This is a genomic window from Bradyrhizobium sp. MOS003, assembly GCF_003020125.1.
In the GTDB taxonomy this organism is placed as follows: domain Bacteria; phylum Pseudomonadota; class Alphaproteobacteria; order Rhizobiales; family Xanthobacteraceae; genus Bradyrhizobium.
Genome location: NZ_PYFW01000001.1, coordinates 2085423 through 2141403 on the forward strand (window position 1 = coordinate 2085423; position 55981 = coordinate 2141403).

Sequence of the window (55981 nt, forward strand, 5' to 3'; positions counted from 1 at the left end):
CCCGCCGATACCCCTGCGCATAAAGCAGCGCTGTGAGGTCGCCGTAATCGATCCGCGCGGCTGCCGCGGCCGCCACGGTCGGCTTGGCGTGATAGGCAACGCCAAGTCCCGCCGCCTGGATCATCGCCAGATCATTGGCGCCATCGCCGACCACGACCGAGTCGATGTCGTCGAGATCGAACGATTCCATCAAATCCACCAGCGTCGCGAGCTTGGCCGCGCGGCCTAAAATCGGCTCCTTCACCTCGCCGGTGAACTTGCCGTCGCGCACGACGAGCTCGTTGGCGCGGTTCTCCTGGAAACCGATCCTCGCGGCGATCGCGGTCGTGAACAGCGTGAAGCCGCCGGAAACGAGGCAGGTATACGCGCCGTGCTTGCGCATGGTTGCGACCAGTTCGCGGCCGCCAGGGGTCAGCGTGATGCGCTTGGCCAGGACTTCGTCGACCACGCCGGCGGGCAGGTCCTTCAGCAGCGCCACGCGTTCGCGCAGCGCCGGCTCGAACTCGATCTCGCCGCGCATGGCGCGTTCGGTGATGCCTGCCACGTGGGCCTTCATCCCGACGAGGTCAGCGAGCTCGTCGATGCATTCCTGGCCGATCATGGTGGAATCCATGTCGGCGAGAAAAAGCTTCTTGCGCCTGAAGCCGACAGGCTGCACCACGATGTCGACGGGGAGGTCGCCGCGAAGCTCGCGGAGCCGCTGCTCGATGGCGTGACGGTCGCCTTCGAGGTTACTATCGGCGCCGAAGGGAATGTCGACTGCAACCCCGTCGAACAGCCAATGCGCGGGTGCTGCCTGGGGCAGCACGGCGCGGGCGCCATCAACGATGGTCGAGTCGAGCGCGGGGTTGTCGGGGTTGCAGATCAGCGTGGCGACGAGGGACATTTGAGGTTTTCGTGAGCGAGGAACAGGTCGCCAGAAGGCAGGTTGGCGAGGCCGTGCTTATCGCAGGCCCGACCGCCAGCGGCAAGTCGGCGCTGGCGCTGGAGCTCGCGCTCGGCACGGGCGGCGTCGTCATCAATGCCGACTCCATGCAGGTGTATCGTGACCTCCGCGTCATCACGGCGCGTCCCACACAAAGCGAGGAGGCCCGCGCTCCGCACCGTCTCTACGGCCATGTCGATGCGGCCGTGAACTTCTCGGCGGGCGCCTGGGTGGTTGACGCGGCGAAGGCGCTCGACGAGGCGAAAGCGGAAGGCCGTCTGCCGATCTTCATCGGCGGCACCGGGCTGTATTTCAAGGCGCTGACAGCGGGCCTCTCCGTGGTGCCGCCAATTCCTGCCGAGGTGCGCGAGGACGTGCGCGCGCGGCTGGAACGCAACGGCGCGGAGGCGCTGCATGCGGAACTGGCGCGTTGCGACCCCAGTGCGGCCGAGCGATTGAACCTGCGTGACCGCACCCGGATCGCGCGCGCGCTCGAAGTGGTCGAGGCGACCGGCCGTTCGCTGCTCGATTGGCACAGGGAAGGCCAGCCGCCGCTGCTGCCGAAGCACAGTTTTCGGGCGGTGTTTCTCGCGCCCGAGCGGGACGAGCTCTATGCCCGCATCGATGCCCGGTTCGACGCGATGCTGGACGCCGGCGCGCTGAGGGAGGTCGAGCGGCTCGCCGCCCGACATCTCGATCCACTGCTGCCGGCGATGAAGGCTCACGGCGTGCCGGCCCTGATCCGGCATCTGCGCGGCGAGCTCAGCCTGGAGGACGCCGCAGCAATCGGCCGCGCCGATACCCGCCACTATGCCAAGCGGCAATTCACTTGGTTCCGGCATCAATTGCCGGAGTTCGAATGGGTGAAGCCCGAGGAGGCACGGGGATGGCTCGCCGCCATTGTGAGTGCGGCACGAAACCCCGACTGACGCGCTTTTGTACCGGGGTTCCCGAATTTACCTCTCGCCGAACCCCGGGAACACCGCTACACTGGCAAAATCGCGCGAAAACGGCCGCTTCGCCTTGACATCCGGGCTTTGGCCGCTATGTTTCGCGCAACCTTTGGGAAGCCGATCGTCAGTCATGCGCAACATTATTACCAAACTCCTTATCGCCGTCGTACCCAGGCACACCGCCGGGGGTGGCTAGCTGCCATCCACATGACAGGCGGTGTGCATGGGCCCTCTTCGGGGCCTTTTTTATTTCCCGAGCCAGACACGAACGAAGCCGCTGACAACAGCGCATCCGGAGCAAGCCAATGAGCGACAAAAGCCACGATCCGAACCAGATGACCGGCGCCGCGATGATCGTCCGCGCGCTCATCGATCACGGCGTGACCGACATTTTCGGCTATCCCGGCGGCGCGGTGCTTCCGATCTATGACGAGATCTTCCAGCAGAGCGAAGTCCAGCACATCCTGGTCCGCCACGAGCAGGGCGCGGGCCATGCGGCCGAAGGCTATGCGCGCTCCACCGGCAAGCCCGGCGTTGCCCTGGTGACGTCAGGCCCCGGCGCCACCAACATGGTGACGCCGCTCACCGACGCGCTGATGGACTCGATCCCGCTGGTCTGCATCTCGGGCCAGGTGCCGACGCATCTGATCGGCAACGACGCGTTCCAGGAATGCGACACGGTCGGCATCACGCGTCCCTGCACCAAGCACAATTGGCTGGTGCGCGACGTCAACGATCTCGCCAAGGTGCTGCACGAGGCGTTCTACGTCGCGACCACGGGCCGTCCGGGCCCGGTGCTGGTCGACGTCCCCAAGGACGTGCAGTTCGCAACCGGCACCTATCATCCGCCGCGCAAGTCCGACGTGCATCGTTCCTACGCGCCGCGCGTGAAGGGCGATGCGACGCAGATCCGCAAGGCCGTGGCGCTGCTGGCCAATGCCAAGCGCCCCGTGATCTACAGCGGCGGCGGCGTCATCAATTCCGGCCCCGAAGCGACCAAGCTGTTGCGCGAACTGGTCGAGGTCACCGGATTCCCGATCACTTCGACGCTCATGGGTCTCGGCGCCTATCCGGCGTCGGGAAAGAACTGGCTCGGCATGCTCGGCATGCACGGCACTTACGAAGCCAACATGTCGATGCATGATTGCGACGTCATGCTGTGCGTCGGCGCGCGCTTCGACGACCGCATCACCGGACGGGTCGACGCGTTCTCGCCGGGCTCGAAGAAGATCCACATCGACATCGACCCGTCCTCGATCAATAAGAACATCCGCGTCGACGTGCCGATCATCGGCGATTGCGGCAACATCCTCGGCGACATCCTCCAGGTGTTCAAGGCGGAGGCGAAGAAGCCCGACATCAAGGCGTGGTGGCAGCAGATCGCGCAGTGGCGCGCGCGCAACTCGCTCTATTACAGGAAGAGCAACGACGTCATCCTGCCGCAGCACGCGATCCAGAGCCTGTTCGAGGCGACGCGCGGCAGGGACACCTACATCACCACCGAGGTCGGCCAGCACCAGATGTGGGCGGCGCAGTTCTACGGCTTCGAGGAGCCGCATCGCTGGATGACGTCGGGCGGTCTCGGCACCATGGGCTACGGCCTGCCGGCCGCGGTTGGCGTGCAGGTGGCCCATCCCGACAGCCTGGTTATCGACATCGCCGGCGATGCCTCGGTGCAGATGACGATGCAGGAGATGTCGACGGCGGTTCAGTACGAACTGCCGATCAAGATCTTCATCCTCAACAACCAGTACATGGGCATGGTGCGGCAGTGGCAGCAGCTGCTGCACGGCAACCGGCTGTCGCATTCCTACTCGGAGGCGATGCCGGACTTCGTCAAGCTCGCGGAAGCCTATGGCGGCGTCGGCTTCCAGGTGCACAAGCCTGGCGATCTCGACGGTGCCATCCAGGAGATGATCTCGGTCAAGCGCCCGGTGCTGTTCGACTGCCGCGTCGCGTCGCTGGAAAACTGCTTCCCGATGATCCCGTCCGGCAAGGCGCACAACGAGATGCTGTTGCCGGAGCAGGCCAACGACGAGGCCACCGCCAAGGCGTTTGCCGGCGGCAAGGCGCTGGTGTGACGAGAGACATTTGGAAGGGACGACCATGAACCAGCCTGCATCCGCCTACTTCATCGAAGAGCGCCACGATCCCAACGAGACGCACACGCTTGCCGTGCTCGTGCAGAACGAGCCCGGGGTGCTCGCGCGCGTCATCGGCCTGTTCTCGGGCCGCGGCTACAACATCGAGAGCCTCACGGTCTCGGAGACCGAGGCCCAGAAGCACCTGTCGCGCATCACCATCGTCACCACCGGTACGCCGATGGTGATCGCGCAGATCAAGAACCAGCTCGACCGCATGATCCCGGTCTACCAGGTCGTCGACATGACCCAGACCCGGCGCTCGATCGAGCGCGAGCTCGCGATGGTGAAGGTGCGCGGGCAGGGCGAGCATCGGGTCGAGGCGCTCAGGCTCGCGGATGCCTTCCGCGCCCGCGTGATCGACGCCACCACCGAGAGCTTTGTGTTCGAGATCACAGGCAATACGGACAAGATCAATCAATATATCGACCTGATGCGTCCGCTCGGCCTCGTCGAGGTGTCGCGCACCGGCGTTGCCGCGATCGGCCGCGGGCCTGAAGGAATGTGACCCATGCTGGCGCGCGACTGGTACTACAACGAGCGGAACCGGATGGGGATCGAGCCCGCTGTGGCCTCGATCTACGACGCCCATGACGATGCCGATCTGCGGGCGCGCGCCGCGCTGAAAATGTTGGGAGTCCAGCGCGGCTGGCGCATCGCCGACATCGGCTGCGGCAACGGTGTGCTGGCGACCGAAGCGGCGCTGATGGGTGCCGAGGTCGATGCCATCGACATATCGCCGGCAATGCTGGCGCTCGCCGAGATCTACGCGCGCGACCGCAAGGCAAAGGTGGCAACCCAGTCAGCCGGCCTGCTCAGCTTCGCCTACCGGGCGGAATCCTACGACTTGATCGTCAGCGAGTTCACGCTGCACCATCTGCCGGATTTCTGGAAGGCGGTGGCGATGTCGCGGATTTTCCGCGCGCTCAAGCCCGGAGCGACGTTCTATCTGCGCGACCTCGTCTACGCCGCGATGCCCGACGCCATCGAGCGCGACGTCGAGCAATGGGCCGACTTCCAGATCAAGAACCATGATTTTCCGCGCGAGAGCTTCGTCACGCACATGCGCGACGAATATTCCACCTTCGGCTGGGTGATGGAGCGGATGCTGACCGACATCGGCTTCACGCTCGTCTCGGCCGATTACCACGCACCGATGCACGGCACGTATCTGCTGCGCAAACCAAGAGCCGGCGAGCAAGGCTAGACGACAACAACAGGGCTGCACGATAGGGCAGAGCCGAGAACAACAATGAAGCCGGCCGATATCCTCATCGCCATCCTGGTGGCGATCATCTGGGGGCTTGCCTTCGTGGCGAGCCGGATCGCGCTCGACGAGCTTTCGCCGGAGCTGATGACCGCGTTGCGCTTTTCCATCGCCGCGTTGCCGTGCCTGTTCATCCCCAAGCCCAAGGTCGCATGGTCGCGTCTGATCGCGATCAGCTTCACGTTGTTCCTCGGTCAATTCCTCAGCCAGGCCTACGGCATCGCCCATGGCGTGCCGGTGGGGTTGACCAGCGTCGTGGTGCAGAGCCAGGCGCTGTTCACCATCGGATTTGCCGCGATCGCTTTCGGCGAACGGCCGACGCCGGTCCAGACGCTCGGCATCGGCATCGCTGCGATCGGCCTGCTCATGATCTGCGGCACGGTCGGTTATGATTTCAGTGTCGCTGCATTTGCGGTGCTGATGATCGCTCCGATCTGCTTTGCCGTCGGCAATCTCCTGCTGCGCGGCGCCCGCGGCGCGCCGATGTTCGATCTGTTTGCCTGGCTCTGCCTCACCGCCGCAGTGCCGCTGTTTGCGCTCGCGCTGGTCGTCAACGGGCCAATGCCGACGTTCCAGTCGCTGATCCACCTGTCGCTGACCGGCTTGATCTGCCTGTTGGTGATCGGCGCCATCTCCACCAGCATCGCCTATTGGCTGTGGGGCCGGCTGCTGCGCGATTACCCGGCAGCGCAAGTGGTGCCGTTCGCGTTGCTGGTGCCGTTCGTCGGCTCGGCCGCCTCCAGCATCGTGTTCGGCGAGCGGTTCGGAGCCTTGCGGCTGGCCGGCATGCTGACGGTGATCGGCGGTATCGCGGTGATGGTGCTGGTGAAGCGCCCGCAGATCCTGCCGAAGGCGGCGTGAGGTGGCGATGACCTATTCGCTCTTCTATGCCTTCCTCGTCTTCATGGTCGTGATGTACTTCACGCCCGGGCCGAACAACATCATGCTGCTGTCCTCCAGCCTGACTTACGGCTTCCGGCGCACCATCCCCCACATCGTCGGCATCGTCCTCGGCTTCGCCTTCATGGTCGCCGCCGTCGGCCTCGGGCTCGGCTCGATATTCCTGACCTATCCGATCCTCCAGACCATCCTGAAATACGCCGGTGCCGCCTACCTGATCTATCTTGCCGCGGCGATCGCCATGTCCGGCCCGGCCAGGCCGGGGGAGGGAGATGGCCGCGGCCCGATGACCTTCTGGGGCGCGGCGATGTTCCAATGGATCAATGCCAAGGGCTGGGTGATCGTGATCGGCACCATCACCGCCTATGCGGCGATCGCCCAATTCCCGCTCAACATCGCGATCCAGACCCTGATCAGCCTGCTCGTCGGCACCGTCTCGACCGTGGTCTGGGCCCTGTTCGGCTCGGCGTTACGGCCGGTCCTGACCTCGGAGCGGCTGGTCCGCGCCTTCAATATCCTGATGGCGATCCTGCTGCTGGCCTCTCTCTACCCCGTTTTCATGGATGCATGATGTCGCGGATTTCCATGCAGAAACGGGTTTCCCAGGGGGGCGAAAATGCTCTAGACAGCCCCCGAAATCCGCAAATTTCACCGTCCAAGACTTGAGCAGTCGGACCTGACCAACGGCCGATTCTGGCCCCTAACGAGGAAGCAACCCATGCGTGTTTATTACGATCGCGACGCCGACCTGAACCTGATCAAGGGCAAGAAGGTCGCCATCGTCGGCTATGGCAGCCAGGGCCACGCCCATGCGCTCAACCTCAAGGACTCCGGCGTCAAGGACGTCGCCATCGCGCTGCGCAAGGATTCGGGTTCGGTCAAGAAAGCGGAAGCCGCCGGCTTCAAGGTGATGGACGTCGCCGAAGCCGCCAAATGGGCCGACCTCGTCATGATGCTGACCCCGGACGAGCTCCAGGGCGACATCTACCGTGAGCACCTGCACGACAACATGAAGAAGGGCGCCGCCCTCGTGTTCGCGCACGGCCTCAACGTCCACTTCAACCTGCTCGACCCGCGCGCCGACCTCGACGTGCTCATGATCGCGCCGAAGGGCCCCGGCCACACCGTGCGCTCGGAATATCAGCGCGGTGGCGGCGTGCCCTGCCTGATCGCGATCGCCAAGGACGTCTCGGGCAACGCCCATGACCTCGGCCTGTCCTACGCTTCGGCTGTCGGCGGTGGCCGTGCCGGCATCATCGAGACCACCTTCAAGGAAGAGTGCGAGACCGACCTGTTCGGCGAGCAAGTCGTGCTCTGCGGCGGCCTGGTCGAGCTGATCAAGGGCGGTTACGAGACCCTGGTCGAAGCCGGCTACGCGCCGGAAATGGCCTATTTCGAGTGCCTGCACGAAGTGAAGCTGATCGTCGACCTGATCTATGAAGGCGGCATTGCCAACATGAACTACTCGATCTCCAACACTGCGGAGTATGGCGAGTACGTCACCGGTCCGCGCATCGTCACTGCCGAGACCAAGGCCGAGATGAAGCGCGTTCTCGCCGACATCCAGGGCGGCAAGTTCGCCCGCGACTGGATGCTCGAAAACAAGGTCAACCAGACCTCGTTCAAGGCGACCCGCGCCAAGCTCGCCCAGCACCCGATCGAGGAAGTCGGTGCGAAACTGCGTGACATGATGCCCTGGATCAAGAAGGGCGCGCTGGTCGACAAGTCGAAGAACTAAGTCGTTGTGCCCCGGACGCAGCGCAGCACTTTGGTGATGCGCTGCTGATCCGGGGTTCGATGCGGCTCCTGGGCTCCGGCTTTGCGCTCCGCTTCGTTGCGCTTGTCCGGGACACGGGCAGAACTCCGAGGCATGATCGCGGGGCTCCAGGGGGGAAGACCATGCGATCTGTCGTTGTGACCGGTGCGTCCACCGGCATCGGCTGGGCTACTGCAAAACTCCTGATAGGGCGCGGCTATCGCGTCTTCGGCAGCGTTCGCAAGCAGGCCGATGCCGAGCGGCTCAAGGCCGAGTTCGGCGCCGATTTCACGCCATTGCTGTTCGACGTCACCGACGAGGCCGCGGTCCTCGCGGCTGCACGGGACGTGCGTGAGGCGCTGAATGGCGAGACGCTGGCGGGCCTCGTCAACAATGCGGGCGTCGCGGTCGCGGGTCCCGTGCTCGAATTGTCCGCGGATGATTTCCGTCGCCAGATGGACATCAACGTCATGGGCCCCGTCATCGCGACGCAGGCATTCGGGCCGCTGCTCGGTGCCGACCCGTCGCTAAAGGGGCCGAAGGGGCGGATCGTGATGATCAGCTCGGTCGCTGGCAAGAACGGCAATCCGCTGTCGGCGCCCTACTGCACCTCCAAGCACGCCATCGAAGGCCTATCCGAGAGCCTGCGCCGCGAATTGATGCTGTTCGGCATCGACGTCATCATCGTCGCCCCCGGCGCGGTGAAGACGCCGATCTGGAGCAAGGCCGAACAGATCGATCTCTCCGTCTACCAGACCTCGCCCTATCTGCCGGCGCTGAACAAGGTCATGGCCTTCATGATGGACCTCGGGGCGAAGGGCCTGCCGGCCGAGCGGATCGCCGAGATCGTGTTCGAGGCGCTGACGGCCGCAAGCCCCAAGGTGCGCTACCAGATCACGCCGGACCCGCTGCGGCATCTGATCGGTGCCGTGCTGCCGAAACGGACGGTCGATCGCATCATCGCCAAGCGGCTGGGATTCCTGCCGCGGGGGTGACCGGCGTTCAGCTCGTCCCGGGCGGTCCTGCGATGCTGCCTGCCTGCGGCCCATCGCCGCCCGCGAAGTTTAAGCGAAGGTCGGATCGCAGCGCGCATTGCCTGTCCTTGACCGTTCCGTTACAGTTTTATGACACGGTGCAGGCCTTCCGGCTGCGCCGGACGCCCTAGCCGCTCTTGTTTCACCCTTGGGCCGGCCAGACGGCTAGGTTTCATTGCGCCGGACCAGCTGTTGCGTGTCGTCGATGGCGTCCGCGCCCAATCCAGGTCCTTCTGCCGCCACCGCCATGCTGGCGAGCGTCGCCGCGCTCGGTATCTGGCGGCTGCTCGCGGTTGCCGCGCCGCATCTGGCCGCTCTCGCGCTGATGTACGAGACCGAGACCGATTTCGGCTCGCGCCTCTCCTTCGCGCTGGCCTGGGGCATCCTGAATTTCTTCTGGATCACGCTGCTGCGCCGGCCGGCGCTGTCAGGCGCGCTGTCGCTGACCCTGGTCGTGGTGCTGGTGCTGCTGTCGCGGCTCAAGCACGACGTCGTCCAGATGACGGTCAACTTCATCGACCTGATGATGATCGACCGCGACACCGTCGCGTTCCTGTTCACGATCTTCCCGAATTTGCGCTGGTCGGTGATCCTGGCGGGCCTCGTCACGCTGCCGCTGATGTATGCGCTGTGGTGGCTCGATCCGTTCCGCATCCGCCGCCTGCCGGCGCTCGCCTGCAAGCTGGCCTGCCTCGCCGCGCTGGTCGGCTATTCGCTGTATCATCCGGACGAAGCCTGGCGCGGCTATTACGACGACGGCTATCTGTCGAAGTTCTTCCGCTCCGGCGTCAGCTCGGTCTCGGACTTCGTGCAATACGGCTTCATGGAATCGGCCGCTGCGACCAACGAACGGCTCAACGTGCCGCTGGTCGATTCCTGCCATCCCGCCGGACGCCGGCCGAACATCATCATGATCCATGATGAATCGAGCTTCGACATCCGCGTCGCCCAGGGCATCAAGGTGCCGCAGGGCTATGGCAGCCATTTCAAATCCTGGGACGGCAGGCAGCGCACCTTCCTGGCCGAGAGCAATGGCGGGCCGAGCTGGTTCACCGAATACAACGTGCTCGCAGGCCTCTCCTCGCGCTCGTTCGGCCGCTTCGCCTATTTCGTGACGCGCATCGCCTCGAACCGCGTCGAGCGCGGGCTGCCGCTGGCGCTGCGCCGTTGCGGCTACGACACGATGTCGCTGTATCCTGCCAATGGCGGCTTCATGGCCGCCCGCAGCTTCCAGATGACGACGGGCATCGAACGCTTTTTCGACTCCAAGGATCTCCACGCCAAGGACGTCGAGCCCGACGGCTTCTTCTATGACAAGGCGCTCCAGCTGATGGGTCAGCAGCCGCCCAACAAGCCGCTGTTCACATTCATCTATCTCGGCGCCAATCATTTCCCCTGGGAGACGCGCTTCCGTCCCGACCTGCTGCCGAACTGGCGCGCGCCGGGCAACGTTGCGTCGATCGACGAATATCTGCGTCGTCAGGCGATGAGCGCCGAGCAGTACAAGGCGTTCGTCGCCGGTCTGAAAAAGAACTTTCCGGGCGAGCCCTTCCTGATCGTGCGCTACGGCGATCATCAGCCTGAGTTTGCGCCTGCGATCCTCGAGCCCGGGCTCGACGAGGGCGCCATCGGCAAGAAGCTCGACGCCTACGATCCGCGCCTCTACGCGACCTATTATGCAATCGACGCCGTCAATTTCGAGCCGGTCAGAAGCGAGGCCGTGATGGACACGATCGATGGCCCCTATCTGCCGCTGGTGATCCAGGAAGCCGCCGGCATCCCGCTCGACCCGTCCTTTGCCGAGCAGAAGGAGATCATGCTCCGCTGCAAGGGCATGTTCTACAGTTGCAAGGACGGCGCCGAAGCGCGGCGGCTGAACAGGCTGCTGATCGAGGCAGGAATGATCCGGGGGCTGTAGGGCCGTGATTGCTGCATCTCTCACAAGCGTCCAGAGACCGTGGCACGGCGCTTGCGCGCCTTTGCCCACCCTACGAAGTTCGCGCCTATTGCCCGCCCACCTTCTCCCACAACCACTTCGCCACCGCATCCGGCGACGAGTTCGCGTCATTGCCGCTGGCCCGTAAGTTCGCTTCGCGCATGGTGGCGATGTCGATCTTGCCGAGCAGCGGTTGCAGCGTCGCCTTAAGCTTCTCGTCGCCGGCACGTTTCGGCGCCAGCAGCAGGATGGCATCGTAGGGCGGGATCGCGTGGCTGGGATCGTCCAGCGAGATCAGATCGTATTTCGCGATCAGCCCGTCGCTGGTGTAGCCGGCGATGACGTCGACCTCGCCGCTGGCGACCGCCGCATACATGAAGTCGGGCTGCATCTGGCGCTGCGCCTTGAACGAAAGGCCGTAGGCCTTTTGCAGCGCCGCCCATTCCGGCCGCGAGAAGAACTCGTAGTCGCCGGCAATCGACAGTGTCGATGCGTGCGCGGCGAGATCGGCGATGGTGCGGATGCCAAGGGCTTCGGCGCGCTTCTTCGGGATCACCAGCGTATAGGCATTCTCGAAACCGAGCTCGCCGAGCAGGGTGATGTTGTCCTTTGCCAGGCTTGCCTTCAAATCCGCCAACAGCTCTGTGCGCGGCTTGATATCGGTGCGGTGAAGCTGGTTGGCCCAGAGCGTGCCGGAATAGTCGATGTAGAGATCGATGTCGCCGGCCTTCAACGCTCCGAAGATCACGCTGGAGCCGAGGCCCGATCGTGCGCTGGCGGGCAGACCGGCGGCCTGCAGACGGTCCCTGAGCAGGGCCGACAGCACATATTGCTCGGCGAAGGTCTTGGCGCCGACAACATAGCCCTGCGACGAGCGCCCCATCGTGGGCACCAGCGTGGCGGCGACCAGCGCCGCGATGCCGGCCGCGCCGAGGCCGGTGCGCAAACGGCTGCGGCGTCGCAGGCCGCTCTCGATCAGGCCGAGCAGCTGATCGACCGCGAGCGCGAGCAGGGCCGAGGCAAAGCAGCCGAACAGCACGAACACCCAGTTCTGGGTTTGAAGCCCGGCAAAGATGTAATTGCCGAGGCTGGTCTGCCCGATCGGCGTCGACAGCGTCGCGGTACCGATCACCCACACCGCGGCGGTTCGGATGCCCGCCATCATCACCGGCAACGCCAGCGGCAGTTCGACCGTGACCAGCGACTGCCGCGCCGTCATGCCGACACCCTTGGCAGCCTCGATTAGAGCGGGGTCGATGCCGTTGAGCCCGGTGATGCCGTTGCGTAGCACCGGCAGCATCGAATAAAGCGCCAGCGCCAGCACCGCCGGCAGGAAGCCGAACGCCGAGAAGGATACGCCGAACCAGGCCAGCGTCACCGAGGCGACGAGCAGCAGCAGCGGGTAGAACAGCGCGAGCAGCGCCAGGCCCGGCACCGTCTGCACGATGCTGGCGAGTGCGAGCAGGATGGCGCGGGGCGCCGGGCGGTTGCGCGTCAGGATCGCCAGCGGCAGGCTGACGGCGAGACCGAGCGCGAGCGCGGCGAGGCTCACCCGGACATGATTGCCGAGATAATCGGGCAGATGCGTCAAGGCTTCGCCCCAGCGCGGATCGGCGAGCAAGCTCATGCCGCACCGCTTTGTGGCAGCAGCGCGTTCAGCCGCTCGACCTGGCGCCGCGGCGTGCGCAGCAGCTCCAGCACGTAGGCGTCGCGGCTGTTCGACAGCTCGGCGGGTGTGCCCTGCGCAAGCAGCTGTCCGCTGCGCATCACCGCGATGCGGTCGGCGAGCAGGATCGCCTCCGTCATGTCATGGGTGATCATCACGGTGGTCAGGCCGAGCTTGCGATGCAGCGAACGATAATCGTCGCCGAGCGCATCGCGGGTGAGGGGATCGAGCGCGCCGAACGGCTCGTCCATCAGCACGATGCGCGGCCTGGCCGCCAGCGCCCGCGCCACGCCGACGCGCTGGCGCTGGCCGCCGGAGAGCGCTTCCGGCAGACGGTCGCGATGGGCATCACGGTCGAGCTGCACGAGCTCCAGCAGCTCGTCGACACGCGCTGAGATATCCGCCGCCGGCCGGCCGAGCAGTTTCGGCGTGATCCCGATATTGTCAGCCACGCTCAGATGCGGAAACAGTCCGCCGCTCTGGAACACGTAGCCGATCCGCCGCCGCAGCGCGACCGGATCGACGTTTTGCACGTCCTCGCCCTCGACCGTGATGGTGCCGCTGTCGGCCTCGATCAGCCGGTTGGCGAGCCGCAGAAGTGTGGTCTTGCCGGAGCCCGAGCCGCCGACGATCGCCAGAAATTGGCCCTCGGCGATGTCGAGCGAGACCTCGTCCACGGCCTTGAGCGCACCGAAGCTCTTGGTGATTTGGGCATAGCCGATCATCGGCCTGGACGGCATCGGGCGGGGCTCACTTCGCTGACCCGCCCTGGAGGGAGGGAATGAGAAGGCCCATGCGTAGCACGCTTGGCGCCTTGATTGAACTTGGCCGCGCGAGCGGCTATGGCATCGGGCCAGGTTCGGAGGGAACATATGTCAACGCCAACGGCAGTGGCGCTGGAAGATGCCAAGGTCGCGTTCCGGCTCGGGGACGGGCGGGTCTATACGGCGGTGGAGAAGGCCCATCTCACTGTTGCCCAAGGCGAGTTCGTCGCCATTGTCGGGCCCACCGGCTGCGGGAAATCCACGCTGCTCAATGTCGCGGCCGGGCTGCTGAAGCCAGCTGCCGGCAACGTCAGGATATTCGACCGGCCGCTCGCCGGGCTGAACCGGGATGCCGGCTATCTGTTCCAGGCCGATGCGCTGTTCCCGTGGAAGACGGCGCTCGACAATGTCGCGATCGGGCTCGAGGTCCAGGGCACGCCGCGCAGTGAGGCGCTGCCGCGGGCGCAGCAATGGCTGACCTCCGTCGGCCTCGGCGCCTTTGCGGGCCGCTATCCGCACATGCTTTCCGGCGGCCAGCGCAAACGCGTGGCACTGGCGCAGGTGCTGATCCGCGACCCCAAGATTCTCCTGATGGACGAGCCGTTCGGGCCGCTGGATGCGCAGACGCGGCAGGTGATGGGCAATCTGCTGCTCGACCTCTGGAGCGCCGACCGCAAGGCGGTGCTGTTCGTGACACATGATCTCGAGGAGGCGATCGCGCTCGCCGACCGCGTCGTGATCATGTCGGCCGGTCCGTCCTCGCGCATCATCGGCGACTGGCGGGTGGGCCTGCCGCGCCCGCGCGACATCTTCGAGGTGCGGCTGGACAAGGAGTTCCACGCGCTCCACCGCGAGATCTGGAGCGTGCTCAAGGACGAGGTGATGAAGGGCTACGCGCAATCCACCCAAGCGGCAGAGGCGGTCTGATGTCGCGTCCGACACTGTTCGCGCTGCAAGTCCTGGTCGCAGTTGTCGGCATCGTGCTGTGGCAGGTGCTGTCGACCGTCCCCGTGTTCGGCAAGATCCTGCTGCCGCCGTTCTTCTTCTCCAATCCGCTCGACGTCTTCAGCCAGATCGTGAAATGGTTCTCGTCCGGCGTGATCTGGAAACATCTCGGCATCACGCTGACGGAGTCGCTCCTGGCCTTCGTGATCGGATCGGCCGGTGGTGTGCTGGTCGGCTTCTGGTTCGCGCGCCAGCCGCTGGTCGCCGCCGTGTTCGACCCCTACGTCAAGATGGTGAATGCGCTGCCCCGGGTGGTGCTGGCGCCGATCTTCGCGCTGTGGCTGGGGCTCGGCATCTGGTCCAAGGTCGCACTCGGCGTGACACTGGTGTTCTTCATCGTGTTCTTCAACGTCTATCAGGGCGTCAAGGAGGTCAGCCGCACGGTGCTCGACAATGGCCGCATGCTCGGCATGAGCGAGCGGCAGCTGATGCGGCACGTCTATTGGCCCTCGGCACTGTCCTGGATGTTCTCCTCGCTGCACACCTCGGTCGGCTTTGCCGTGGTCGGCGCGGTCGTCGGCGAATATCTGGGATCGGCCGCGGGCCTCGGCTATCTCATCCAGCAGGCCGAGGGCGTATTCGATGTCGCCGGCGTATTCGCCGGCATGTTCGTGCTGTCGGCGTTCGTCATCCTGATCGACTTCGGGGTGACCCTGGTCGAGCGGAGGCTGTTGGTGTGGCGGCCGACCGTGGACGGGCGCGGCTAGGCTCGATCGCCAGCTGACATTTATGTGATTGGCCGGCCGGAATAGAACGCGCGCCCACGCGTCATACCCCCATGCAACCACCTGCATGGGAGTTCAGGATGCACCAGTTACAGTTTCGCCGCGTCGTTGCGGCGCTCGCGGGCAGATGCCGATGGCCGAGGCCCAGCCTCGGCACGGCGCTCATCGGCGCCCGCATTCTCATAGCATTCGCACTGCCCTCGCTCGTGCTCGCGCACGAAGACCATCCGGTCGCCCCATCGGTTGCGCACAGCGCGGATGAGCGTGCGTTCCTGGAAGAGAATGACGCGGCGATGACCAGGATGATGAACGACATGGCGGCCAAGCCGACCGGCGATATCGATCGCGACTTCGTTGCGATGATGAAGCCGCATCATCAGGGCGCGATCGACATGGCGGTCATCGAACTGCGTTACGGCAAGAACGAACAGCTACGGCGCATCGCCCAGGAAATCATCGTCGATCAGATGCAGGAGATCGCGGCGATGAAGCTCGCCATCGGCGAGCCTGCATCGGACACGACGCCGGCCCCGACGCAGCCGCCATCGGTTTCCACCGCAAACGTTCATCATCAGGGCATGAAGATGGACATGTCCGCCGGAATGAAGAAGTAGGAGTCATCGATGAAGACGTCGCAAGGCAACCTCATGAAGAGCATTTTCCTGGCAGCCACGATGCTCGCCACCGGCTCGGCCGCATGGGCAGGGCAGGCGCCGGGCGCGCTCTCCGCCCCCGATATTCCGATCAGCCATCACGATCGCGTCTATGCGGCCGAGCAGTTCTCGAACACGGTCTCGGTGACAGATCCGGTCGACAACAAGCTGCTTGGTGTGATCCGCCTGGGCGATCCGCAGCCCGGCAATTTCAGTCCGCTTTACAAGGGCCAGGTTCTCGTGCACGGCATGGGTTTCTCTCCCGATCACAAGACGCTTGCCGTGGTGTCGATCGGCTCGAATTCGGTGACCTTCATCGACACCGCGACCAACGCGGTCAAGCACACGACTTATGTTGGGCGGTCGCCGCACGAGGCGTTCTACACCCCCGATGGCCAGGAGGTGTGGGTCACCGTCCGCGGCGAAAACTACATCTCCGTGATCGATGCCAAGAACCTGAAGGAGAAGGCCCGTATCACGACTCCCAACGGGCCGGGGATGCAGATCTTTTCGCCCGACGGCAAGTACGGCTACATCTGCTCGTCGTTCAATCCCGAGACCGATGTTGTTTCTGTCGCCGAGCACAAGATCATCGCCAAAGTGAAGCAGGAGAGCCCGTTCTGCCCGAACATCGCGGCGACGCCCAATGGAAACCAGGTCTGGTTCACGCTGAAGGATGTCGGCCGGACCCAGGTGTTCAACGCGAAGCCGCCGTTCAACCTGATCAAGACGATCGACACCGGTCCTATAACCAATCACGTCAACTTCGCGCACACGGCCAAGGGCACATTCGCCTATGTCACCGTCGGTGGTCTGAACCTGGTGAAGGTTTTCCGCACGGACGATTTCTCGCAGGTCGCGACGATCCCGGTCGGTAATCTGCCCCATGGCGTCTGGCCGTCTGGCGATGGCACGCGCATTTATGTCGGCCTCGAGAACGCCGACGCCCTCGCAGCGATCGACACGGCGACCAACAGCGTGGTTGCGAATGTCCCGATCGGCCAGGCACCGCAGGCGATCGCCTACGTTCCGGGCGCGGCGCCCAATCCGGACGACCGCCAGAATCTGCAGCCGTTGGGCGTAGCCGGCCAGGTCGCCCATCTTTCGATGGGCCCCAAGGACGGATCGAAGGACGGATCGAACGATGGCGCGGCGCCGACCAGCGTCTCGCTGTTCGACCAGGGCCTGATTCAGATCTTGCAGGCTTCGGTGACAGGACTTCAACCCAGGCAGAAATACGTGCTTGCGCTGGCGGATCGAGATGATGGAAGCGGCCCGTTGCAGCCGCTTGCGGTCTTCATGACGAATCCGGCCGGATCAGCTATCGTCAATGCGGCTGGTCCGATCCGCCAGATCGTCGATCAGTCCGCGGCCTCCGGAAAGCGATATCTCGTGATTGCCTCCGGTGATGCGGCCGAGCCCCGCAGCGCGGTCCAGATCGAGACGCAATGACACGCCATCGGGCGTCAACGAAAGGCAGGCGGAGCACTCCATGAAGGACATGCTGGTTCAGGTCGAACCGCTGATCCCCTCGCTCCGCCGTTATGCGCGCGCGCTGATGCGTGATCGCACAACCGCCGACGATCTGGTTCAGGATTGCCTGGAGCGCGCCGTCAGCCGCTGGCATCAGCGGCGTGACGGCAGCGTGCGCGCCTGGCTGTTCACTATCCTCCACAATTTAGCGATCACCCAATTCCGTCAGGCCGCGACGCGGGGAAGGCATATGCCGATCGATGATGCAGGCGAACGCGAGCTCGCGAGTGCCGCCGCACAGGAGCACAGGCTGATCTACCAGGACGTCCTGAACAAGCTCGCGAGGCTGCCGGAAGAGCAGCGGGCCGTGCTGTTGCTCGTTGCAGTCGAGGATTTTTCCTACGCCGACGCCGCGAAATTGCTGGATGTGCCGGTCGGGACCGTGATGTCGCGCCTGTCACGCGCGCGGGAAAGGTTGCAGCAGGAGATGGAGGGGGTTGCACCGGGGAATGTCGTGGAATTGCGGAGCATGAAATGAGCCAGCGTCCGATCACGGAAGATGATCTCCACGCCTTCGTGGACCAGGCACTTGCACCCGAGCGTCGTGGAGAGGTTGCTTCCTATCTGAAAGATCATCCGGATGCCGCCGGGCGCGTCGCGGCCTTCGCCAGCCAGCGCGAGCAGTTGCGCGGTGCGTTGGCATCGATTGCGGATGAACCAGTGCCGGCCGAACTGAACCTGTCGCACATCATTGAAGGTCGAAAGCGACGTCCATTGCGTGCATGGATGGCAATCGCGGCGCTATTGCTGGTGAGCATCGGCGGTCTCGGCGGGTGGACCGTGCGCAGCCTGTTGCAAGGCGGTTCGAACGGATTGTCCGCATTGGCGCAGGAGGCGGCCTACTCCTACGGCGTCTACGCACCGGATCGCGTGCGGCCGGTCGAAATACGTGCTTCCGACAGTGCCGAGCTCACGCAATGGGTGTCCGGCCGGCTGAAGCGGGCGGTCAAGGTGCCTGATCTCTCCACGTCGGGCTATCGGCTGATGGGAGGGCGCTTGGTTGCGACCTCGCATGGTCCGGCCGCGATGTTCATGTATGACGATGATCAGGGCGATCGTCTCGTCATGCTGACACGTCCAATGAACAGCGGCAGTCAGGATGCGCCGATGATGCCGCACGCGGCCGGCGATATCGCGGGCTTCGCGTGGGCGGATCGCGGTATGGGCTATACGCTCGTCGGCCAGCTTCCGGGGGATACCCTGAGGCCGATCGCAAACGAGATCCGCAAACAGGCGGGACCGATCTAGTTTCAGAAACCGGGAAACGGGTCCGCGCATTGGCGCGAACCCCGATCGCGAAGCCTCAATCCAGCAGCTTGGTGTCGTCGGGCGCCTGCGGTGGGGTCTTGATCGCGATGGCCTTGACCTGTCCGCTGATCGGCTTGGTGCCGCCATGCGGCGTGCCCTTCGGGATGATGACGAGGTCGCCCGGCTTGACCGTCACTTCCTTGTCGCCGAGCCAGATCGTGCCGGTGCCGTCCAGGATGTACTGGATCTCGTTGGTGTTGGGATGCATGTGCTTGGGCACGTTGCCGACCTGGATCGAGATCGTGGCGCCGTCGGCGCTCGCGAACATTTTCGAGCGATAGCCGACATTGTTGGCGGCCCCGAGCGCATCGCCTTCCGCCTCGCCGGTGTGGATGATCTGCGCGGTGATGTTCTCGGCGGCCAGCGCCGGCCGGAGCAGCTGGTTCGCGCCGCCTCCGGCGGCAAAGGCGGCGGCGATCGACAGCCCGATTGCAAGGCGATTCATGGATGATCCTCCCCATCATGAGTTTGTTGTTGTAGCCGCATGCTATTGCGCCAAAAGGCCGATGGCCAGTGCTTTAGGCCGCGCTTCTCAAGCCCGTCCCGCTGCTCTATGGTGCCGCCGGCCGAACGGAGGAAACCAATGAAGAACACGATTGCCAGGCTCGCCGGCGCGCTGCTGGCGCTGACGCTCACCGCCGGATTTGCCGCAGCGCAAAGCAAGGTCACCATCGCGGTCGGCGGCGGCTCCTGCCTGTGCTATCTGCCGACGGTGCTGGCCAAGCAGCTCGGCGAGTACGACAAGGCCGGCCTCAGTGTCGAACTGGTCGACCTCAAGGGCGGCTCGGACGCGCTCAAAGCCGTGCTCGGCGGCAGCGCCGACGTGGTCTCCGGTTATTTCGACCATTGCGTCAATCTGGCCGCCAAGAAGCAGGAACTCCAGGCTTTCGTGGTCTATGACCGCTATCCCGGCCTCGTGCTCGTGGTCGCGCCCTCGCGTACCAACGACATCAAGTCGGTCAAGGATCTCGCCGGCAAGAAGGTCGGCGTCAGCGCGCCCGGCTCCTCCACCGACTTCTTCCTGAAATACATGCTCAAGAAGAATGGTGTCGATCCCACCAGCGCCGCCGTGATCGGCGTCGGCCTCGGTGCCACCGCGGTCGCCGCGATGGAGCAGGGCCAGATCGATGCCGCCGTAATGCTCGACCCCTCCGTCACCGTGCTGCAGGGAAGCCACAAGGATCTGCGCATCCTCTCCGACACCCGCACGCAGAAGGACACGCTCGAGACGTTTGGCGGCGAATATCCCGGCGGCGCGCTGTACTCGACCGCGGCCTGGGTTGCCAAGCACGAGAAGGAGACGCAGGCTCTCACCAACGCGATCCTCGCCACGCTCGCCTGGATCCATTCGCACAGCCCTGAGGAGATCATGGCGAAGATGCCGGAGGAGACGGTCGGCAAGAACAAGGAACTCTATCTCGCCGCGCTGAAGAACACGATCCCGATGTTCTCCGAGACCGGCAAGATGGACCCGAAGGGCGCGGACGCCGTGCTCGCGGTGTTCAGCGTCGGCTCGCCCGAGGTGGCCAACGCCAAGATCGACGTCAGCAAGACCTTCACCAACAAATACGTCGAGCAAGCCAAGACGACGGGGAGCGCCAAATAGCTGGCGCGAAGGCGTGCTAGTCGCCCCCTCATGACGTCACCGATCATCCATCGCGTCACGACGCTCGATCTTGCCGTTCGGCCGATCGCCTGGCCGTTCGCGGAAGAGCGTCGCGACGAGATCGCGGCTCATTTCGCCGAGAAGCAGCGCGAGCGGCCGAAGATCTGGAACGGCCGCGTCCTGATCGGGCGAGATCCTGTGTTCACCAACGGCCATTTCGCCGCGACCTATTTCGAGACCGATTTTGCGAGCTTCCTCGCCTGGCGCGACTGGGGCTTTCCCGGCGCTCCCGTGTTCAACGGTTTCGGCATGGGCGCGCTGCGCACGTCCGATGGTGCCTTCGTGATGGGCGAGATGGCGCAGCACACCGCGAATGCAGGCCGCATCTATTTCCCATCGGGCACGCCCGATCTCGACGACGTCAGGGGTGGCACGCTCGACATACCCGGCAGCGTCATCCGCGAGCTCGAGGAGGAGACCGGCCTGACGGCGGCGCACTATCGCGCCGAGCCGGACTGGCATTGCGTTGTCACCGGTCCCACGATCGCGATGATGCAGGTGCTCAACCTGGATATGTCAGGCGAAGAAGCGCGCGCCCGGATCGAGGCCAACCTCGCCCGCGAGGACGAGCCCGAATTGTCGGCCATCCATCTCGTGCGCGGGGTCGGCGACATCACGCCGACCATGCCGCGATTTGTCACGGCCTTCGTCGAGCAGCAGTTCGCCTCGCGCTGACGCGCAAGGCTTGACATCCCGGCGTTCAGCCCATGTGATGGGGAAAAGCAAAAGCAAAAAGATTGCAATGCACAATCGTCCAGGGAGGTTTTGATGCGCCTGCGCATGGCTGCCCGCTTGGTACGTGGGCTGTTGGTCGCGATATCGGCGACTGGCTTGATGGCTTCGGCCGAGGCTCAGGAAAAGAAAATCAAGATCGGCGTTGTGTTCGACCTGACCGGGCCTCTTGCGGGCGGCGGGTCTGAGCTCGGCTATATCGGCGCAAAAATCATCCTCGACCATTTCGCCAAGACCGGCGTCGAGGGTTACAAGATCGAGGCCGTTTACGCCGATGCGCAGAGCAAGCCTGACATCGCGATCAACGAATCCGTCCGCCTGCTCGAGCAGGAGAAGGTGGACATGGTGCTCGGCTTCTTCTCCTCGGCGCAATGCGTGCCGGTGGCAGCCCGCGTCGAGCAGCTCAAGAAGTTCATGTGGATGACGACCTGCATCTCGTCCGCCGTGTTCAACGACAAGGGCTACAAATACGTCTTCCGCCCGCAGGCGAGCGGCGATCAGTTCGGCATGATGACGATGGATTTCATCGCGCAGAACGCCAAGGCGAAGTTCGACAAGGAGCCGAAGGACCTGCGCGTCGCCATCATCCACGAGGACGGCGCCTATGGCGTCGACGTCTCCAGGGGCAACGAGGCCGGTGCGAAGAAGGCGGGCTTCAACGTCGTGATGAAGGAGGGCTATTCGGCCACCGCGCCTGATCTGTCCGCACTGGTGACAAAATTGAAGCGCGCCAAGCCCGACGTGATCTTCCACACCGGCTACAACCCCGACATCACGTTGCTGTTGCGCCAGGCCCGCGAGCAGGGCTTGAAGTTCGGCGCGTTGATGGGGCATGGCGCAGGTTACGGCGTCTACGAGAAACTGAAGGAAGGCATGGGTGCCGACGCCACCTACATCTTTAACACCGACCCGATCTCGATCTGGCTCGCCAACCAGAAGACGATGGATCCGAAGCTTCCGGCCGTGATCAAGATGGTCGGCGAGGAGTTCGACAAGATCAGGCCGGGCGTCGCCATCCGATCGGCGCATGTCGGCATCGGCGCGTCCAATACCTTCGTGTTCATGAATGATGTCCTGCCCCGCGCGATCAAGAAGTATGGCGGGGTCGATCCTGATGCGCTGCGCAAGGCCGCGCTCGACACCGACATCCCCGAAGGCGGCACCATGCTCGGCTTCGGCGTCAAGTTCTACGGCGAGGGCACGCCGATGTCGGGCCAGAACGAACGCTCGTTCCCGGTCGTGATCCAGTACATCGACGACAAGTCCTCGGTGGTGTGGCCCAAGAGTCAGGCGCAGCGCGACGCCGTCCTGCCGCTGCCCAAGGGTACCACCTACAGCAACCAGTAACGGGCGCGGGGCAACGGAGGGGCGGCGGTGCTGGAAGTCAGTGGGCTGGTGAAGCGGTTCGGCGGCTTCACCGCCGTCAACAATGTGTCGTTTCGGGTCGATCAGGGTGAGATCCTCGGCCTGATCGGGCCGAACGGTTCGGGCAAGAGCACGATCTTCAACATGCTCTCCGGCACGCTGGCGCCGACGTCGGGCTCGATCCTGTTCGACGGCTCGGAGATCGCGGGCCTCGCACCGCACCGGATCATCAACAGCGGCGTCGGCCGCACCTTCCAGATTCCGCGGCCGTTCCGCCGCCTGACCATTTTCGAGAACGTCGCGCTCGCCGGCTTTTACGGCCAGGGCCGCCATAGCCGTGCCAGGGCGGAGGAGGCGGCCGAACGATCGCTGGCGATGGTCGGCCTGCCGACCGATCGCCATGCCAGCGTCGATGGCCTTGGCGCGGCCGGGCTGAAGAAACTCGAACTGGCGAAAGCCCTCGCGACTGCGCCAAAGCTGCTGCTTGCGGATGAGAGCCTCGGCGGTCTCGACGAAACCGAAATGGACCAGGCCGCCGACATGCTGCGCAATATCCGCGACGAGCTCGGCATCACCATCATCTGGGTCGAGCACATCATGGGCGTCTTGATGCGCGTCGTCGACCGCGTCATGGTGCTCGATCACGGCGAGAAGATATCGGAAGGCCTGCCGAGCGCGGTCGCGGGCGATCCGCGCGTCATCGAGGTCTATCTCGGCACCGATGCCGAGACCACGCAGGCCGCGGCGGCCGAAGCGCGCCGCCGCGCGGGAGGCGCCTGATGCTGGAGCTCCGCGGCGTCAATGCCGGCTACGGCACGTTCCAGGCGCTGTTCGACGTCGATCTCGACGTCAAGGCCGGCGAAGCCGTTGGCGTCATCGGTCCCAATGGCGCCGGCAAGACCACCCTGATGCGCGTCATCTCCGGCCTGATCCGACCCTCGCGCGGCTCGATCCGGATGGAGGGCACCGACGTCGGGGCAACGCCGCCGCACAAGATCGTCAGCCTCGGCATTGCGCATGTGCCGGAGAACCGGCGACTGTTTCCGCAGCTCTCGGTCGACGACAATCTCAAGATGGGCGCCTTCATGAAGGAGGCGCGCAGCCGCTATGCCGAGCGGCTCGAGGTCGTGTTCGGCCTGTTTCCGCGCCTGAAGGAGCGCCGCCACCAGATGGCCGGAACCATGTCCGGCGGCGAGCAGCAGATGTGCGCGATCGGCCGCGCCCTGATGTCCAATCCAAAGCTGCTGCTGCTCGACGAGCCCTCGGCCGGCCTGGCGCCGGTCGTGGTGCAGCAGGTGTTCGAGCTGGTGAAGCGGATTCGCACCAGCGGGCTGACGGTGCTGATCGTCGAGCAGAACGTGCAGCAGGTGCTGAAAGTGGTCGATCGCGCCTATTTGATCGAGGCGGGCACGATCCGGGCATCCGGCACGTCCGCGGAGATGCTGGCAAGCGACACGGTCAGGGAAGCTTATCTCGGGGTGTGATGGGCATGCAGGGGTTTCTCGACATCTTCGACATCTACCTGCTGGAGGCCGTGATCAACGGCATCCTGCTCGGCGGCGTGCTTGCGCTGCTCGCGCTCGGGCTCAATCTGATCTTCGGCGTCATCGACGTGACCTGGATCTGCTATGCCGAGCTGGTGATGATCGGCATGTATGCCATGTATTTCATGGTGCAGTATTACGGCCTCAGCTATTTCGTCGCCGCGCCGTTCACCATCTTGCTGGTCGCGATGCTCGGTGCCGCGCTGCATTTCCTCGTGATCGCGCCGCTATTGACCGCGCCGCCGATCAACCAGCTGCTCGCCACCGGCGGTGTTCTGTTCGTTCTGCAGAGCTTTGCCACCGTCGCCTTCGGCATCGACTTCCGCAATCTCGGCATCCGCCTGCCGGTGCTTGCGTTCGGCGACATGAATTTCAGCTATGCGCGACTTCTGTCCTTCCTGGCGGCGCTGGTCGGCATGGTCTGCGTCTATCTGTTCATGACGCGCACCTTCACCGGCACCGCGATCCGAGCCATCTCGCAGGACCGGCAGATCATGGCGTTGATGGGGGTCGACACCAGGCGGATCTATCTCATCACCTCTGCAATCGGCGGCGGGTTGGCCGGGCTCGCTGCCTGCCTGCTGGTGCTGCAATATGACGTGCATCCCTTCGTCGGCCTCTCCTTCGGGCCGATCACCTTCCTGATCTGCGTGCTCGGCGGCCTCGGCAATTTCATCGGCGGTTTCATCGCCGCCTTCGTGTTCGCCGAGATCATTTCGCTCGGCGGCCTGTTCTCCGATCTCGAATGGGGCTACGTGCTCGCCTTCGCCTTCTTCATCGTCATGATGTTCATCCGGCCCGCGGGCCTGCTGGCGAGGCGCCGATGATGGAGCAGGGGCGGCTTGCGGCTTGGGGGATCGGACTGGCGGCGCTGGTTGCGCTGCCCTTCGTCTATCGCGACCCCTATCATCTGCACATCCTGGTGCTGATCCTGATCTGGTCGTTCGCCTACACATCGTGGTCGATGATGGGGCGATTCGGCCTCGTCTCGCTCGGCCATGGCGGCTTCATGGGGATCGGCGCCTATGTCACCGCGCTCCTGTGGAATCATTTGGGCGTCTCGCCATGGATCGGCATCCCGGTCAGCATGGTCGCGGCCGGCGCGCTGGCGCTGATCGTCGGCTATCCCTGCTTCCGCTTCCGCATCACCGGACACTATTTCGTGCTGGTGACGCTGGCGCTGTCGGGCATCGTGCTCCAGGTCATCACGGCGACGCGCGACTATACAGGAGGCTCGCTCGGCTATACGCCCAACCGCGCGTCCGGCAACAAGCTGCTGGCGCTGCAATTCGACGACAAGATCACCTGGTATCTGATCGCACTCGGGGTCTGGTTGTTCGGCATCGTGGTCTGGCACTGGGTCGACCGCAGCATGAGCCGCTACGCGCTGGAGGCGATCTCCGAGGACGAGGACGCCGCGGCCGCCGCCGGCGTCGACGTCACCGCGGAGAAGCTGAAGATCACGCTGCTCAGCGCGGTGATGACGGCGCTCGCGGGCGCGATCTACTGCCAGTATCAGATGTTCATCACCCCCGACACGGTGAGCGGCATCGCAGTCTCGCTCCAGATGGTGTTCGCGGCCATCGTCGGCGGCCTGTTCGTCTCGCTCGGCCCGACCTTTGGCGCCGTGATCACCATCCTGCTGGCGGAAACCCTTCGCATCGGCTTCGGCACCAAGGCGGTCGGCTGGGACAATCTCGTCTATGGGGTGCTGCTGGTCCTTTTCATCATATTCCTTCCCAAGGGCATCCTTGGTAGCCTGCTCGACCGACTGAAGCCGCAACGCAAGGTGCCCCGCGCTCATGAGCAAGAAGCCGTCCAAATCGCTCGACCAGGAACTTGACCGCTACATCACGCCGTTCCGCTACGACGGATCGGGCAAGTTCCATCTCAAGGATCACAAGACCGACGAGAAGGACGATCTCGACAAGGAGAAGGCGCAGGCGATCCTCGACGACAACAAGAAGCGCCTCGTCGAATTTCAGGAGAAGCTCTACGCGCAGGACCGCTGGTCGCTGCTGATCGTGTTCCAGGCCATGGACGCGGCCGGCAAAGACTCCGCGATCAAGGCGATTTTCGAGGGCATCAACCCGCAGGGCTGCGAGGTCCATGCCTTCAAGGCGCCGAGCAGCAAGGAGCTCGACCACGATTTTCTCTGGCGTCATGCGGTCGCGCTGCCCGAGCGCGGCCATATCGGCATCTTCAACCGATCCCATTATGAGGAGTGCCTGGTCACGCGCGTCCACCCGGAACTGCTGGCCAAGGAAAAGCTGCCCCAGAAGCTCGTCACCAAGAACATCTGGAAGGAGCGGTTCGAGGACATCGCCGCCTGGGAACGCTATCTCTGCCGCAACGGCACCGTGGTGCTGAAGTTCTTTCTCAATGTCTCCAGGGAGGAGCAGCGCAAGCGCTTCCTCGACCGGCTGGAGGAGCCGGCCAAGCAGTGGAAGTTCTCGATGGACGACATCAAGGAGCGCGCCCTGTGGCCGCGCTACCAGGCGGTCTATCAGGACATCGTCCGGCATACCGCCACGTCTCATGCGCCATGGTACGTCGTGCCCGCGGACCACAAATGGTTCGCGCGCGTCGTGATCGGATCGGTGATCAATGCCACGCTCGAAAAGCTCGACCTGCGTTTCCCCCGCGCCGACAAAGCGTCGGTGCAGGAGTTCGAGCAGATTCGCAAGGCGCTGGAGAAAGAGGGCAAGGGGAAGCGGTGAGGGCGCCGCTCCCGTAGGGTGGGCAAAGGCGCCCTTGCGCCGTGCCCACGCCTTTAACTTGCGTGGGCACGCTTCGCTTTGCCCACCCTACGAGTTCAGCGCAAGCCCTCAATACCCGCGGGCCCACCAGTAGCAGAAGCGCTCGATATTTGCGGGGAGGGCGGTTTCGTAATTCGCCCATTTCTCGTATTTCGGCAGCTTCACTTCCTTCATTGCCGTGTCGAAGCACTTGCCGCTATCTGCGGCCTTCTTCACCTCGGTGGAAAGATCCTCCATGTAGGCGATGTCGTCCTCGATGTCCTTCTTGGTGCCGAAGCGGCCGCCGGCGTAGGGATGGCCGGGGATCATCCGCTCCCAGTCGAGTGACGCCAACTTCTTCAGCGAGGCGATGTATTCCAGCGGCGAGGCGTTGTCGGGAATGTTGCGGAACTGGACCTGCTCGATCGGCGCGAAGTCGACCACGAAAACGATCTTCTCCTTCGGCAGGCGCATCACCAGCGAATTGTCGGAATGGTTGCGGCCGACATAGTTCAGCTCCAGCGTGGTGCCGCCGAGCGTAATGCTCTTCTTGTCGTCCACCACCTGGTCCGGCATCACGACATCGGCGAGCAGCGACTTCTGCCTCTTCAGCTCGAGGAAGCGCTCCTTGGTCCGCCGATGCGCGATGAAGGTGGCGCCGAGATCCTTGAAGGGCTGGCCGCCGGCGATGTGATCGTAATGATGGTGGCTGTAGACGACGTATTTGATCGGCTTGTCGGTAACTGCCTTGATCGCATCGATATAGGGCTTGGCGGGACGCAGATAGGAGATCGGGTCGGTCGCGATCACGCCCTGGGGCGTCACGATGAAGATCGACTGATGCCCGCCATAGCGGAAGACGTAGACGTTGTCGGTGCCGTCGACCTTCTTGGTCGAGGTCTGCGGCGGATTTTGCGCGGCGGCGGGTCCAGGTCCGGCAACAATTGCTGCGAGTACGGTGAGGCAAATCGATATCTTCATGTCTGACTTTCTGAAAATGAACGAGGGCGGGAGAGCGATCTCCTCGCCATCACAAACGCCGGCGGGAATACTTTATTCCGCCGCATAGAGTCGCAGGCGGATACGCCATGATCCAGCGCCCAGCCGCCCCCGCGGAACTGGTGCGTCAATTGTGATAGCTCCCACGATCGATCTCGCTTGACAGTCTTGTGGCACAGGAGGAGCATACCGGTGGTCGCTAACAAGCGACGTTAACGTCCAACTCATGAGCAAGGGGAGGTCTATGACTCCACCTCCGCAAATCCAGCCGCGTTAAGTGTGATGGAGCTCGTTCGGACTATCGCATAGCGGCAGAAACCGCGAACGGCACGCCGGGTCAAGGTTTAGCGGGCTGCATCAGTCAGGCAGAGCCCCTACCTTCCCGGCGCTGTATCTTGCATCACCGATCGTGTGGATGGCTTCGACGAGGCCGACCGCGACAGCTGCCTTTGACATCCTGCATTTCTCCTCCTTCCTCCTCGCCGTCATTCCGGGCCGCCTCCCGGAATGACGGAGCGATCGCATATGGCTCTTGCGCCACCTGAGCACGCGCCGCGTCCTTCGAGACGGCGCTCACGTGGTTCCCCCACCCTGCATTGCGGCAAATGCCAAGAGAATGTCGTCTCGAAGGCCAACTTCTGACACAGGCGAGAGGCGAATAACGCTCATCCGACATGACGCATGTGTTTCGGTGGTCCCGACGCCGCCGGCGCATGCATTTTTTTAAGGAAGCCTCGTGTCGCATAAGCTTGCCCCGGCGCTCCTCGCCGCTCTCTTCCTCGCGATCTCCTCTCTCTCCGCTGCCCGCGCCGAAACGCCTCGGCCGGCGACGAACAATGCTTCCGCGCTGTCGCCCGACGAGGCCAGGCGCGCGCTGGAGACGCTTCAGGACGACAAGAAGCGGACGCAGATGATCGATACGCTGCGTGTGATCGCCAATGCGTCCGGTCAGCAACAGCCTGCGCCGCCCGCGCCCGAGCAGAAGTCGCCGATTCCGCTCTCGGCCGACGGCCTCGGTGCGCAGCTCCTGCTCACGGTGTCGGAGCAGATCGGCGACATCTCGAGCCAGATCGCCAGCGTGGCGCGGACGATTACGCATTTCCCGGCGTTCTATTACTGGATCGTGCGGACTGCGAATGATCCCGCGGCCTATAACCTTCTGATCGAGATCGCTTGGAAGCTTGCATTGGTGGTGGGTTGCGGGCTCGCGGCCGAATGGGTGTTGTTCCGCCTGATCCGTCGCCCGGTTGCCTTCCTGGAGGGACGCGTGCCGCAAACCGCGCATCTGCCCGCGCAGGTGCTGCCGATTGCGGATCCGCCGTCGTCGGTTGCCGATGTCACACCTGCGCCCGACCTGAGCAAGCGGCGTCACAGCCTCGCGCGCGCCTGGCAGGTCGTGCGGCGTCTGCCTTTCGTGCTGGGGCGTTTCCTCCTCGAACTCCTTCCCGTATTCGTCTTCGTGGGCGTTGCCACGGCGCTGATCGGCACCGAGCTCGGCGAGCCCACGACGGTTCGCCTCGTGATCCTCGCCGTCGTCAACGCCTATGCGTTCTCGCGCGGGCTCATCTGCCTGGTGCGGGCGCTGGCCGGACCGTTCGGCCTGTTCCCGGTGCGGGCCGAAACCGCGGCTTATATCGAGATCTGGGCCCGCCGCATCGTCGGTGTCGGCGTCTCCGGCATCGCCTTTGCCAATGTCGCGCTGCTGCTCGGTCTGCATCGTGCCGGCTATGCCGCGCTGCTGCGCATGGTGATGCTGGTGGTGCACCTCTTCGTCGTCGTCATCATCCTGCAATGCCGCCGGCAGGTGGCCGAAGCCATCCGGGCGCCGGCGGAACGGCAGGGCATCGCCGCGCGCCTGCGCAACCGCATCGCCGGCGGCTGGCATTATCTTGCCATCGCGCTCGATCTCGCGCTGTGGGCGGTGTGGGCGCTCAACATCCGCAACGGTTATTCGCTGCTGCTGCAATATTTCGTCGGCACCATCGCAGTCGCCCTTATCACTCGCGTCGCCATCATGCTGACGCTGAGCCTGATCGACCGCGGCTTCCGCATCAGGCCGGAGATCCTGCAGCGCTTTCCGGGTCTCGAGATCCGCGCCAATCGCTATCTGCCGCTGCTGCGCAGGATCGTCTCCGGCGTGATCGCCTTCATCGGCTTCGTCGCCGTGCTCGAAGTCTGGGGAGTGGATGCCATCGTCTGGTTCTCTGGCGGCCAGATCGGCAGCCGGCTGATCTCGGCCGTGGTGACGATCGGCCTCGCCGTGTTCGTCGCTGCCGCGATCTGGGAAGCCGGCAACGCGCTGCTGGACCGCCAGATCAACACGCTGTCACGCGACGGGCACTATGCCCGCGCTGCCCGCCTGCGCACCTTCCAGCCGATGCTGCGCACCGCGCTACTGTGCCTGATAGCCACCGTGGTCGGCCTCACCGCGCTGAGCGAGATCGGCGTCAACGTCGCGCCGCTCTTGGCGGGCGCCGGCATCGTCGGCATTGCCATCGGCTTCGGCTCGCAGAAGCTGGTGCAGGATCTCATCACCGGGCTTTTCCTGCTGCTGGAGAACACGGTCCAGGTCGGCGACAATGTCAGCGTGTCCGGGCTTTCGGGCGTGGTCGAGAATGTCTCGATTCGAACGATTCGCCTGCGCGCCGGCGACGGCGCCGTGCACATCGTACCGTTCAGCGCGGTCACGACCATCACCAATGCCAGCCGCGGCGCCGGCAACGCCTCGGTCAGCGTCAACGTCGCCTACAAGGAAGACACCGATCGTGCCGGCCAGATCCTCAAGGACATCGTCGAGGAAATGCGCCGCGAGCCCGAATTCCGGCCTCTGATCCGCGGCGATCTAGATCTGTGGGGCATCGACAAGGTCGATGGCGCGATGGTGTCGATCGTCGGCCAGATCCGCTGCACCGAAGCCGGGCGCTGGCCGGTCCAGCGCGAATTCAACCGTCGCATGAAGCTGCGCTTCCAGCAGACCGGCATCAATGTCGCGTCCGCCACCCAGACCATCCTGATGCACATCGCGCCGCCGGCCGACAGCGCCGCCAATCTGACGCCGCGCCGCGCCGCTGGATAGAGGCGCGGTCAACTTACCGCTTGCCTCGGCCTGCCCGGCAGCATTCACTTAGCCCTCCAGCCCGCTGACAACATGCGGGCAGCAAAAGGGTGGGAGGGGTCGATGCGGGGGCTGTGGGGCGCGTTGCGCGACCATGTGATCGTCATCTGTGCGTTGCTTGGATGCCTGGCTTCGGCTGCTCCCGGCAATGCCCAACCCTCGCGCCCCATCACCCTCATCGTACCGTTCGCGGCGGGCGGTCCGACCGACACGCTGGCGCGGATCCTGTCCGAGCGGATCGCGGCCGAACTGCACACCACCGTCGTGGTCGAGAACGTGGCGGGCGCGTCCGGCAGCATTGCCGGCGCGCGCGTGGCGCGTGCGGCCCCGGACGGCACGACCATCACCATCGGCCATTGGGGCACCCATGTCCTGAACGGCGCCATCTTCAAGCTGCCCTATGACGTGATCGCCGATTTCGAGCCGGTCGCGATGATCGCGATGGGAACGCAGCTCATCGTCGGCAGGAAGTCGCTCGAGGCCAACAGCCTGAAAGAGATGATCGCCTGGCTGAAGGCCAATCCCGGCAAGGCCACCGCTGGGACCGCCGGGGCCGGTACCGGCGCGCATGTCGCTGGCGTCTTCTTCAAGGACAAGACCGGCACCGATTTCCAGTTCGTGCCTTATCGGGGCGCGGGACCTGCCATGATCGATCTCGTCGCGGGCCAGATTGACATCATGTTCGACCAGGCCTCGAACTCGCTGCCGCACGTCAAGAGCGGGGCGATCAAGGCCTTCGCGGTGACCTCGCCGACCAGGCTCGCATCTGCGCCCGATGTGCCGACCGTCGACGAAGCGGGCCTGCCGGGCCTCTACATCTCCTATTGGCACGGCATCTGGGCACCGAAGAACACGCCGAAGGACACCGTCACCAAGCTCAACGCAGCCATCGTCGCCGTACTCGCCGAGCCTGCCGTCAAGCAGCGATTTGCCGAGCTGGGGCAGGAGATTCCGCTACCGGCGCAGCAGAAGCCCGCAGCGCTCGCGGCGTTCCAGAAGGCCGAGACCGAGAAATGGTGGCCGATCGTGAAGGCTGCCGACATCAAGCCGGAATAGCCGCTGCGTTAACCTTTTCTCGCGCGCGACTGCGTGTCGTTCGCGAGAAATCTCGCTGCGGTGCGAGATCACAATCGGCGTCTCCGTCGCTACGTCCTTGATCTCAATGGAGCGCTGGCCGACAATGCACGCAGGTTCAATGTGAAGCTCCTTGGGGGAATTTGTGAATAGACCTGCCCGGGTCGTTGCCCAATCGAAATCGTCCGATTCGCTGCAAGGCATGGCGCTGCTGCGCGATCCCCTGCTCAACAAAGGCACCGCCTTCACGGAAACCGAGCGCGAGGCCCTGGGGCTGCGCGGCCTGTTGCCGCCTTGCGTGCTGACGATGGAGACGCAGGCGCAGCGCGTCCTCACCAATCTGCGCACGCTGCCCACGGACCTGGAAAAATACGTCGCGCTGAACGCGCTGCATGACCGCAACGAGGCGCTGTTCTTCCGCGTCGTGGTCGACAATATCGACGAGATCCAGCCGATCATCTACACCCCGACGGTCGGGCTCGCCTGCCAGAAATACGGCCTGATCTTCCAGCGGCCGCGCGGCATGTTCATCTCCTCGCGCGATCGCGGCCAGATCGCCGAGCTTCTGAAGAATTGGCCTTATCAGGCCAAGCTGATCGTCGTCACCGACGGCGAACGCATTCTGGGACTTGGCGATCTCGGCGCCAACGGCATGGGTATTCCCGTCGGCAAGCTGTCGCTTTATTCCGCCTGCGCCGGCGTGCATCCGGAAGCCTGCCTGCCTGTCGTGCTCGACGTCGGCACCAACAACGAAGAGCTGTTGAACGATCCCTATTATCTCGGCCTGCGCGAGCGGCGGCTGACGGGCGAAGCCTACGACAGCTTCGTCGACGAATTCATGCAAGCCGCGCGAAAGACCTTTCCGGGCGTGCTGATCCAGTTCGAGGATTTCGCCAATCATTCGGCGTTCAAGCTGTTGCACAAATATCGCGATGAAGCCTGCGTCTTCAACGACGACATCCAGGGCACCGCGGCGGTGGCGCTGGCGGGCCTGTTCTCGGCGCTGCGTGTCAATGGCGGCAAGCTGAAGGACCAGCGCATCCTGTTCCTCGGCGCAGGCGAGGCCGCGACCGGCATCGCCGATCTCGTGGTGTCTGCCATGATGGCGGAGGGCGCCTCGGAAGCCGAGGCCCTACGGCGCAACTGGCTGGTGGATTCCCGCGGACTCGTCGTCGGCAGTCGCGAAGGCCTCCACGGTCACAAGCTCCGCTATGCCCATTCCGACCAGGCGCCGATCGCCGACTTCCTTACCGCGATCAAGACGCTCAAGCCGACCGCGATCATCGGCGTTGCCGCGGTTGGCGGCGCCTTCACGCCCGAAGTGCTCAAGACGATGGCCGAGCTCAACGAGCAGCCGATCGTGTTCGCGCTCTCCAACCCGACCTCGAAGGCGGAATGCTCGGCGGAGGATGCCTATCGCTACACTGAAGGGCGCGCGCTGTTCGCCTGCGGCAGCCCGTATGATCCGGTCAAGCTCAACGGCCGCAGCTTCGTGCCGCGCCAGGGCAACAACTCCTACATCTTCCCCGGCGTCGGCCTCGGCGTCATCGCCAGCGGCTCGAAGCTGGTGACCGACGAGATGTTCATGGCGGCGGCCCACACGCTCGCCGATTGCGTCGGCAAGGAGGATCTTGCGCAGGGCAGCCTCTATCCGGCCCTGCCTCGCATTCGCGAGGTCTCGATCCGCATCGCCGCGGCCGTTGCCGACGTCGCCTATCAACGCGGGCTCGCCGACGGACCCGCGCCCAACGACGTCAAGGCTCTCGTCCAGTCGCAGATGTACGAGCCGCATTACTGAGGCCGCTGAGCCGACGCTTGATCGGCGCCGGAGCGCGGATCCGGTTAGGCGCTCGCCAGGCTTTCGCTGGGCGCCTGATTTCGCTGCTTGGGGGGCCGGGTCGGGGCCGTCTGTCCCGATTCAGGACGCATCACTGTGGTGGAATCGTCACAGCTGACGCGAAACGGCGGCGGCCTCAGGCCCGCTTTTGTTCCGACAAGGTTCTGCCCCGATTGCCCACCGAAACTCCGCATCGTTCGGAGGGCGCATCATGTCTTGCATTGCACGTGCCGAAACTGCCCAGATTTCATTGGCAACCTCGAGCCGGCTGCTGCTGGCCATCGTCGGTGCCGCCTCGCTCGCTGCTTGCGCACAATCGCCGGTCGGCCGCCAGAAGGCCGATCTCGCGGCGACCGGCCGGCACGCTGCGGTGGAACGGCCGCACAAAGTGGCGGCGCTGCACCCACGGCCGATCAGCCGGCTGCGCATTCCCGATGGCGATGCAAAGCAGGCACCTTCGCACGGCGTCGCCAGCTTCTATTCGGATACGGAGACCGCGAGCGGCGAGAAGTTCGACAAGAACGAATTGACCGCGGCCCATCCGAGCCTGCCGTTCGGCACGAAGCTCCGCGTCACCGACGTGTCCTCCGGCCGCTTCGTGACCGTCAGGGTCAACGACCGCGGTCCCTATGTTCGCGGCCGCATCGTCGACATCTCGCCGTCCGCAGCCGAGGCCCTCGGCATGGTCGACAGGGGCATCACCAATGTCCGGCTCGACATCGTGCAATGAGGCAAGCTGCATCGAGCTCGACCCGCCGTACTTAACCGACTGTTAGCCGCTCTGTCGCACCATGGGTGTCCAACAAGTCGGGGCCCCGGGTTCGGGGCCCTCTCGGGAGGTGGCGCTTGAACACGATCCAGTATCTCGAAGATCAGGCTGCGCGCGCCGAGCGGCTCGCAAAACGGATCACGGATGCGCTGACGATCGAAAGGCTGCTGAGCTTTGCGGGCGAGCGTCGCCGCGAGATCGAGGTCATCGCCGGCAAACGGAGCGCCTGACCGCAAGCCATGCAATGAAAGCATTCGCCCTCGCTGCGAGGCGCGGAACTTCTTCTCATCTCCTGCGTCATGTTGTCATTGCATGATGAGGACGAATTCATGGGCTTTGGAAAAGGTGCTTTGCTTTGGATGCTTGGCGTGCCGCTGCCGATCGTTCTGCTGCTGGCATTGTTCTGGCACCACTGAGGTGACAACACGCTCCCGAAAAGCGCCGCGCAAGTGGCGCTTTTTTTTCCGCGTGAAGCCCTCTTCAGGAATGGCTCTCGACGAAGTCGCTGAGATAGTCGGGCAGCCCCACGCCGTCGATATCGCAGCGCGCTCTGATCTCGCCGGCGACATCGGTCGAGATGTCCTTCATCCAATGTTCGAGCGTGTTGAACGAAATCACCTTGATGGGGTCGTTGAAGCAGCCGGCGACGAGCTCGCCGATCGTGGCTTCGAGATCGCTTCGTTCGATGCGAATCTCTCTCGCCTTGTCGAGGCGATCGATCACGACGAACATGGTCTTGTCTGCGCCATAGGGCACGACCGGGGATGGCACGCCAGCTTCGAGCATATGAGGCACTCACGCCTTGGCTTCCGATCTCCAACAACAGGAAAAACCGGCAGAAGGTTCCAGCGCGCCTGCAGGTGAATTGCCGTCAGAGAAATTCTCTCCAGCGCGAGAGCTCGATGACGTGCTCGGGGGAGAGGATGCCGGTCACGAGCGGCGGCTGCGCCGCTGTCCGGATCTCATAGAGATGCCGGGTCGCGGCCGGCTTCGCCATGAACGCCGAGATGCATTCGTCCAGAGTGCCTTCGATGACTTGGTAGGGCTCCCGGTCAGGCTGACGCTGATTGGCCAGTGACGGCCATTTGTTGAGAACTGCAAACGCACCGAAGTCGACTTTTGACTCCGCAACCATATCCCCCATCGCACCGCCTCACGCAAAAAAGCCCAGCACGCCGATTTCGCGCGCCCGGGCCTAACACCTGTCGCGGCATCTCGATGCCTCACCCCAGAACGCGGCAGCCGGCAAAAGGTTCCCGGCTGCCGCTGTCGCAATCAGCTCGCCGCCGCCGCGATTTTGAAGCCCGGGCCAGGCTCGTCGCGACTGACCTCCGGCAGGCCGGCGAAGCGTCGCAAGGCTTCCGCCATCTGCACCCGGCCGGACACACCCGTGATCACCACATCGACCATGGTGAAGGACGAATGGAAATGGCCGTGCGCCTTCAGTTGTTCGACCGGGACGCCCGCGGCCGACATCGCCTCGGCATAGGCGATGCCTTCGTCGCGCAACGGATCGAACTCGCAGGTCGTCACGAAGGCCGGCGGCAATTTTTCGACCTTGCCGCGCAGCGGCGAGGCGCGCGGATCCGCGCGGTCCGCCGGCGAGCAGTAGAGGTCCCAGAACCAGTACATCAGCCCTCGCGTCAGGAAGTAGCCCGCTGCGTTGTCGTTATAGGAGGGACGATCGAAGCTGCAGTCGGTGACCGGGCAGATCAGCAGCTGGCCGGCGATCTCCGGTCCGCCACGGTCGCGCGCGAGCTGGCAGGTGACGGCAGCGATGTTGCCGCCGGCGCTCCAGCCCGCGACCAGCACCGGGCCCGGTCGGCCGCCGAGTTCCGTGGCATGCTCGGCGATCCAGCGCGTGGCCGCATAGCCGTCTTCGGCCGCGGTCGGGAAGCGATGCTCCGGGGCGTGGCGATAGCCGACGCTGACGAACATCATGCCGGTCCGCCGTACCATGTCGCGGCAGAACGGCTCGTCGGACTGCTCGTCACCGAGCACCCAGCCGCCGCCGTGGAAATAGACCACGACCGGATGCGGCCCCGGCGTTGCCGGCTTGTAAACGCGGTACGGCAGCGCACCGTCGGTGACGGGCAGGGTGCCATCGACGATGCCGCCGATCGGCCGGCCGGCGGGGCGGCCCTTGTTGAACTCGTTGACGAAGGCGCGTGCGCCGATCGCGCCCATCGACTCGATCGGCGGCAGGTTCAGCGACGTGAGCAGGTTGAGCACCAGCCGCACGTCGGGCTGCAGCCGCACCACCTCGCCGTCGTTGCATTGCGTGGCACCATTGGGGCCGGTGAGCTTGAAGCCGAGCATGCCGCGGCTGACCACCTCGTCGCAGATGCTGCGATAGGGGCCGACGCCGCCGGTATAGGGCATCAGGCCCTGCACCTTGCCGGGGACGTTGGCGCCTGTGTACCAGGTGTTGGCGAGCCGGTGCAGCGTCACCATCGAGCAGTCGGCCATGTGCCTGTTCCAGCCGGCCTGCGCCGTCTCGGTCGGCTCGATCGTGGTGAAGCCGGCATCGCGCAATGCCGCGAGGCGATCCACGACCCAGTCGACATGCTGCTCGATCGACACCGCCATGTTCGACAGCACCGACGGGCTGCCCGGCCCGGTGATCATGAAGAAGTTCGGGAAGCCCTCGACCGTGAGCCCGAGATAACTTTGCGGTCCCTGAGCCCAGACGTCGGTGAGCGATTTGCCGCCACGCCCCGTAATGGGATGCACGGCGCGGATCGCACCGGTCATGGCGTCGAAGCCGGTTGCGAACACGATGACGTCGACGTCGATCTTCCGCCCCGCCGTCGTGATGCCGCCGGCCGTGATCGCCTTGATTGGTTCCTGGCGCAGATTGACCAGCGTGACGTTCGGCCGGTTGTAGGTCGCGTAGTAGTTGGTGTCGAGGCACGGACGCTTTGCGCCGAAGGGGTGGTCGTCCGGCATCAGCGCAGCCGCCGTTTGGGGATCCTTGACCGCCGCGCGGATCTTCTCGCGGATCAGGTCTTGGACGATCTTGTTGCCGTCGACGTCGACGGCCTGGTCGGCCCAGAGCTGGGTCAGGATATGGACGAGGTCGCCGGCGGCCCAGGCCCGTTCGAACCGCTCACGGCGCTCGGCATCGCTGAGCTGCCAGCTCACGACGGTCTGCTGCGGATAGGGGACGCCGGCCATCGACTGGCGCGCCTGCTCGCGATAGGCGGCGCGGTCGCTCTGGAAAAAGTCCATGCGATCGGCCGGCGCCGGGCCGTTATGCGCCGGTAGCGCGAAGTTCGGCGTGCGCTGGAACACGGTCAGTTGCGCGGCCTGCTCGGCGATCAACGGGATCGACTGGATCGCCGACGAGCCCGTGCCGATCACCGCGACCCGCTTGCCCTCGAGATTGACGCCGTCATGCGGCCAGCGTCCGGTGAAATAGACCTCGCCCTTGAAATCCTTGACGCCGTCGATCTCCGGCGGCTTCGGCGCCGAGAGGCATCCGGTGGCCATGATGTAGTGGCGGCAGGAGACCGGCGCGCCGTTGTCGGTGATGATGAGCCAGCGCTCGGCCTTCTCGTCCCATTTGGCTTCGGTGACCTTGGTCTTGAAGCGGATGTCGCGCCTGAGATCGTAGCGGTCGGCGACGAAGCCGAGATAGCGCAGGATCTCGGGCTGGGCTGCGTACTTCTCCGACCAGGTCCAGGCCGTATCGAGCTCCGGATCGAAGGTGTAGCTGTAGTCGATGGTCTGGATGTCGCAGCGGGCGCCGGGATAGCGGTTCCAATACCAGGTGCCGCCGACGTCTCCGGCTTCTTCGAGGGCGACGGCCGAGAGGCCGGCCTTGCGCAGGCGATGCAGAAGATAAAGGCCGGCAAATCCGGCGCCGACTACGGCGACATCGACCTGCTGAGCGGTTCCGCGCTCGTCGGAGGCCCGTGTGGCAACCATCGCGTCAGACATGGCATCCTCCCGAATGTTTTGTTTTGCCGGCAGGCTATCGCTGCAGGTTCAGCTTGTCATCAGAGCAAGTGCAATCTTCGGTGGTCGTTTGCGGCGGCATCAAGGCCGATTGAGTCTTGCGGTGCTACACGCACCGCGATGCACAATGGCCGTGATGACCCGGGGTAATCATGCCCGGTCCATCTGTGTATGCTTGCGGTTACAAGTCACGCGTAGCGATCGAGCGTCATGCCAGAGTTGAGTGAGCGGACCAAAGCCAACATGGACGTCGTCCTGGAGGAGACGTGCCGGCAATTGCCGCATGGCGGCGATCACGACAGTCGCAGGTTCATTGCCGAGCGCCTGATCGAGGCAGCGCGGGCGGGGCACTCCACGCTCGGCGAACTCGGCATCGTCGCGCGGCACGCACTGGCGGAGATTCTCGCAAAGCGTGGTGCCTGAGCCGCAAGGCTTGCCTCTCCGCGCGCTCCGGACTTAACCTCACGAGGACCTTATCCGCGCATCGAGATGCTCCGAAGATGCGATCCTTGCTCGCGCTTCTTGCTGCCTCCATTGTCCTGTGTTGCGCCGGCTCGGCCGTGGCGCAGCCGGTTGGACAGTTCCCATTTGCGCTGACGCGTGAAGGACAGATGCTCGGTGCCGTCGAAGGCGAGGTGGCCTCCTTCAAGGGACTGGCTTACGCTGCGCCGCCGGTCGGCGCGCTGCGCTGGCGCCCGCCGCAGCCGACGCCGGAAAGTTCGGAGATGCGCACCGCCTACGAGTACGGCGCGCCGTGCCTTCAGACGTCTTTGCCTGATACGAACGAGGACTGCCTGACGCTGAACGTGTTCCGTCCGTTCGGGATCGACGGCCCGCTGCCGGTGATGATGTTCATCCACGGCGGCGGCTTCATCAGCGGTACCGCGAACGAGCGGCTGTTCGACGGTGCCAGGCTGGCGCAGGCCGGCCTCATCGTGGTCACCGCAAATTATCGCCTAGGCGCGCTCGGCTGGCTCGCTGATTCCGCGCTGACGGACGGCGGCTCCGGCAATTGGGGCCTGATGGACCAGATCGCCGCGCTGCATTGGGTTCACGACAACATCGCAGCCTTCGGCGGCGATCCCGACAACGTCACCTTGTTTGGCAGCGGCGCAGGCGCGACATCGATCGCGCTTCTCATGCTGTCCGCGCAATCGCGCGATCTGTTCCAAAAAGCCATTCTGCAATCGATCCCCGCCCGGGCGCGGCTGCGTTCGTCACAGGAGGCTGAGGCTGTCGGCCGGCAGTTCGTGGCGGCGTTCGGACCGCAGGCGGGATTGCGCGCAGTCGAGCCGCGAGGCCTGCTTGCCGCCGAAGCCCGTCTGCTGGAGCAATCGCGGCACGGCTTTGCGCCGATGATGGACGGCGCTCTGGTGACCGAGGATATCGCTGCAGGCTTCGCGGCCGGGCATCAAAGCCGCATTGCCCTGATGATCGGCTCCAACGACGACGAGACCGGTTTCGAGGGCGAGTTCGATACCAGGCAAGAGCTTGCAGCGTCAGGCCTCACGAGCGATGATCTGCGCAAGCTCTATCCCGATCTCGCCAAGACTTCTCTCGCCAGTCCTGCGGATCTTGCGGCGAGGTTCTACACCGACAAGGTCTTCTCCGAGCCCGCAAGACTGTTGGCGCGCCTGCATGCCGCAAGGGGCGCTGCGACCTTTCGCTATCGCTTCGCCTATGTGCCCGAGGCGCGTCGCGGCAATCCCGGGGCTGGGCACGGGCGCGAGCTGCAGTTCATCTTCGGTGCGGAGGGTGTGCCCGGAGCGGGCATCTTCTCGCGAGCCGATCGCGAGGTCGCCAGCCGCATGCGATCCTATTGGATCAATTTCGCCAGGAGCGGCGATCCCAACGGTCCCGACCTGCCGCATTGGGACTCGGCCGCAGGCCGCGATCGCCTGCTGCTGATCACGAACGATCGCATCGCGAGCGGCGACGATCCCTCGGCGGAGCGTCTCGACCGGCTCGCGCGATAGCGCGACAAAATGGGTTGGACTTAAGCGGCGAGCTCGACGCGGGGCGCCGGCGTCAGCCGGTCTTCCTCCAGATAGTCCATCGAGCCGTCCTTCTCGACGGCGTAGAACTGCTGGCCGTCCCGCGACTTGAAGGCGGCGCGAACGATGCCGCGGCGGCCCTTGTCACTGTTGACGACGTCCCCCAGCGCAAACTTCTTCATCTCAACGTCTCGCTTGTCTTCGGGCCGACTGCTTCGGCCACACCGGGATTTTGGGCGGCAAATCGTTAACGACTTGCTAACCATGCCGGTTTGCCTATGCTCGCGGCCGTCGCGCGGGCGCTGGCACGCGCATCTTTCCGACGAGACCAATCCGATGGCGCGATTACCGACCCTCTTCCTGTCGCACGGCGGCGGCCCGTGGCCATTCATGGAGGATCGGCGGGTGCAATATGCCAAGACCGCCGAGGAGTTCGGCCGGTTGCCCCAGCTGCTTCCCGAGAGGCCGAAGGCGGTGCTCGTCATCACCGGCCATTGGGAGGCCGATGCCTTCACCGTCTCGACCTCGGCGCAGCCGCCGATGGTGTACGACTATTACGGTTTCCCCGAGCACACCTATCACCTCAAATATCCGGCGCCGGGCATGCCGGAGCTCGCAGCGAAGGTGAAGGCGCTGCTTGCGGGCGCGGGCGTCGCTTGCCGGGAAGATCCCAACCAGGGTTTCGATCACGGCACCTTCGTGCCGCTCGGCCTGATGTATCCGAACGCCGACATGCCGATCGTGCTGCTGTCGCTGAAGTCTGCTTACGATGCGGCCGAGCACATCAAGGTGGGCGAAGCCATCGCCGCGCTCCGCGATGAAGGCATTCTGATCGTCGGCAGCGGGCTGACCTATCACAACATGCGTGGCTTCAACCGGCCGGAGTCGAAGCCGGTCTCGTATGATTTCGAGGCCTATCTGAACGAGGCGATCAGCAACCTCGATCCCGCCCGCCGCAACGCGATGCTGGTCGATTGGGAGAATGCGCCCAGCGCGCGGCTCGCGCATCCGCGCGAGGACCATCTGCTGCCGCTGATGGTGGCCGCCGGCGCCGCCGGCAGCGATACCGGCAAGCGGGTCTTCGTCGACGAGGTCGCGAGCGTGGCGATGGCGTCGTACGTGTTTGGATGAAGAGCAGTGTTGCGCTCTACTCTTCTCCCGCAAGGGAGAAGGAAGAGGGGAGCGTCGCAACCTCAGCCGTATTTCAGCTTCATGAACAAAATGCCGCCGGCGAGCAGCATGGTGACCGCGTTGGCGGCGACCAGCGGGGCGTCGCCCGAGAGCAGGCCGTAGATCAGCCACAGCGCCAGGCCCAGCACCATGACCAGGAACATGCCGAGCGAGATGTCGCCGGTGGAGCGGGTCTTCCACACCTTGATGGCTTGCGGCGCGTAGGCCACGGTGGTGCAGGTGGCGGCGGCAAAGCCGATCAGCTTGATCACGAACGGGTCCATGCCGGCTTTATAACACGGATTCGACGACGGTCATGCCTCAGGCCCGCTGCGCCATCAGGCTGCGATACAGCGCGGCATAATCGCCGGCGCGGTTGCGCCAGGAGACGTCGGTCGCAAGGCCGTTTCGTTGCAGCTTGCGCCAGGTCGCCTTGTCTTGGAAGACCGTGTTGGCCTTGCCCAACGTTCCGGCAAGGGCCTCCGCCGTCACGGGTGCGAATTTGAAACCGGTGGCATCGCGACCGGAGGCGTCGGTCTCAGCGATATCAACGATGGTGTCCTCCAGACCGCCGACGCGTGAGACGATCGGAACGGCGCCGTAACGCAGCGCGCAGAGCTGGGTCAGCCCGCACGGCTCGAAGCGCGACGGCACGATCAGTGCGTCCGAGCCCGCCTGGATCAGATGCGCCAGAATCTCGTCATAGCCGATCGCGACGCCGATCCGGCCGGGATTGGCACGGGCTACAGCCTGGTAGCCGTCTTGCAGATCGCGGTCACCGCTGCCGAGTAGCGCGAGCTGCATGCCTTCTGCCAAAATAGTCGGAATGGCCTCGAGCAGGAGATCGAGCCCCTTCTGCCAGGACAGCCGGCTGATGACGCCGAGCAGAGGCGCCTCGTCGGAGGAATCGAGATTGAACTGTTGCTGCAGCACCGCCTTGTTCGCGGCCCGGAAGGTCAGGTCCTCGGCGCCGTAGCGGTAGGCGATGTGCGGATCTTCTTGCGGATCCCACACCGAGATGTCGATGCCGTTCAGGATGCCGCTCAGCACGTTCGCGCGTGCGCGCAACAGGCCGCCGAACCCCATGCCGCCTTCGTCGCTCTGGATTTCCCGAGCGTAGGTCGGCGACACCGTGGTGATGCGATCGGCGAATTGAAGGCCTGCCTTCAGGAAGCTGATGCCGCCGAAATATTCGAGCTCATTGACGCTGAACGCGTGCCAGGGCAGGCCGATCGCACCGATCAGCTCGGGAGCGAACTTGCCCTGATAGGCCATGTTGTGGATGGTCATCACGGTGCCGGGCCGCGGGCGATTGTCATAGTGCAGATAGGCGGCCGCGAGCCCGGCCTGCCAGTCATGGGCGTGCACGATTTCGGGCACGAAGGCGGGGACGAGGCCGTGGCCGATATCGGCGGCGATGCGCGACAGCGCCGCGAAGCGCACGCCATTGTCCGGCCAGTCGACACCCTCAGTGGTCACGTAAGGGTTGCCCGGCCGCGCATAGAGATGCGGCACGTCGAGCACGAACAGGTCGAGCCCGTCATGGGAGCCCGCAAGCAACCGGCCCGGCCCGCCGAAATAATCCGGCCAGCTCCGGATCTGCTCTGCGTTCGATACCAGCCGCATCACGTCGGGATAGCCCGGCATCAAGGTGCGCATCTCGACGCCATGCGCCTTCAGCGCGATCGGCAGCGCGCCGGCGACATCCGCGAGGCCGCCGGTCTTGACGATGGGATAGACTTCAGAGGCGACAGCGAGGACGCGAACAGGCGTCATGCATTGAGCCTGTCGATCATCGGCTGGGTGACGAGCGAAATGCCCTGCTCGGTGGTGCGAAAGCGCCTGGCGTCGAGTTCGGGATCGTCGCCGATTACGAGTCCCTCCGGAATTTCGACGCCGCGGTCGATCACGACGTTCTTCAGGCGAGCGCCGCGGCCGACATTCACATAAGGCATGATCACGGCGTTCTCGACATTGGCGTAGGAGTTGATGCGCACGCCGGTGAACAACAGCGACCGGCGCAGGGAGGCGCCGGAGATGATGCAGCCGCCCGAGACCAGGGAGCTCACGGCCTGGCCGCGCCGGCTCTCCTCGTCATGGACGAATTTTGCCGGAGGGGTGATCTCCGAATAGGACCAGATCGGCCAGGCGCTGTCGAACAGATCGAGCTCGGGCACCACGTCGGTGAGGTCGATATTGGCGGCCCAATAGGCGTCGACCGTGCCGACGTCGCGCCAATAGGCGCGGGGGTCGTTGCCGGAACGTACGCAGGAGGTGGAATATTGGTGGGCCATCGCGCGGCCGTTCTTGACGAGGTAGGGAATGATGTCCTTGCCGAAATCGTGGTTCGAGTTCGGGTCCTCGGCGTCGCGCTTGAGCTCCTCGAACAGGAACTTCGCGTCGAACACGTAGATGCCCATGCTGGCGAGCGAGACGTCCGGCTTGCCCGGCATCGGCGGCGGATCCTTCGGCTTCTCCAAGAATTCCTTGATCCAGCCGTTCTCGTCGATATGCATGATACCGAAGCCCGAGGATTCCGCCCGCGGCATCTCCAGGCAACCGACGGTGACGTCGGCGCCGCTCTCGACGTGCTGGCGCAGCATCACCTCGTAGTCCATTTTATAGATATGGTCGCCGGCCAGCACGACGATGAAACGGCAGGCGTGGGATTCGATGATGTCGATGTTCTGGTAGACCGCATCCGCCGTGCCGACATACCACATGTTCTCGGAGACGCGCTGGCTCGCGGGGAGGATGTCAAAGCTCTCGTTGCGTTCCGGACGAAAGAAGTTCCAGCCCATCTGAAGATGCCGGATCAGGCTGTGCGCCTTGTACTGGGTCGCGACAGCAATGCGGCGGATGCCCGAATTGACGGCATTGGACAGCGCGAAATCGATGATGCGGGACTTGCCGCCGAAATAGACGGCCGGCTTGGCGCGGCGGTCGGTCAGCTCCAGGAGCCGGCTGCCACGTCCGCCGGCCAGGACGAAGGCCAGCGCCTGACGGGCAAGCGGCTCGGGTCTCGCGGCACTCATGTCATCCTCCAACACGCTCGGCGCAGGCCGAGGCTGTTCGTCGCGAGAAACCTCGCTCCCGTGGAACCGATACTAACGATACGAATAGTCAATCGTGAAGTAGGTTGTTGGTTGCGAAGGCGGGAAGCTTAATGCTTTGCGTCGGCCGCGGGGCTCCGGCATCGCGCCGGCGTCACGTCCGGCAGAGCCGTGTTGGTCCGCCTCGCATGTCGGCAGCCGCTTCGCAGAAGCATGAACGGGACTTGTGCGCCGCACGCAAATCCGGGCTTTGAAATCCGGGCTTTGACTTGGCGCAAAGATGCCCGATCATGCTGCTGCGATCCTTTTCCAAGCAAGACGTCAGACAGGGAGCAAGTCGATGAGGATCTGGAAAACGGCAATTGCCTGTTCGGTCGCCGGCGTGGTCATCGCCGGCCAAATTCAACAGGCGGCAGCGGCCCCGCTGCCGACCAACGTCGCGACCATGAAGGCCGCGGTCGGTGACGACGTCGCGAAGGTGCATTGGCGCGGTCGTGGCTTCGGATGGGGCGCAGGCGGCCTCCTTGCCGGTGCGATCATCGGCGGCGCCATCGCCAGCGGCGCGCCTTATGGCTACGGCTATTACGGCGGCGGTCCGTATTACGGCGGCTATGGATATCCGGGACCGGCCTATGGTTATGCGCCCGCCTACTATGGCGGTTATGGACCGGGCTACGCCTATGGTCCGGGTTACGGTTATGGATATCGTTCCTATCACCGTCCCCGTCCGTACTACGGCTACAGATATGGCTATTACCGGCCCCGCGCGTACTACCGGCCCTACTATCGCGGATATTGGTGATCCCGGGAAGCTAGAGCGAGAGCCACACGATCAGGCTCATACTGGCGAAATGGACGAGCACGATCGCGGCGAGATGCAGCGGCCCGGCCTCGAGGCTAAGCCTGCGCATCACGCCGCCTTCGCCTAGTTCGACCCGGCGGCCGCAGCCGTGAAGCTGCGGTCGACGGCTTTGCTGACGTCGAGCGTCCTCGGCAGGATGCCGTAGCGCGTCGAACGGTCGGACGCTTGCTGGATTTCCTTGACCACGTTCTCGTCGATCACGATCGGACTGGTGCGCTGCGCGGTGTAGGCCGACAGCAGCACGTCCTCAGGCAGCTTGGTCAGCTCGGACGTGCTCCTTGCGTATTCGCTGATGTGATCCAGCGACCACAGCCGCGCCTTGTTGAGGCGCTGCACTAGGTCCTGCACCGCCGCGCGCTTGTTGGCGATGGCGTTGTCGGAGGCGACGATGAAGGTAATGGTCGGCGTCAGGCCTTCGCCGTCGGCGATCACCCGCGCTTTGTCCTTGAGCGTGGCGAACGACACGTAAGGCTCCCACACCGCCCAGGCGTCGATCGAGCCGGCGACCAGCGCGATCTTGGCATCGACCGGGCCGAGCGGCGCGAAGGTCGCATCCTCCAGCTTGATCTGCGCCTTCTCCAGCGTCGCGTCGATCAGGAACTGGCCCCAGCCGCCGCGCGTGCCGGCAAGGCGTTTGCCCTTGAGGTCGGCGGCCGATTTGATCGGCGAGTCCTGGCGCACCAGGATGGCTTGCGTCTTCGCATCGGACCTGGTGCCCCCGATCGCCTTGATCGGCGCACCCGCCGCATAGACCGAAAGGAAGGAGAGATCGCCGGTGTAGCCGACGTCGAGCGCGCCGGCGTTGAGCGCTTCCAGGATCGGTGCCGCCGCCGGGAATTCGGACCATTCGATCTTGTAGGGCAGGTCCTTCGCGTAGCCGGAGATTTCGAGCAGCGAGCGGTTGCCGCCCTTCTGATCGCCGACGCGCAGCACGACGGTGTCCGCGGCAAACGACGCGACGGCCGTCGACAGCGTGATGGCGGCGGCGAACAGCGAAGCGGCGAGCCGGCGGGGGAGGGAATGATCGTGGGAGTTGATGCTCATGTAGCCTGTCTTCTTGCCTGCTTGTGATTTTGGCTCACGACGCGTGAGCGAGCGATGCAGCGAGACGATCAAGTCTATGACCGGGCGAAGTGCAGTCAATGAAATGACCGTTCGTATTGCGCGTGCATCAGGCAAGGACGTTTCGTTGAATCCCGGTGCGCGAGAACGTGACGTTCTCGCGGGGGAAGGATGCACGGAATCGAAGCAGATGCGTGCCTGTCGCGATTGCCGGGAGCGACCGTATTCGCGAAAATCGTTTCATCGTTCGCGCGTGCGCCGATGGAGAGAATGACTTCGCTTCGCATCACATTCGAAATTCCATTTCATTGACGATGCGGCGAGCGCGCCGCATGATTTGCGTATCGCATCAACGCGGCGCGACAACGCCGACGGAACAATTTTCTCTCAACGCAGCTCCGCACGGAACATGCGCAACGTGAAGCGTTGCGCGATGGGCGGAGCCGTGCCAGCGCAGGAGTGGGGACCGATGAACGACGAGGACAAGCGCGGCGGACGGGGGCTCGACCGACGCCATCTGCTCCAGGCGGGGCTTGCGGCAGCTTTCGCCGCGCCGCTCGGTGCGCTGGGCGCGCAGGCCTTCGTGCCGCGCGGGATTGCATCCGGCATCGACTTCTCGGAGTTTCCGCTGTGCCGGACGGCGTCCGACGCGCCCGCGCTCACCGGCGCGCCGCGCAAGCTGAAGCTGTCGTGGAACGCCGGCGCCGTCTGCCTCGCGCCCGTGCCTGTAGCGATCGAGCATGGTTTCTTCCAGAAGCACAATCTCGACGTCGAACTCGTCAACTATTCCGGCTCGACCGACCAGCTGCTCGAAGCCATCGCGACGGGAAAGAGCGATGCCGGTCTCGGCATGGCGCTGCGCTGGTTGAAGCCGCTGGAGCAGGGCTTTGACGTCAAGATCGCCGCCGGCACCCATGGCGGCTGCATGCGCGTGCTCTCGCGCGCCGACTCCAACGTCAGCAAGCTCGCCGATCTCAAGGGCAAGGTCGTCGCGGTCGGCGATCTCGCAGGGCCCGACAAGAATTTCTTCTCGATCCAGCTCGCCAAGCTCGGCATCGATCCTGTCAAGGACGTCGACTGGCGCGCCTATCCCGGCAACCTTCTCAACGTTGCGGTGGAGAAGGGTGAGGTGCAGGCGTTCCTTTCCTCCGATCCGCTCGCCTATCTCTGGCTCAAGGACACTCAGTACAGGGAGGTCGCCTCCAACCTCGACGGCGAATTCCGCGAGAAGAGCTGCTGTATCCTCGGCCTGCGCGGCAGCCTGGTGCGGGAGGAGCCGCAGGTTGCGCGCGCCATCACGCAAGCGCTGCTCGATGCCGCGATGTTCACCTCGCAGAACGCGACGATCGCGGCAAAGTCATTCCAGCCCTACGCGCCGAAGGCGGCCACGCTCGCCGATATCGAGGGCATGGTGCGCTACCACACCCACCATCATCATCCCGTCGGCGACGTGCTGAAGCGCGAGCTCAAGGCCTATGCCGACGATCTCAAGAGCGTGCAGGTCTTCAAGCCGAGCACCGACACGGCCAAATTCGCGGAGCGCATCTATGTCGACGTATTCGCTGTCTGACGGACTCGCCTCCGGCGCGCCGCGTCTTTCCCGCACGCCGCTGCTGGCGAACTGGGTGAGAGAATCCGGCATTGGTGTGCTCGCCAGCATCGCCTGGATCGCCTTTGGCCTGTCCTGTCTGTGGTGGGAGGATGTCGGCGACTGGTCGCGCACGCATTCGCTCGGCATCGCCGCCTTCGTCATCGCGGCCATCGCGCTGTTTGGAACCGTCGGCGCCGACTATCTGGGATCGGCGGGGCAGGCTTTGCGCAAGCGCGCGCCCTGGCTGGTTGCGCTCGGCGCTTTCCTGACGGTGTGGGAGGTTGCGACCGCGAAATTCGCCTGGCTGCCGCTGCCGTTCTTTCCACCGCCGCAGTCGATCATCGAGGTCTATACCGACGATCTGCCGAAGCTGCTCGACAGCGTCTTCGCCTCGGTAAAGCTCCAGCTCGGCGGCTATCTGATCGGGGCCACGGTCGGCTTCCTCACCGGCGTCTCGATCGGCTGGTCGCGCGCGGTCGGCTATTGGGTGCATCCGGTATTGCGCTTCATCGGTCCGCTGCCGGCGACCGCCTGGCTGCCGATCGCCTTCTTTACGTTCCCGTCGAGCTGGAGCGCCTCGACCTTCCTGATCGCGCTGGCAACGGGCTTTCCCGTCACCGTGCTGACCTGGTCGGGCGTCGCGAGCGTCAGCAATGCCTATTACGACGTCGCGCGCACGCTCGGTGCCAAGCCGTCCTTCCTGGTGCTGAAGGTCGCGATTCCCGCCGCGTTGCCGCACGTCTTCGTCGGCCTGTTCATGGGGCTGGGCTCGTCCTTCGCCGTGCTCGTCGTCGCCGAGATGATCGGCGTCAAGGCCGGGCTCGGCTGGTACCTGCAATGGGCGCAGGGCTGGGCGGCCTACGCCAACATGTATGCGGCGCTGATCGTGATGTCGCTGCTCTGCTCCGGCGCGATCACGCTGCTGTTTGCGATCCGCGACCGGCTCCTGGTCTGGCAGAAGGGGACCGTGAAATGGTAACCGCAGCTCTCGCTGAAGCCGCGACGCATCCCGCCGCTGGCGCCGCGCTCGACATCGAGCAGGTCAGCCACGCCTTCGACATCGACGGCGCGGAGTTGCCTGTTCTAAGCGACGTCAGCATCTCCGTCGAGCCGGGTGAATTCGTCGCGCTGCTCGGTCCCTCCGGTTGCGGCAAGTCGACCTTGCTGCGGCTGGTTGCCGGGCTCGATAAGCCGAAGGCGGGACGGTTGCGGGAAGACGACAGTCGCATCACGCGGCCGCATGCCTCCCGCGTCGTCGTGTTCCAGGATCCGACCCTGTTTCCCTGGCGGTCGGTCTGGGACAACGTCGCCCTGGGCCTCGAAGCCCAGGGCATTTTGAACAGCCAGCGTCACCGCGTCGATGCCGCGCTCGATCTCGTCGGGCTGGCCTCGTTCCGCAACGCCTATCCGCACCAGCTCTCCGGCGGCATGGCGCAGCGCGTCGCGCTCGCGCGTGCGCTGGTCAACGATCCCAAGATCCTGATCCTGGACGAGCCGCTCGGCAAGCTCGACTCGCTCACCCGCATCACCATGCAGGCCGAACTCGTCTCGCTCTGGCAGCGCAAGGGTTTTACCACGCTGCTCGTGACCCATGACGCCGAGGAAGCCCTCGTACTCGCCAACCGCGTCATCGTGTTCAGCGATCGTCCCGCACGCGTGAAGGCCGACATTCGCGTCGACCGGCCCTATCCGCGCCATCGCGGCGATCCCTATCTGGCGAACCTGCGCCGCCAGATTCTCGGCCTGCTGGGATTGGACGCCACATGGTGACATCTGCAGCCAAAGGGCGTACGGCCCGGAGCGAGCCCGATCACATCGCGGGTGCCGAAGCACTGGCCGAAGGTTTCGCGTCACGCGCAGCCGAGCATGACCGTACCGGCAGCTTCCCCTTCGAGAACTTTCGCGAGCTGTCCGAAGCGGGCTTGCTGTCGCTGACCGTACCGGCCGCCTTTGGCGGGGCCGGAGCGGGCGCGCGATACGCAGCAAGTGTCCTCGGAATCATCGGCAAGGCCGATCCGTCGACCGCGCTGGTGCTGTCGATGCACTACATCAATCATCTGGTGATGGCGCGCAGCCCGACCTGGCCGGCGCGGCTCTCGCGAAAACTCGCGCGCGAGAGCGTGGAGGGCCTCGCGCTTGTCAACGCGCTACGCGTCGAACCCGAGCTCGGCTCGCCCGCGCGCGGCGGCCTCCCGGCGACCATCGCGCGCCGCACCGGAACCGGTTGGTGCCTCTCCGGCCACAAGATCTATTCGACGGGGGCGCCGATCCTGAAATGGTATCTGGTCTGGGCCCGCACCGACGAGGTCGAGCCGCGCGTCGGCCAGTTCCTGGTGCCGGCGGGCCTGACGGGCGCGCGCATCGTCGAGACCTGGGACCATCACGGCCTGCGCGCCAGCGGCAGCCACGACGTCATCTTCGACGACGTCGTGATCCCGCTCGACGCCGAGATCGATGTCCGCAAGCCCGCCGACTGGCGCGCGCCTGATCCGACCCAGTCGACCGTTCACACGCTCTTCGTCGCGGCGATCTATGACAGCGTTGCCCGTGCCGCGCGCGATTGGCTGATCACGTTCCTGAAGCAGCGCGTGCCCGCCAGCCTCGGCGCGCCGCTCGCAACCTTGGCGCGGACACAGGAGATCCTCGGCGCCATCGAGGCGCGACTCGCGGTCAATGCGCGGCTGATCGACACGTTCGCCCGCGACTTCGATGACGGGGTCGATCTCTCCAGCGGCGAGTCCAACGTCATCAAGCTCACGGTGACCAACAATGCGGTGGCGGTGGTCGAGGACGCCTTGTCGCTCACCGGCAATCACGGCCTATCTCGAGCCAATCCGCTGGAGCGGCACTATCGCGACGTGCTGTGCGGTCGCGTGCACACGCCGCAGGACGATTCCACGCGCACCGGCCTCGGCCGCGCTGCGCTCGGCCTCTAGACATCAACAGGGAGACGATCATGTCGATCGAGTTCATCGGCTTCATCAGCAACAACAATTCCTCCGAGACCGTCGTCCGCGACGGTCCGATACTCAACCCCACCCATATCGAAACGGTGGCGAAGGCGCATGAGAACGCCGGCTTCGACCGTGCGCTGCTGGCGTTTCATTCGACGACGCCGGACAGTCTCCAGGTCGCCCAGCACGTCCTGAGTGTGACCGACCGCCTCAACGTGCTGATCGCGCAGCGGCCGGGCTTCACCGCGCCGACGCTGCTGGCACGGCAATTCGCTGCGCTCGATCAGTTTTCTCGCGGCCGAGTTGCTCTGCACGTCATCACCGGCGGCAATGCCACCGAGCTTCGGCAGGACGGGAATACGCTCGACGACAAGGACGAACGCTACGCCCGCACCTCCGAATTCCTCGACGTCCTCAAGCTCGAATGGACCAGCGACAAGCCGTTCAGCTACAAGGGCAGGTACTACCAGGTCGAGAACGGCTTCTCGCAGGTGAAGGCGTACCGGCCCGAGGGCATCCGCGTCTATTTCGGCGGCGCCTCGGATGCGGCAATCGACGTCGCCGGCAAGCACGCCGACACTTTTGCGCTGTGGGGCGAATCCTACGCGCAGGTGCGCGACGTGACTTCGCGCGTTCACAATGCCGCCGCCCGGCAGGGCCGGCCGACGCCGCGCTTCAGCCTTTCGGTACGGCCGATCATCGCGCCGACCGAGAAGCAGGCCTGGGAAAAGGCGGAGGAGATTCTGGCCCGTGCCACCGCGCTGCAGGACAAGACCGGCTATCGCAAGCCCGCCGGCGGCCAAGCCACCGCCGGTGCGCGGCGCCTGCTCGCGCTGGCCGATCAGGGCAGCCGGATCGACAAGCGGCTCTGGACCGAGATCGCAAAGCTCACGGGCGCCAACAGCAACACCACGGCGCTGGTCGGCACGCCCGAGCAGGTCGCGGAAGTCTTCGGCGATTATTACGATCTCGGCATTAGCCATTTCCTGATCCGCGGCTTCGATCCGCTGATCGACGCCATCGAATATGGTCGTGAGCTGATTCCGCTGACGCGCGAGTTGATCGCCAGGCGTCAGGCCGTTCGCGGCGAGGCCGCGGAATGATCCGCCTCATGCTGGCCGGCGCGCTGCTGTTCGGTTCGTTCGAGCTCGCGGCAGCGCAAACCACCTTGCGCGTCGGCGACCAGAAGGGCAATGCGCAGGCCGTAATGGAAGCGGCCGGCGTGCTCAAGGACGTGCCCTACAAGATCGAGTGGAAAGAGTTTCCGGCGGCAGCCCCGCTGCTGGAGGCGCTCAGCGCCGGCGCGATCGAGACCGGGCTCGTTGGCGATGCGCCCTTTACCTTCGCCGCCGCCTCCGGCGCGCCGGTGAAGGCGATCGCCGCGATCCGGCAGACGCGCGAGGGGCTCGCGATCCTCGTGCCGGAGAATTCGGGGATCAAGAGCTTTGCCGATCTGCGCGGAAAGAAGATCGCGACCGGCCGCGGCTCGATCGGCCATCAGCTGATCCTCGCCGCACTGGAGAAGAATGGCTGGGCCGCGAGCGATGTCCAGATCGCGTTCCTCGCGCCCTCCGACGCCAAGATCGCCTACCTGCAGGGTTCGGTCGATGCTTGGTCGACCTGGGAGCCCTATGTTAGCCAGGAGGAGGTGCTGTTCAAGTCACGGCGCATCATCACGTCTGAAGGCTTGACGCCGGGCCTCAGCTTCCAGGTGGCACGGCCTGATGCCATCAGGGACAAGCGTGCGGAGCTGACCGATTTCATCCGCCGCCTTACGACCGCGCGCGCATGGTCGCTGAACAATATCGACAGCTATGCCGCCACCTGGGGCAGGCTGATGAACATCCCGGTCGCCGTGCCGCAGAACTGGCTCTCGCGCGCAAAGATCCGCATCGCGCCGATCGACGACGGCGTGGTCGCGGATGAGCAGAGCACGATCGACCTGTATTTCCGCTGGGGCCTGATCAAGCAGAAGCTGGATGCAACGGAGATCGTGGATCGCTCGTTTGCCGATGCGATTGCGAAGGCGGGATTGTAGCGACACGCTCGTGTCCTGGACGCGGGTCTTCCCTTCTCCCCTTGCGGGAGAGGGTGGCTCGCCGCGATAGCGGCGAGGCGGGTGAGGGGTTCTCTCCGCGTGCGAACCTCTCACAACTGAATTCGCGGATGGATACCCCTCATCCGGCGCTTCGCGCCACCTTTTCCGACAAGGGGAGAAGGAAGAAACGCTCACGGACGCTTCAAGGACTCGTGAGGGAAGAGGGAGTTTCCAGCGCAATCGCCTTCCTCAAAACGTTCGTTCTGTATCCGGCACTCCCGATAATACCCTCATTGCTATTTGCACGACCTCCCTTGCGCCGCGCCCCATCCCGACAAAAATCACACAGACGACCACATCGGGAGACCGGCCATGGGCCTGCAAGAAACAAAAATCGAATCGCTTCCCTTCGTCACCGCCGAACTCAATTATCTCGCCCCGACATCGGGCAAACCGCGCACCTACGCCTTCGATCCGCCTCCGGGTGAGCCCAAGAGCACGTCGCTGCCGGAGCCGCACCAGGTGCCGATTTTCGATGCGCGGCTGATCGCGCAGAACTTCTCGCTCGACCGTGAGGGCTTTGCGCTGGTGCGTCACCCGACGCGGGTCAAGGACTTCTACAACGACGAAGACGTGAGGAAAGTATATTATCCCGCCGTCGAGGCCTTCCTGCGCGCCACGCTGAAGGCCGACCGCGTTTTCATCTTCGACCATACCGTGCGCAGGCGCGTCGACGGCGCCGCCGACATTCGCGACGGCGGGCCGCGTCAGCCCGCAACGCGGGTCCATGTCGACCAGACCGCCGTCTCCGGCGCCAACCGCGTGCGCGAGCATCTGCCTGAGGAAGCCGAAGAGCTGCTGAAGGGCCGCGTGCAGGTGATCAATCTCTGGCGGCCGATCCGCGGCCCTTTGCGCGATTCACCGCTCGCCATGGCCGACGGCACCACCGTCGCGCCCGACGATCTCGTGGCGTCCGACCTGATCTATCCCAACCGCCGCGGCGAGACCTATTCGGTGAAATACAATCCCGATCATCGCTGGTTCTATTTCCCCGAGATGACGCCGGACGAGGCGCTGCTGCTGAAGTGCTACGATTCCGCGACCGACGGCCGCACCCGCTTCGGGCCGCATACCGCCTTCGTCGATCCGACCACGCCCAGGGATGCGGTGCCGCGCGAAAGCATCGAGGTGCGCACGCTGGTGTTCCACAGACAGTAACAAAGAGTGATGCATTGCCAGGCATCCCCCGCAGTGCATCCCGGAACCAAAGGGAACAAATCCACGTTGCAGCGCCGGGCAGGGCCACCGGGAGGGATGCCGTGCGAGCGCAGCCGACGCTATTGTTTTGTCTAGTTACTTTATCGCTTTCTGCCTTTTCCGTCGCCCGTGCCGAAAGCGGGCTCGCGTCCTATTACAGCTACGCAAAGTCCGGCAAGGGTGAATTGACTTGCGCGCACCGGACCCGCCCGTTCGGCAGCGTGCTCAAGGTCTCCTACAGCGGCCGCACAATAGAATGCCGCGTCAACGATCGCGGCCCCTTCATCCGCGGCCGCATCGTCGATCTCTCGGTGCCGGCCGCCCGCGCGCTCGGCATGATGAGCGCCGGCGTGGTGCGGGTCTCCGTGGAATAAGCCGTCCCGCGCGCTATAGTGCCGCCCAAAGCAAGGGGGCACTATGGCAAGGATAAGGGTTGGGCTCGTCGGCTGCGGCTTCGTGTCGGAGCTGCATATGTACGCGTTCCGGCGTGTCTACGGCGTGGACGTCGAGGTCGCGGCGGTGGCTGCCCGCGGCGAACATGTCGTCGAATTCGCCGGCCGTCACGACATCCCGCGGGTCTATCGCAGCTTCTCGGATCTGATCGCGGATGCAGCTATCGACGTCGTCGACATCTGCACCCCGCCCAATCTCCATGCCGAAATGATCGTCGGTGCCATGCAGGCCGGCAAGCATGTCATCTGCGAAAAGCCGTTCGCCGGCTATTTCGGCCGCGAGGGCGATCCGCAGCCGATCGGCAGGCACGTGCCTAAGGCGCTGATGTACGAGCGCGTGATCGAGGAGATGGACAGGACGCGCGCTGCGATCGAGCGCACCGGAAAGCTCTTCATGTATGCCGAGGACTGGATCTACGCGCCTGCGGTGACCAAGACCGCGGAGATCATCAGGGCGACGAAGGACAAGATTCTGTTCATGAAGGGCGAGGAGAGCCATTCCGGCTCGCACGCGGCCCACGCCGCGCAATGGGCGATGACCGGGGGCGGCTCGCTGATCCGCATGGGCTGCCATCCGCTCTCGGCGGTGCTGTATCTGAAGCAGGTGGAGGCGAAAGCGCGCGGCGAGAGCATCCGTGTCGCCAGCGTCACCGGGGATGTCGGCAACGTCACCGCCGGCCTCAAGCCCGAGGAGCGCGGCTACATCAAGGCCAATCCGCTCGACGTCGAGGATTGGGGCACGCTCACCGTCACCTTCTCCGACGGCACCAAGGCCACCGTGTTCTCCGGCGACATGATCATGGGCGGCGTGCGCAACCTGGTCGAGACCTACACGTCCGGCGGCTCGCTGTTCGCCAACATCACGCCGAACAATCATCTGATGAGCTACCAGACCTCCGAAGAGAAGCTCGCCAGCGTCTACATCACCGAGAAGGTCGACCGCAAAACCGGCTGGCAGTATGTCTGCCTGGAGGAGGAATGGACGCGCGGCTATCTGCAGGAGATCCAGGACTTCATGGAATGCGTGGCGACTGGGCGGCAGCCGCTGTCCGACCTCGCGCTGGCCTATGAGACGATCAAGGTGAACTACGCAGGGTACTGGGCGGCGGAGGAGGGGAGACGGGTGGTGTTGTAGGTCACCAAAGAGACACAGGCACGCTGCCATCCGTCTCCCCTTGTGGGA

Annotated in this window: 54 protein-coding genes (1 of these 54 running past the window's edge); 41 read left to right on the forward strand and 13 right to left on the reverse strand. The window is 64.6% G+C overall.

Going from position 1 to position 55981, the window contains the following annotated elements; translation table 11 throughout:
- Nucleotides 1-886, reverse strand: the 5' portion of a protein-coding gene (gene serB, locus C7G42_RS10050; RefSeq protein WP_106948740.1) for a phosphoserine phosphatase SerB. 20 nt of this gene lie to the left of the window's left edge; 886 of the gene's 906 nt are visible here — the first part of the coding sequence; the start codon lies at nucleotides 884-886; its stop codon lies off the left edge, out of view.
- An 11-nt stretch (nucleotides 887-897) separates the two neighbouring features.
- Between serB and miaA the strand changes: the two genes are divergently transcribed.
- From miaA to C7G42_RS10095, 9 genes are all read left to right on the forward strand, one after another.
- Complete coding sequence (gene miaA, locus C7G42_RS10055) at nucleotides 898-1854, forward strand: tRNA (adenosine(37)-N6)-dimethylallyltransferase MiaA (RefSeq protein WP_106948741.1); 957 nt, start codon at nucleotides 898-900, stop codon at nucleotides 1852-1854.
- 329 nt (nucleotides 1855-2183) lie between these two features.
- Complete coding sequence (locus tag C7G42_RS10060; RefSeq protein ID WP_106948742.1) at nucleotides 2184-3959, forward strand: acetolactate synthase 3 large subunit; 1776 nt, start codon at nucleotides 2184-2186, stop codon at nucleotides 3957-3959.
- 25 nt (nucleotides 3960-3984) lie between these two features.
- Nucleotides 3985-4527, forward strand: coding sequence for an acetolactate synthase small subunit (gene ilvN / locus C7G42_RS10065; protein ID WP_028145447.1), 543 nt, complete (start codon nucleotides 3985-3987; stop codon nucleotides 4525-4527).
- 3 nt (nucleotides 4528-4530) lie between these two features.
- Nucleotides 4531-5226 carry a class I SAM-dependent methyltransferase gene (locus tag C7G42_RS10070; RefSeq protein ID WP_106948743.1) on the forward strand — a complete coding sequence of 232 codons (696 nt, stop codon included), beginning with the start codon at nucleotides 4531-4533 and terminating at the stop codon, nucleotides 5224-5226.
- A gap of 45 nt (nucleotides 5227-5271) precedes the next feature.
- Nucleotides 5272-6147 (forward strand): EamA family transporter, encoded by an 876-nt coding sequence (locus tag C7G42_RS10075; RefSeq protein WP_106948744.1) that lies wholly within the window; start codon nucleotides 5272-5274, stop codon nucleotides 6145-6147.
- Between the two features lie 7 nt (nucleotides 6148-6154).
- Complete coding sequence (locus tag C7G42_RS10080) at nucleotides 6155-6757, forward strand: LysE family translocator (protein ID WP_199580754.1); 603 nt, start codon at nucleotides 6155-6157, stop codon at nucleotides 6755-6757.
- A 147-nt stretch (nucleotides 6758-6904) separates the two neighbouring features.
- Complete coding sequence (gene ilvC / locus C7G42_RS10085; RefSeq protein ID WP_094893974.1) at nucleotides 6905-7924, forward strand: ketol-acid reductoisomerase; 1020 nt, start codon at nucleotides 6905-6907, stop codon at nucleotides 7922-7924.
- Nucleotides 7925-8085: 161 nt separating this feature from the next.
- Nucleotides 8086-8937, forward strand: a complete 852-nt coding sequence (locus C7G42_RS10090; protein WP_106948746.1) for an SDR family oxidoreductase — start codon at nucleotides 8086-8088, stop codon at nucleotides 8935-8937.
- Nucleotides 8938-9181: 244 nt separating this feature from the next.
- A complete protein-coding gene (locus C7G42_RS10095) occupies nucleotides 9182-10894 on the forward strand; it encodes a sulfatase-like hydrolase/transferase (RefSeq protein ID WP_106948747.1) in 1713 nt (570 codons plus the stop codon).
- A gap of 85 nt (nucleotides 10895-10979) precedes the next feature.
- On the opposite strand, the gene C7G42_RS10100 is transcribed toward C7G42_RS10095, so the two are convergent.
- Both C7G42_RS10100 and C7G42_RS10105 read right to left on the reverse strand, forming a co-directional pair.
- Entirely contained in the window at nucleotides 10980-12539 is a 1560-nt protein-coding gene (locus tag C7G42_RS10100; RefSeq protein ID WP_106948748.1) for an ABC transporter permease/substrate-binding protein, read from the reverse strand.
- Complete coding sequence (locus C7G42_RS10105) at nucleotides 12536-13318, reverse strand: ATP-binding cassette domain-containing protein (protein WP_106948749.1); 783 nt, start codon at nucleotides 13316-13318, stop codon at nucleotides 12536-12538. Before C7G42_RS10105 ends, C7G42_RS10100 begins: the two co-directional genes overlap by 4 nt.
- A 132-nt stretch (nucleotides 13319-13450) precedes the next feature.
- Between C7G42_RS10105 and C7G42_RS10110 the strand changes: the two genes are divergently transcribed.
- The 6 genes from C7G42_RS10110 to C7G42_RS10135 all read left to right on the forward strand — a co-directional run bounded on the left by C7G42_RS10110 (nucleotide 13451) and on the right by C7G42_RS10135 (nucleotide 18506).
- Nucleotides 13451-14269 (forward strand): ABC transporter ATP-binding protein, encoded by an 819-nt coding sequence (locus C7G42_RS10110; RefSeq protein ID WP_106948750.1) that lies wholly within the window; start codon nucleotides 13451-13453, stop codon nucleotides 14267-14269.
- The gene (locus C7G42_RS10115; RefSeq protein WP_106948751.1) at nucleotides 14269-15054 is read left to right on the forward strand and encodes an ABC transporter permease; all 786 of its coding nucleotides are present in this window, start codon (nucleotides 14269-14271) and stop codon (nucleotides 15052-15054) included. Before C7G42_RS10110 ends, C7G42_RS10115 begins: the two co-directional genes overlap by 1 nt.
- Nucleotides 15055-15152: 98 nt before the next feature.
- Nucleotides 15153-15686, forward strand: coding sequence for a DUF305 domain-containing protein (locus C7G42_RS10120; protein WP_199580756.1), 534 nt, complete (start codon nucleotides 15153-15155; stop codon nucleotides 15684-15686).
- Nucleotides 15687-15695: 9 nt separating this feature from the next.
- Nucleotides 15696-17177 (forward strand): YncE family protein, encoded by a 1482-nt coding sequence (locus C7G42_RS10125; protein ID WP_106948753.1) that lies wholly within the window; start codon nucleotides 15696-15698, stop codon nucleotides 17175-17177.
- 40 nt (nucleotides 17178-17217) lie between these two features.
- A complete protein-coding gene (locus C7G42_RS10130; RefSeq protein ID WP_106948754.1) occupies nucleotides 17218-17736 on the forward strand; it encodes a sigma-70 family RNA polymerase sigma factor in 519 nt (172 codons plus the stop codon).
- Nucleotides 17733-18506, forward strand: coding sequence for an anti-sigma factor family protein (locus C7G42_RS10135; protein ID WP_106948755.1), 774 nt, complete (start codon nucleotides 17733-17735; stop codon nucleotides 18504-18506). The genes C7G42_RS10130 and C7G42_RS10135 overlap by 4 nt, the downstream gene beginning before the upstream one ends.
- Before the next feature lie 55 nt (nucleotides 18507-18561).
- On the opposite strand, the gene C7G42_RS10140 is transcribed toward C7G42_RS10135, so the two are convergent.
- Nucleotides 18562-19011: a cupin domain-containing protein gene (locus tag C7G42_RS10140; protein WP_106948756.1), complete on the reverse strand. Its 450-nt coding sequence runs from the start codon at nucleotides 19009-19011 to the stop codon at nucleotides 18562-18564.
- Nucleotides 19012-19149: 138 nt separating this feature from the next.
- Here C7G42_RS10140 and C7G42_RS10145 point away from each other — a divergent pair, with 138 nt between their 5' ends.
- The 8 genes from C7G42_RS10145 to C7G42_RS10180 all read left to right on the forward strand — a co-directional run bounded on the left by C7G42_RS10145 (nucleotide 19150) and on the right by C7G42_RS10180 (nucleotide 26593).
- Nucleotides 19150-20172 (forward strand): ABC transporter substrate-binding protein, encoded by a 1023-nt coding sequence (locus C7G42_RS10145; protein WP_199580757.1) that lies wholly within the window; start codon nucleotides 19150-19152, stop codon nucleotides 20170-20172.
- Between the two features lie 30 nt (nucleotides 20173-20202).
- On the forward strand, nucleotides 20203-20907 hold the full coding sequence (locus C7G42_RS10150; RefSeq protein ID WP_106948758.1) for an NUDIX hydrolase: 705 nt from the start codon (nucleotides 20203-20205) through the stop codon (nucleotides 20905-20907).
- 93 nt (nucleotides 20908-21000) lie between these two features.
- The gene (locus C7G42_RS10155; RefSeq protein ID WP_106948759.1) at nucleotides 21001-22311 is read left to right on the forward strand and encodes an ABC transporter substrate-binding protein; all 1311 of its coding nucleotides are present in this window, start codon (nucleotides 21001-21003) and stop codon (nucleotides 22309-22311) included.
- A 27-nt stretch (nucleotides 22312-22338) separates the two neighbouring features.
- Nucleotides 22339-23109, forward strand: a complete 771-nt coding sequence (locus C7G42_RS10160; RefSeq protein WP_106948760.1) for an ABC transporter ATP-binding protein — start codon at nucleotides 22339-22341, stop codon at nucleotides 23107-23109.
- Nucleotides 23109-23813 carry an ABC transporter ATP-binding protein gene (locus C7G42_RS10165; RefSeq protein ID WP_106948761.1) on the forward strand — a complete coding sequence of 235 codons (705 nt, stop codon included), beginning with the start codon at nucleotides 23109-23111 and terminating at the stop codon, nucleotides 23811-23813. The genes C7G42_RS10160 and C7G42_RS10165 overlap by 1 nt, the downstream gene beginning before the upstream one ends.
- 5 nt (nucleotides 23814-23818) lie before the next feature.
- Nucleotides 23819-24700: a branched-chain amino acid ABC transporter permease gene (locus C7G42_RS10170; protein WP_106948923.1), complete on the forward strand. Its 882-nt coding sequence runs from the start codon at nucleotides 23819-23821 to the stop codon at nucleotides 24698-24700.
- A complete protein-coding gene (locus C7G42_RS10175) occupies nucleotides 24697-25716 on the forward strand; it encodes a branched-chain amino acid ABC transporter permease (protein WP_106948762.1) in 1020 nt (339 codons plus the stop codon). The genes C7G42_RS10170 and C7G42_RS10175 overlap by 4 nt, the downstream gene beginning before the upstream one ends.
- Nucleotides 25676-26593, forward strand: coding sequence for a polyphosphate kinase 2 family protein (locus C7G42_RS10180; RefSeq protein WP_106948763.1), 918 nt, complete (start codon nucleotides 25676-25678; stop codon nucleotides 26591-26593). The genes C7G42_RS10175 and C7G42_RS10180 overlap by 41 nt, the downstream gene beginning before the upstream one ends.
- A gap of 108 nt (nucleotides 26594-26701) precedes the next feature.
- On the opposite strand, the gene C7G42_RS10185 is transcribed toward C7G42_RS10180, so the two are convergent.
- Nucleotides 26702-27592 (reverse strand): MBL fold metallo-hydrolase, encoded by an 891-nt coding sequence (locus tag C7G42_RS10185; RefSeq protein WP_106948764.1) that lies wholly within the window; start codon nucleotides 27590-27592, stop codon nucleotides 26702-26704.
- A gap of 754 nt (nucleotides 27593-28346) precedes the next feature.
- Between C7G42_RS10185 and C7G42_RS10190 the strand changes: the two genes are divergently transcribed.
- The 5 genes from C7G42_RS10190 (at nucleotide 28347) to C7G42_RS35220 (ending at nucleotide 34635) form a co-directional block, all read left to right on the forward strand.
- Nucleotides 28347-30686, forward strand: coding sequence for a mechanosensitive ion channel domain-containing protein (locus tag C7G42_RS10190; RefSeq protein WP_106948765.1), 2340 nt, complete (start codon nucleotides 28347-28349; stop codon nucleotides 30684-30686).
- A 102-nt stretch (nucleotides 30687-30788) separates the two neighbouring features.
- A complete protein-coding gene (locus C7G42_RS10195; protein ID WP_106948766.1) occupies nucleotides 30789-31781 on the forward strand; it encodes a Bug family tripartite tricarboxylate transporter substrate binding protein in 993 nt (330 codons plus the stop codon).
- A 163-nt stretch (nucleotides 31782-31944) separates the two neighbouring features.
- Complete coding sequence (locus tag C7G42_RS10200) at nucleotides 31945-33597, forward strand: NAD-dependent malic enzyme (RefSeq protein ID WP_106948924.1); 1653 nt, start codon at nucleotides 31945-31947, stop codon at nucleotides 33595-33597.
- A gap of 250 nt (nucleotides 33598-33847) precedes the next feature.
- Nucleotides 33848-34366, forward strand: coding sequence for a septal ring lytic transglycosylase RlpA family protein (locus tag C7G42_RS10205; RefSeq protein ID WP_106948767.1), 519 nt, complete (start codon nucleotides 33848-33850; stop codon nucleotides 34364-34366).
- A gap of 116 nt (nucleotides 34367-34482) precedes the next feature.
- Entirely contained in the window at nucleotides 34483-34635 is a 153-nt protein-coding gene (locus tag C7G42_RS35220; RefSeq protein WP_199580759.1) for a hypothetical protein, read from the forward strand.
- A 250-nt stretch (nucleotides 34636-34885) separates the two neighbouring features.
- Here the strand turns inward: C7G42_RS35220 and C7G42_RS35225 are convergent, their stop codons facing one another.
- The 3 genes from C7G42_RS35225 to C7G42_RS10220 form a co-directional block, all read right to left on the reverse strand.
- The gene (locus C7G42_RS35225) at nucleotides 34886-35191 is read right to left on the reverse strand and encodes a hypothetical protein (RefSeq protein WP_199580761.1); all 306 of its coding nucleotides are present in this window, start codon (nucleotides 35189-35191) and stop codon (nucleotides 34886-34888) included.
- An 85-nt stretch (nucleotides 35192-35276) separates the two neighbouring features.
- Nucleotides 35277-35549 (reverse strand): hypothetical protein, encoded by a 273-nt coding sequence (locus tag C7G42_RS10215; RefSeq protein WP_106948768.1) that lies wholly within the window; start codon nucleotides 35547-35549, stop codon nucleotides 35277-35279.
- 131 nt (nucleotides 35550-35680) lie between these two features.
- A complete protein-coding gene (locus C7G42_RS10220) occupies nucleotides 35681-38347 on the reverse strand; it encodes a flavin-containing monooxygenase (protein ID WP_106948769.1) in 2667 nt (888 codons plus the stop codon).
- Between the two features lie 228 nt (nucleotides 38348-38575).
- Between C7G42_RS10220 and C7G42_RS10225 the strand changes: the two genes are divergently transcribed.
- A complete protein-coding gene (locus C7G42_RS10225) occupies nucleotides 38576-38788 on the forward strand; it encodes a hypothetical protein (protein WP_106948770.1) in 213 nt (70 codons plus the stop codon).
- A 77-nt stretch (nucleotides 38789-38865) separates the two neighbouring features.
- The gene (locus C7G42_RS10230; protein WP_106948771.1) at nucleotides 38866-40341 is read left to right on the forward strand and encodes a carboxylesterase/lipase family protein; all 1476 of its coding nucleotides are present in this window, start codon (nucleotides 38866-38868) and stop codon (nucleotides 40339-40341) included.
- 20 nt (nucleotides 40342-40361) lie between these two features.
- Here the strand turns inward: C7G42_RS10230 and C7G42_RS10235 are convergent, their stop codons facing one another.
- Complete coding sequence (locus C7G42_RS10235; protein ID WP_106948772.1) at nucleotides 40362-40541, reverse strand: hypothetical protein; 180 nt, start codon at nucleotides 40539-40541, stop codon at nucleotides 40362-40364.
- A gap of 154 nt (nucleotides 40542-40695) precedes the next feature.
- Here C7G42_RS10235 and C7G42_RS10240 point away from each other — a divergent pair, with 154 nt between their 5' ends.
- Nucleotides 40696-41490 (forward strand): DODA-type extradiol aromatic ring-opening family dioxygenase, encoded by a 795-nt coding sequence (locus C7G42_RS10240; RefSeq protein WP_106948925.1) that lies wholly within the window; start codon nucleotides 40696-40698, stop codon nucleotides 41488-41490.
- A gap of 62 nt (nucleotides 41491-41552) precedes the next feature.
- On the opposite strand, the gene C7G42_RS10245 is transcribed toward C7G42_RS10240, so the two are convergent.
- From C7G42_RS10245 to glgC, 3 genes are read right to left on the reverse strand one after another with little or no spacing between them, the layout of a single operon-like run.
- Complete coding sequence (locus C7G42_RS10245) at nucleotides 41553-41813, reverse strand: SemiSWEET transporter (protein WP_106948773.1); 261 nt, start codon at nucleotides 41811-41813, stop codon at nucleotides 41553-41555.
- A 37-nt stretch (nucleotides 41814-41850) separates the two neighbouring features.
- A complete protein-coding gene (gene glgA / locus C7G42_RS10250; RefSeq protein WP_106948774.1) occupies nucleotides 41851-43305 on the reverse strand; it encodes a glycogen synthase GlgA in 1455 nt (484 codons plus the stop codon).
- On the reverse strand, nucleotides 43302-44564 hold the full coding sequence (glgC, locus tag C7G42_RS10255; protein ID WP_106948775.1) for a glucose-1-phosphate adenylyltransferase: 1263 nt from the start codon (nucleotides 44562-44564) through the stop codon (nucleotides 43302-43304). Before glgC ends, glgA begins: the two co-directional genes overlap by 4 nt.
- Before the next feature lie 358 nt (nucleotides 44565-44922).
- Here glgC and C7G42_RS10260 point away from each other — a divergent pair, with 358 nt between their 5' ends.
- Nucleotides 44923-45384 (forward strand): hypothetical protein, encoded by a 462-nt coding sequence (locus tag C7G42_RS10260; protein WP_106948776.1) that lies wholly within the window; start codon nucleotides 44923-44925, stop codon nucleotides 45382-45384.
- A gap of 123 nt (nucleotides 45385-45507) precedes the next feature.
- Here C7G42_RS10260 and C7G42_RS10265 read toward each other — a convergent pair whose 3' ends face one another.
- Complete coding sequence (locus C7G42_RS10265) at nucleotides 45508-46488, reverse strand: ABC transporter substrate-binding protein (protein ID WP_106948926.1); 981 nt, start codon at nucleotides 46486-46488, stop codon at nucleotides 45508-45510.
- A 487-nt stretch (nucleotides 46489-46975) separates the two neighbouring features.
- Here C7G42_RS10265 and C7G42_RS10270 point away from each other — a divergent pair, with 487 nt between their 5' ends.
- The 9 genes from C7G42_RS10270 (at nucleotide 46976) to C7G42_RS10310 (ending at nucleotide 55933) form a co-directional block, all read left to right on the forward strand.
- Nucleotides 46976-48076, forward strand: coding sequence for an ABC transporter substrate-binding protein (locus C7G42_RS10270; RefSeq protein WP_106948927.1), 1101 nt, complete (start codon nucleotides 46976-46978; stop codon nucleotides 48074-48076).
- A complete protein-coding gene (locus C7G42_RS10275) occupies nucleotides 48054-49076 on the forward strand; it encodes an ABC transporter permease (RefSeq protein WP_106948777.1) in 1023 nt (340 codons plus the stop codon). Before C7G42_RS10270 ends, C7G42_RS10275 begins: the two co-directional genes overlap by 23 nt.
- A complete protein-coding gene (locus C7G42_RS10280) occupies nucleotides 49070-49867 on the forward strand; it encodes an ABC transporter ATP-binding protein (protein ID WP_106948778.1) in 798 nt (265 codons plus the stop codon). The genes C7G42_RS10275 and C7G42_RS10280 overlap by 7 nt, the downstream gene beginning before the upstream one ends.
- Nucleotides 49861-51033 carry an acyl-CoA dehydrogenase family protein gene (locus C7G42_RS10285; RefSeq protein WP_106948779.1) on the forward strand — a complete coding sequence of 391 codons (1173 nt, stop codon included), beginning with the start codon at nucleotides 49861-49863 and terminating at the stop codon, nucleotides 51031-51033. The genes C7G42_RS10280 and C7G42_RS10285 overlap by 7 nt, the downstream gene beginning before the upstream one ends.
- A gap of 20 nt (nucleotides 51034-51053) precedes the next feature.
- On the forward strand, nucleotides 51054-52154 hold the full coding sequence (locus tag C7G42_RS10290) for an LLM class flavin-dependent oxidoreductase (RefSeq protein WP_106948780.1): 1101 nt from the start codon (nucleotides 51054-51056) through the stop codon (nucleotides 52152-52154).
- Nucleotides 52151-53089, forward strand: a complete 939-nt coding sequence (locus tag C7G42_RS10295) for an ABC transporter substrate-binding protein (RefSeq protein ID WP_106948781.1) — start codon at nucleotides 52151-52153, stop codon at nucleotides 53087-53089. Before C7G42_RS10290 ends, C7G42_RS10295 begins: the two co-directional genes overlap by 4 nt.
- Before the next feature lie 372 nt (nucleotides 53090-53461).
- The gene (locus C7G42_RS10300; RefSeq protein ID WP_106948782.1) at nucleotides 53462-54307 is read left to right on the forward strand and encodes a CmcJ/NvfI family oxidoreductase; all 846 of its coding nucleotides are present in this window, start codon (nucleotides 53462-53464) and stop codon (nucleotides 54305-54307) included.
- Nucleotides 54308-54408: 101 nt separating this feature from the next.
- On the forward strand, nucleotides 54409-54720 hold the full coding sequence (locus C7G42_RS10305; protein WP_106948783.1) for a septal ring lytic transglycosylase RlpA family protein: 312 nt from the start codon (nucleotides 54409-54411) through the stop codon (nucleotides 54718-54720).
- Between the two features lie 43 nt (nucleotides 54721-54763).
- Nucleotides 54764-55933: a Gfo/Idh/MocA family protein gene (locus C7G42_RS10310; RefSeq protein WP_106948784.1), complete on the forward strand. Its 1170-nt coding sequence runs from the start codon at nucleotides 54764-54766 to the stop codon at nucleotides 55931-55933.
- The last annotated feature ends 48 nt before the right edge of the window (nucleotides 55934-55981 follow it).

What these genes read in the sequence shown, in the direction of transcription:
- C7G42_RS10265 (WP_106948926.1), bottom strand. Translation starts at nt 46,488, where the DNA reads ATGAGCATCAACTCCCACGATCATTCCCTCCCCCGCCGGCTCGCCGCT.
- C7G42_RS10100 (WP_106948748.1), bottom strand. Translation starts at nt 12,539, where the DNA reads ATGAGCTTGCTCGCCGATCCGCGCTGGGGCGAAGCCTTGACGCATCTG.
- ilvC (WP_094893974.1), top strand. Translation starts at nt 6,905, where the DNA reads ATGCGTGTTTATTACGATCGCGACGCCGACCTGAACCTGATCAAGGGC.
- C7G42_RS10060 (WP_106948742.1), top strand. Translation starts at nt 2,184, where the DNA reads ATGAGCGACAAAAGCCACGATCCGAACCAGATGACCGGCGCCGCGATG.
- C7G42_RS10155 (WP_106948759.1), top strand. Translation starts at nt 21,001, where the DNA reads ATGCGCCTGCGCATGGCTGCCCGCTTGGTACGTGGGCTGTTGGTCGCG.
- C7G42_RS35225 (WP_199580761.1), bottom strand. Translation starts at nt 35,191, where the DNA reads ATGCTCGAAGCTGGCGTGCCATCCCCGGTCGTGCCCTATGGCGCAGAC.
- C7G42_RS10140 (WP_106948756.1), bottom strand. Translation starts at nt 19,011, where the DNA reads ATGAATCGCCTTGCAATCGGGCTGTCGATCGCCGCCGCCTTTGCCGCC.
- C7G42_RS10215 (WP_106948768.1), bottom strand. Translation starts at nt 35,549, where the DNA reads ATGGGGGATATGGTTGCGGAGTCAAAAGTCGACTTCGGTGCGTTTGCA.
- C7G42_RS10075 (WP_106948744.1), top strand. Translation starts at nt 5,272, where the DNA reads ATGAAGCCGGCCGATATCCTCATCGCCATCCTGGTGGCGATCATCTGG.
- ilvN (WP_028145447.1), top strand. Translation starts at nt 3,985, where the DNA reads ATGAACCAGCCTGCATCCGCCTACTTCATCGAAGAGCGCCACGATCCC.
- C7G42_RS10285 (WP_106948779.1), top strand. Translation starts at nt 49,861, where the DNA reads ATGGTGACATCTGCAGCCAAAGGGCGTACGGCCCGGAGCGAGCCCGAT.
- C7G42_RS10145 (WP_199580757.1), top strand. Translation starts at nt 19,150, where the DNA reads ATGAAGAACACGATTGCCAGGCTCGCCGGCGCGCTGCTGGCGCTGACG.
- C7G42_RS10170 (WP_106948923.1), top strand. Translation starts at nt 23,819, where the DNA reads ATGCAGGGGTTTCTCGACATCTTCGACATCTACCTGCTGGAGGCCGTG.
- C7G42_RS10125 (WP_106948753.1), top strand. Translation starts at nt 15,696, where the DNA reads ATGAAGACGTCGCAAGGCAACCTCATGAAGAGCATTTTCCTGGCAGCC.
- C7G42_RS10235 (WP_106948772.1), bottom strand. Translation starts at nt 40,541, where the DNA reads ATGAAGAAGTTTGCGCTGGGGGACGTCGTCAACAGTGACAAGGGCCGC.
- C7G42_RS10180 (WP_106948763.1), top strand. Translation starts at nt 25,676, where the DNA reads ATGAGCAAGAAGCCGTCCAAATCGCTCGACCAGGAACTTGACCGCTAC.
- C7G42_RS10120 (WP_199580756.1), top strand. Translation starts at nt 15,153, where the DNA reads ATGCACCAGTTACAGTTTCGCCGCGTCGTTGCGGCGCTCGCGGGCAGA.
- C7G42_RS10290 (WP_106948780.1), top strand. Translation starts at nt 51,054, where the DNA reads ATGTCGATCGAGTTCATCGGCTTCATCAGCAACAACAATTCCTCCGAG.
- C7G42_RS10260 (WP_106948776.1), top strand. Translation starts at nt 44,923, where the DNA reads ATGAGGATCTGGAAAACGGCAATTGCCTGTTCGGTCGCCGGCGTGGTC.
- C7G42_RS10150 (WP_106948758.1), top strand. Translation starts at nt 20,203, where the DNA reads ATGACGTCACCGATCATCCATCGCGTCACGACGCTCGATCTTGCCGTT.
- C7G42_RS10300 (WP_106948782.1), top strand. Translation starts at nt 53,462, where the DNA reads ATGGGCCTGCAAGAAACAAAAATCGAATCGCTTCCCTTCGTCACCGCC.
- C7G42_RS10280 (WP_106948778.1), top strand. Translation starts at nt 49,070, where the DNA reads ATGGTAACCGCAGCTCTCGCTGAAGCCGCGACGCATCCCGCCGCTGGC.
- glgC (WP_106948775.1), bottom strand. Translation starts at nt 44,564, where the DNA reads ATGAGTGCCGCGAGACCCGAGCCGCTTGCCCGTCAGGCGCTGGCCTTC.
- C7G42_RS10130 (WP_106948754.1), top strand. Translation starts at nt 17,218, where the DNA reads ATGAAGGACATGCTGGTTCAGGTCGAACCGCTGATCCCCTCGCTCCGC.
- C7G42_RS10295 (WP_106948781.1), top strand. Translation starts at nt 52,151, where the DNA reads ATGATCCGCCTCATGCTGGCCGGCGCGCTGCTGTTCGGTTCGTTCGAG.
- C7G42_RS10275 (WP_106948777.1), top strand. Translation starts at nt 48,054, where the DNA reads ATGTCGACGTATTCGCTGTCTGACGGACTCGCCTCCGGCGCGCCGCGT.
- C7G42_RS10080 (WP_199580754.1), top strand. Translation starts at nt 6,155, where the DNA reads ATGACCTATTCGCTCTTCTATGCCTTCCTCGTCTTCATGGTCGTGATG.
- C7G42_RS10090 (WP_106948746.1), top strand. Translation starts at nt 8,086, where the DNA reads ATGCGATCTGTCGTTGTGACCGGTGCGTCCACCGGCATCGGCTGGGCT.
- C7G42_RS10070 (WP_106948743.1), top strand. Translation starts at nt 4,531, where the DNA reads ATGCTGGCGCGCGACTGGTACTACAACGAGCGGAACCGGATGGGGATC.
- C7G42_RS10165 (WP_106948761.1), top strand. Translation starts at nt 23,109, where the DNA reads ATGCTGGAGCTCCGCGGCGTCAATGCCGGCTACGGCACGTTCCAGGCG.
- C7G42_RS10195 (WP_106948766.1), top strand. Translation starts at nt 30,789, where the DNA reads ATGCGGGGGCTGTGGGGCGCGTTGCGCGACCATGTGATCGTCATCTGT.
- C7G42_RS10135 (WP_106948755.1), top strand. Translation starts at nt 17,733, where the DNA reads ATGAGCCAGCGTCCGATCACGGAAGATGATCTCCACGCCTTCGTGGAC.
- C7G42_RS10175 (WP_106948762.1), top strand. Translation starts at nt 24,697, where the DNA reads ATGATGGAGCAGGGGCGGCTTGCGGCTTGGGGGATCGGACTGGCGGCG.
- C7G42_RS10230 (WP_106948771.1), top strand. Translation starts at nt 38,866, where the DNA reads ATGCGATCCTTGCTCGCGCTTCTTGCTGCCTCCATTGTCCTGTGTTGC.
- C7G42_RS10245 (WP_106948773.1), bottom strand. Translation starts at nt 41,813, where the DNA reads ATGGACCCGTTCGTGATCAAGCTGATCGGCTTTGCCGCCGCCACCTGC.
- C7G42_RS10270 (WP_106948927.1), top strand. Translation starts at nt 46,976, where the DNA reads ATGAACGACGAGGACAAGCGCGGCGGACGGGGGCTCGACCGACGCCAT.
- C7G42_RS10310 (WP_106948784.1), top strand. Translation starts at nt 54,764, where the DNA reads ATGGCAAGGATAAGGGTTGGGCTCGTCGGCTGCGGCTTCGTGTCGGAG.
- C7G42_RS10240 (WP_106948925.1), top strand. Translation starts at nt 40,696, where the DNA reads ATGGCGCGATTACCGACCCTCTTCCTGTCGCACGGCGGCGGCCCGTGG.
- C7G42_RS10105 (WP_106948749.1), bottom strand. Translation starts at nt 13,318, where the DNA reads ATGCCGTCCAGGCCGATGATCGGCTATGCCCAAATCACCAAGAGCTTC.
- C7G42_RS10205 (WP_106948767.1), top strand. Translation starts at nt 33,848, where the DNA reads ATGTCTTGCATTGCACGTGCCGAAACTGCCCAGATTTCATTGGCAACC.
- C7G42_RS10185 (WP_106948764.1), bottom strand. Translation starts at nt 27,592, where the DNA reads ATGAAGATATCGATTTGCCTCACCGTACTCGCAGCAATTGTTGCCGGA.
- C7G42_RS10110 (WP_106948750.1), top strand. Translation starts at nt 13,451, where the DNA reads ATGTCAACGCCAACGGCAGTGGCGCTGGAAGATGCCAAGGTCGCGTTC.
- C7G42_RS10220 (WP_106948769.1), bottom strand. Translation starts at nt 38,347, where the DNA reads ATGTCTGACGCGATGGTTGCCACACGGGCCTCCGACGAGCGCGGAACC.
- C7G42_RS10225 (WP_106948770.1), top strand. Translation starts at nt 38,576, where the DNA reads ATGCCAGAGTTGAGTGAGCGGACCAAAGCCAACATGGACGTCGTCCTG.
- glgA (WP_106948774.1), bottom strand. Translation starts at nt 43,305, where the DNA reads ATGACGCCTGTTCGCGTCCTCGCTGTCGCCTCTGAAGTCTATCCCATC.
- C7G42_RS10115 (WP_106948751.1), top strand. Translation starts at nt 14,269, where the DNA reads ATGTCGCGTCCGACACTGTTCGCGCTGCAAGTCCTGGTCGCAGTTGTC.
- C7G42_RS10095 (WP_106948747.1), top strand. Translation starts at nt 9,182, where the DNA reads ATGGCGTCCGCGCCCAATCCAGGTCCTTCTGCCGCCACCGCCATGCTG.